Origin of the sequence: Vibrio sp. TMPB1044 (assembly GCF_030442075.1) — a bacterium.
GTDB lineage: Bacteria > Pseudomonadota > Gammaproteobacteria > Enterobacterales > Vibrionaceae > Vibrio > Vibrio satsumensis.
The window spans coordinates 346,030-389,578 of the sequence record NZ_JAUJED010000009.1 but is presented as its reverse complement, the minus strand read 5'-3'; the positions used below and the strand labels follow the sequence as shown (position 1 = coordinate 389,578).

General features: G+C 45.0%; 41 protein-coding genes, 2 tRNA genes and 1 other annotated feature (1 of these 44 cut by a window edge). Of the genes, 24 read left to right on the top strand and 19 right to left on the bottom strand.

Features of this window, described 5'->3' with window-relative positions:
* Positions 1-4: 4 nt before the first annotated feature.
* From QQ041_RS05460 to uvrY, 5 genes are all read right to left on the bottom strand, one after another.
* Positions 5-80: transfer RNA gene (locus tag QQ041_RS05460), tRNA-Gly, on the bottom strand.
* Positions 81-116: 36 nt separating this feature from the next.
* Positions 117-190: transfer RNA gene (locus QQ041_RS05455), tRNA-Cys, on the bottom strand.
* Positions 191-456: 266 nt separating this feature from the next.
* The gene (gene pgsA, locus QQ041_RS05450; protein ID WP_019821134.1) at positions 457-1,014 is read right to left on the bottom strand and encodes a CDP-diacylglycerol--glycerol-3-phosphate 3-phosphatidyltransferase; all 558 of its coding nucleotides are present in this window, start codon (positions 1,012-1,014) and stop codon (positions 457-459) included.
* A 46-nt stretch (positions 1,015-1,060) separates the two neighbouring features.
* Positions 1,061-2,893, bottom strand: a complete 1,833-nt coding sequence (uvrC, locus tag QQ041_RS05445) for an excinuclease ABC subunit UvrC (protein WP_102432892.1) — start codon at positions 2,891-2,893, stop codon at positions 1,061-1,063.
* 15 nt (positions 2,894-2,908) lie between these two features.
* Entirely contained in the window at positions 2,909-3,553 is a 645-nt protein-coding gene (gene uvrY / locus QQ041_RS05440; protein WP_004729778.1) for a UvrY/SirA/GacA family response regulator transcription factor, read from the bottom strand.
* A gap of 426 nt (positions 3,554-3,979) precedes the next feature.
* Here uvrY and QQ041_RS05435 point away from each other — a divergent pair, with 426 nt between their 5' ends.
* Complete coding sequence (locus QQ041_RS05435) at positions 3,980-6,343, top strand: DNA polymerase II (RefSeq protein WP_285953270.1); 2,364 nt, start codon at positions 3,980-3,982, stop codon at positions 6,341-6,343.
* An 85-nt stretch (positions 6,344-6,428) separates the two neighbouring features.
* On the opposite strand, the gene QQ041_RS05430 is transcribed toward QQ041_RS05435, so the two are convergent.
* Positions 6,429-7,196, bottom strand: coding sequence for a nucleotidyltransferase domain-containing protein (locus tag QQ041_RS05430; RefSeq protein WP_285953269.1), 768 nt, complete (start codon positions 7,194-7,196; stop codon positions 6,429-6,431).
* Positions 7,197-7,333: 137 nt separating this feature from the next.
* Here QQ041_RS05430 and yeiP point away from each other — a divergent pair, with 137 nt between their 5' ends.
* The 3 genes from yeiP to QQ041_RS05415 all read left to right on the top strand — a co-directional run bounded on the left by yeiP (position 7,334) and on the right by QQ041_RS05415 (position 8,873).
* A complete protein-coding gene (gene yeiP / locus QQ041_RS05425; RefSeq protein WP_017055115.1) occupies positions 7,334-7,903 on the top strand; it encodes an elongation factor P-like protein YeiP in 570 nt (189 codons plus the stop codon).
* A gap of 10 nt (positions 7,904-7,913) precedes the next feature.
* Positions 7,914-8,243, top strand: coding sequence for an HI1450 family dsDNA-mimic protein (locus tag QQ041_RS05420; protein ID WP_004741258.1), 330 nt, complete (start codon positions 7,914-7,916; stop codon positions 8,241-8,243).
* Positions 8,244-8,390: 147 nt separating this feature from the next.
* Positions 8,391-8,873: an RNA methyltransferase gene (locus QQ041_RS05415; RefSeq protein WP_017061495.1), complete on the top strand. Its 483-nt coding sequence runs from the start codon at positions 8,391-8,393 to the stop codon at positions 8,871-8,873.
* A gap of 275 nt (positions 8,874-9,148) precedes the next feature.
* Here QQ041_RS05415 and rluB read toward each other — a convergent pair whose 3' ends face one another.
* The 3 genes from rluB to QQ041_RS05400 all read right to left on the bottom strand — a co-directional run bounded on the left by rluB (position 9,149) and on the right by QQ041_RS05400 (position 11,880).
* Entirely contained in the window at positions 9,149-10,183 is a 1,035-nt protein-coding gene (rluB, locus tag QQ041_RS05410; RefSeq protein WP_017055112.1) for a 23S rRNA pseudouridine(2605) synthase RluB, read from the bottom strand.
* A 159-nt stretch (positions 10,184-10,342) separates the two neighbouring features.
* Positions 10,343-10,963, bottom strand: coding sequence for an L-threonylcarbamoyladenylate synthase (locus QQ041_RS05405; RefSeq protein ID WP_009848751.1), 621 nt, complete (start codon positions 10,961-10,963; stop codon positions 10,343-10,345).
* 62 nt (positions 10,964-11,025) lie between these two features.
* Complete coding sequence (locus QQ041_RS05400) at positions 11,026-11,880, bottom strand: PHP domain-containing protein (RefSeq protein WP_048659601.1); 855 nt, start codon at positions 11,878-11,880, stop codon at positions 11,026-11,028.
* 120 nt (positions 11,881-12,000) lie between these two features.
* Between QQ041_RS05400 and QQ041_RS05395 the strand changes: the two genes are divergently transcribed.
* The 7 genes from QQ041_RS05395 (at position 12,001) to trpA (ending at position 19,121) form a co-directional block, all read left to right on the top strand.
* Positions 12,001-12,126, top strand: a complete 126-nt coding sequence (locus tag QQ041_RS05395; protein ID WP_009848753.1) for a trp operon leader peptide — start codon at positions 12,001-12,003, stop codon at positions 12,124-12,126.
* Positions 12,073-12,187, top strand: a sequence feature (Trp leader region). It overlaps the preceding gene by 54 nt.
* 125 nt (positions 12,188-12,312) lie before the next feature.
* Positions 12,313-13,920, top strand: a complete 1,608-nt coding sequence (locus tag QQ041_RS05390; protein ID WP_285953268.1) for an anthranilate synthase component 1 — start codon at positions 12,313-12,315, stop codon at positions 13,918-13,920.
* Between the two features lie 2 nt (positions 13,921-13,922).
* The gene (locus tag QQ041_RS05385) at positions 13,923-14,531 is read left to right on the top strand and encodes an aminodeoxychorismate/anthranilate synthase component II (protein ID WP_017063544.1); all 609 of its coding nucleotides are present in this window, start codon (positions 13,923-13,925) and stop codon (positions 14,529-14,531) included.
* A 9-nt stretch (positions 14,532-14,540) separates the two neighbouring features.
* Positions 14,541-15,536, top strand: a complete 996-nt coding sequence (gene trpD / locus QQ041_RS05380) for an anthranilate phosphoribosyltransferase (protein WP_146492139.1) — start codon at positions 14,541-14,543, stop codon at positions 15,534-15,536.
* A 25-nt stretch (positions 15,537-15,561) separates the two neighbouring features.
* Positions 15,562-17,001: a bifunctional indole-3-glycerol-phosphate synthase TrpC/phosphoribosylanthranilate isomerase TrpF gene (gene trpCF / locus QQ041_RS05375; RefSeq protein WP_285953267.1), complete on the top strand. Its 1,440-nt coding sequence runs from the start codon at positions 15,562-15,564 to the stop codon at positions 16,999-17,001.
* Positions 17,002-17,124: 123 nt separating this feature from the next.
* Complete coding sequence (trpB, locus tag QQ041_RS05370; protein WP_060982409.1) at positions 17,125-18,315, top strand: tryptophan synthase subunit beta; 1,191 nt, start codon at positions 17,125-17,127, stop codon at positions 18,313-18,315.
* Positions 18,315-19,121: a tryptophan synthase subunit alpha gene (gene trpA / locus QQ041_RS05365; RefSeq protein WP_061018380.1), complete on the top strand. Its 807-nt coding sequence runs from the start codon at positions 18,315-18,317 to the stop codon at positions 19,119-19,121. The genes trpB and trpA overlap by 1 nt, the downstream gene beginning before the upstream one ends.
* A gap of 88 nt (positions 19,122-19,209) precedes the next feature.
* Here trpA and QQ041_RS05360 read toward each other — a convergent pair whose 3' ends face one another.
* Complete coding sequence (locus QQ041_RS05360) at positions 19,210-20,007, bottom strand: slipin family protein (protein ID WP_048664711.1); 798 nt, start codon at positions 20,005-20,007, stop codon at positions 19,210-19,212.
* 95 nt (positions 20,008-20,102) lie between these two features.
* The gene (locus QQ041_RS05355; protein WP_285953266.1) at positions 20,103-21,509 is read right to left on the bottom strand and encodes a nodulation protein NfeD; all 1,407 of its coding nucleotides are present in this window, start codon (positions 21,507-21,509) and stop codon (positions 20,103-20,105) included.
* 409 nt (positions 21,510-21,918) lie between these two features.
* Here QQ041_RS05355 and QQ041_RS05350 point away from each other — a divergent pair, with 409 nt between their 5' ends.
* Positions 21,919-23,238 carry a dicarboxylate/amino acid:cation symporter gene (locus QQ041_RS05350; RefSeq protein WP_315897550.1) on the top strand — a complete coding sequence of 440 codons (1,320 nt, stop codon included), beginning with the start codon at positions 21,919-21,921 and terminating at the stop codon, positions 23,236-23,238.
* A gap of 120 nt (positions 23,239-23,358) precedes the next feature.
* Here QQ041_RS05350 and QQ041_RS05345 read toward each other — a convergent pair whose 3' ends face one another.
* Together QQ041_RS05345 and hisC are read right to left on the bottom strand one after the other, a co-directional pair.
* The gene (locus QQ041_RS05345; RefSeq protein WP_285953265.1) at positions 23,359-24,132 is read right to left on the bottom strand and encodes an ABC transporter substrate-binding protein; all 774 of its coding nucleotides are present in this window, start codon (positions 24,130-24,132) and stop codon (positions 23,359-23,361) included.
* Positions 24,133-24,142: 10 nt separating this feature from the next.
* Entirely contained in the window at positions 24,143-25,294 is a 1,152-nt protein-coding gene (gene hisC, locus QQ041_RS05340; RefSeq protein WP_285953264.1) for a histidinol-phosphate transaminase, read from the bottom strand.
* A 181-nt stretch (positions 25,295-25,475) separates the two neighbouring features.
* On the opposite strand from hisC, the gene QQ041_RS05335 reads away from it, so the two are divergent.
* From QQ041_RS05335 to QQ041_RS05310, 6 genes are all read left to right on the top strand, one after another.
* Positions 25,476-26,363 (top strand): LysR substrate-binding domain-containing protein, encoded by an 888-nt coding sequence (locus QQ041_RS05335; protein ID WP_285953263.1) that lies wholly within the window; start codon positions 25,476-25,478, stop codon positions 26,361-26,363.
* 287 nt (positions 26,364-26,650) lie between these two features.
* Positions 26,651-26,899, top strand: coding sequence for a hypothetical protein (locus QQ041_RS05330; RefSeq protein WP_017069991.1), 249 nt, complete (start codon positions 26,651-26,653; stop codon positions 26,897-26,899).
* Between the two features lie 133 nt (positions 26,900-27,032).
* On the top strand, positions 27,033-27,614 hold the full coding sequence (locus tag QQ041_RS05325) for a septation protein A (protein ID WP_285953262.1): 582 nt from the start codon (positions 27,033-27,035) through the stop codon (positions 27,612-27,614).
* A gap of 266 nt (positions 27,615-27,880) precedes the next feature.
* Positions 27,881-28,279 (top strand): acyl-CoA thioester hydrolase YciA, encoded by a 399-nt coding sequence (gene yciA / locus QQ041_RS05320; protein ID WP_009846426.1) that lies wholly within the window; start codon positions 27,881-27,883, stop codon positions 28,277-28,279.
* A 194-nt stretch (positions 28,280-28,473) separates the two neighbouring features.
* Positions 28,474-28,770, top strand: coding sequence for a YciI family protein (locus QQ041_RS05315; protein WP_017063533.1), 297 nt, complete (start codon positions 28,474-28,476; stop codon positions 28,768-28,770).
* A 1-nt stretch (position 28,771) separates the two neighbouring features.
* On the top strand, positions 28,772-29,167 hold the full coding sequence (locus tag QQ041_RS05310; RefSeq protein ID WP_285953261.1) for a GspS/AspS pilotin family protein: 396 nt from the start codon (positions 28,772-28,774) through the stop codon (positions 29,165-29,167).
* Positions 29,168-29,256: 89 nt separating this feature from the next.
* Here the strand turns inward: QQ041_RS05310 and metE are convergent, their stop codons facing one another.
* Positions 29,257-31,620: a 5-methyltetrahydropteroyltriglutamate--homocysteine S-methyltransferase gene (gene metE, locus QQ041_RS05305; protein WP_285953260.1), complete on the bottom strand. Its 2,364-nt coding sequence runs from the start codon at positions 31,618-31,620 to the stop codon at positions 29,257-29,259.
* Positions 31,621-31,901: 281 nt separating this feature from the next.
* On the opposite strand from metE, the gene QQ041_RS05300 reads away from it, so the two are divergent.
* Positions 31,902-32,813, top strand: coding sequence for a LysR substrate-binding domain-containing protein (locus tag QQ041_RS05300; RefSeq protein WP_285953259.1), 912 nt, complete (start codon positions 31,902-31,904; stop codon positions 32,811-32,813).
* A 141-nt stretch (positions 32,814-32,954) separates the two neighbouring features.
* Here QQ041_RS05300 and QQ041_RS05295 read toward each other — a convergent pair whose 3' ends face one another.
* Complete coding sequence (locus tag QQ041_RS05295; protein ID WP_004741624.1) at positions 32,955-33,155, bottom strand: DUF4250 domain-containing protein; 201 nt, start codon at positions 33,153-33,155, stop codon at positions 32,955-32,957.
* 115 nt (positions 33,156-33,270) lie between these two features.
* Positions 33,271-33,951 (bottom strand): hypothetical protein, encoded by a 681-nt coding sequence (locus tag QQ041_RS05290; RefSeq protein ID WP_285953258.1) that lies wholly within the window; start codon positions 33,949-33,951, stop codon positions 33,271-33,273.
* A gap of 236 nt (positions 33,952-34,187) precedes the next feature.
* Between QQ041_RS05290 and QQ041_RS05285 the strand changes: the two genes are divergently transcribed.
* Positions 34,188-36,572 carry a YgiQ family radical SAM protein gene (locus tag QQ041_RS05285; protein ID WP_285953257.1) on the top strand — a complete coding sequence of 795 codons (2,385 nt, stop codon included), beginning with the start codon at positions 34,188-34,190 and terminating at the stop codon, positions 36,570-36,572.
* A gap of 107 nt (positions 36,573-36,679) precedes the next feature.
* Here QQ041_RS05285 and QQ041_RS05280 read toward each other — a convergent pair whose 3' ends face one another.
* The 3 genes from QQ041_RS05280 to QQ041_RS05270 are packed head-to-tail and all read right to left on the bottom strand — an operon-like array spanning position 36,680 to position 39,616.
* Positions 36,680-37,144 (bottom strand): GtrA family protein, encoded by a 465-nt coding sequence (locus QQ041_RS05280; protein WP_146492152.1) that lies wholly within the window; start codon positions 37,142-37,144, stop codon positions 36,680-36,682.
* Positions 37,131-38,600 carry a glycosyltransferase family 39 protein gene (locus QQ041_RS05275; protein ID WP_285953256.1) on the bottom strand — a complete coding sequence of 490 codons (1,470 nt, stop codon included), beginning with the start codon at positions 38,598-38,600 and terminating at the stop codon, positions 37,131-37,133. Before QQ041_RS05275 ends, QQ041_RS05280 begins: the two co-directional genes overlap by 14 nt.
* A complete protein-coding gene (locus QQ041_RS05270) occupies positions 38,597-39,616 on the bottom strand; it encodes a glycosyltransferase family 2 protein (protein ID WP_285953255.1) in 1,020 nt (339 codons plus the stop codon). The genes QQ041_RS05275 and QQ041_RS05270 overlap by 4 nt, the downstream gene beginning before the upstream one ends.
* A gap of 125 nt (positions 39,617-39,741) precedes the next feature.
* Here QQ041_RS05270 and QQ041_RS05265 point away from each other — a divergent pair, with 125 nt between their 5' ends.
* The 4 genes from QQ041_RS05265 to QQ041_RS05250 all read left to right on the top strand — a co-directional run.
* On the top strand, positions 39,742-40,419 hold the full coding sequence (locus QQ041_RS05265; RefSeq protein WP_285953254.1) for a response regulator transcription factor: 678 nt from the start codon (positions 39,742-39,744) through the stop codon (positions 40,417-40,419).
* Positions 40,416-41,714: a HAMP domain-containing sensor histidine kinase gene (locus QQ041_RS05260; RefSeq protein ID WP_285953253.1), complete on the top strand. Its 1,299-nt coding sequence runs from the start codon at positions 40,416-40,418 to the stop codon at positions 41,712-41,714. Before QQ041_RS05265 ends, QQ041_RS05260 begins: the two co-directional genes overlap by 4 nt.
* A 127-nt stretch (positions 41,715-41,841) precedes the next feature.
* The gene (locus QQ041_RS05255) at positions 41,842-42,786 is read left to right on the top strand and encodes a 1-aminocyclopropane-1-carboxylate deaminase/D-cysteine desulfhydrase (protein ID WP_285953252.1); all 945 of its coding nucleotides are present in this window, start codon (positions 41,842-41,844) and stop codon (positions 42,784-42,786) included.
* A 190-nt stretch (positions 42,787-42,976) separates the two neighbouring features.
* A protein-coding gene (locus QQ041_RS05250; RefSeq protein WP_285953251.1) for a dienelactone hydrolase family protein crosses the window boundary here: on the top strand, positions 42,977-43,549 show its 5' portion. 165 nt of this gene lie beyond the right edge of the window; only the first 573 of its 738 coding nucleotides appear in the window; it begins with the start codon at positions 42,977-42,979; its stop codon lies beyond the right edge, outside the window.

Sequence of the window (43,549 nt, the reverse complement as noted above, 5' to 3'; positions counted from 1 at the left end):
AATTTGGAGCGATACATCGGGTTCGAACCGATGACCTCAACCTTGGCAAGGTTGCGCTCTACCAACTGAGCTAGTATCGCATTTTCATTCGTATTCTTTCTAGAAGAAAGAGAGAATGGAGGCGCCTCCCGGAGTCGAACCGAGGTCCACGGATTTGCAATCCGCTGCATAGCCACTCTGCCAAGGCGCCTTAGTAACTCCAATCGAATAGCTCATTGCCATCCTCTTGGGTACGGGATGCATTCTACGGATTCAGACGATTGAGTCAATATTATTTTTGTATTTTTAATTCGTTTGAATAGATTTCATACGAAACAGGCCAAATAGCTGACTTTATGTTCAAAACACACTGTGAGCAGGTTATTCAAAGGAGATCTATATCACATTAGATATCCACTATTGATAACTTAACCTTAGGTTAAAGATCAAAAAAGCGAGCCTCAGCTCGCTTCTTCATCAATGATGTTTTTCGTCTAACAAGTCGTCTTTGGCGGCCATCAAGTATTGCGCCATCGACCAGTAGGTTAGAATCGTTGCAACGTAGAGCGCGATGTAACCAACCCAAACCATCCAATCGTCATAACGCCAAATAAGCACCCACAACGCGAACATCTGAGAAACCGTTTTAACCTTACCGACCCAAGATACAGCAACACTTGCACGTTTACCGATTTCAGCCATCCATTCACGAAGCGCTGAAATGATGATCTCACGAGCTATCATGGTCACTGCTGGGATAGTCACCCAAATCGAGTGGTAATGCTCAGTAATCAGGATAAGAGCCGTAGCAACCAACACTTTGTCAGCCACCGGATCAATGAAGGCACCGAAGCGAGACGTTTGCCCTAACTTACGAGCTAGCATGCCATCTAGCCAATCAGTGAAACCTGCTACCCAAAACACCATCGCAGCAGCAAAAGGAGCCCATTGATAAGGTAGATAGAAAACGACAACGAATACTGGGATCAAAAATAGTCTCAGTAATGACAAAATATTAGGTATATTCAAACGCATATTATTAGGCTCTTATTAATTGCGCTTTAATGGTGCGGGATTTTTACTATTGTTTCAATGCTTGATAAATGTTTTCTGCCAAAGAATGACTAATGCCCGGCACTTTGGCTATTTCTTCGACAGTTGCACGCTTAAGTTCTTGTAAGCCACCCATATATTTCAGCAAAGCTTGACGACGCTTAGGTCCAACCCCTTCAATTCCTTCCAAAGCACTGGTTCTTCGCGTTTTACCACGTTTCGCCCTATGCCCTGCAATCGCGTGATTATGGCTTTCGTCACGGATGTGTTGGATAAGGTGCAGTGCTGGAGCATCACTGGGTAAATTGAACTCTTCCCCTTCTAAAGTCACTAGAGTCTCTAAACCCGGTTTACGAGTCACGCCTTTCGCAATACCCATCATTCTTGGTCTAAACGGCCAATCACCCCAATATTGAGAAATGATCTCATGCGCGCGGTTTAGCTGACCTTTACCACCATCGATAAAGATGATGTCTGGGATCTTGTCGACATCGAGTTGCTTCGAGTAGCGTCTCTCAAGCGCCTGAGCCATCGCAGCGTAGTCATCACCACCGGTAATACCTGTGATGTTGTAACGACGGTACTCCGGTTTCACCGGGCCTTCCTGATTGAACACCACACAAGACGCAATCGTGCTTTCACCCATGGTATGACTGATATCGAAACATTCCATGCGCTTAATCGCATCCATCGACAGCACTTCTTGTAGCTCTTTGAAGCGCTGATTGATGGTCATCTTGTGATTAATCTTGGTCGTAATCGCCGTTAACGCATTGGTGTTCGACAATTTAAGGTAGCGACCACGAGTACCAGAAGGGTTTGTGTTGAAATGGATCTTACGACCTGCAACTTCACACAAAGCTTCTTGGATTGGTGTAACGTCTTCCATCAGGTCCGCGTTCAGAATCAAACGGGTTGGAATGGTTCTCGCTTCATTATGCGCTAAGTAATACTGACTTAAAAAGCTCGAAAAGACCTCTTCTCGCACCGTATTGTTGGGAATTTTCGGGAAATGGCTTCTACTGCCTAGCACCTTACCTTGACGGATCATCAAGATATGAATACAAGCCACGCCATTCTCTTGAGCAAAGCCCAACACATCCATATCTTCCATAGAGTCGTCAGATACGTACTGTTGCTCTTGCACGCGTCGAATCGCTTGGATTTGGTCTCGGAAAGCGGCGGCTTGTTCAAAGCGAAGCTCTCGGCTGGCCGTGTCCATCTTCTCGATGAGCGTCTCTAGCACCAACTTATCTTTCCCTTGCAGGAATAGACGAACATAGTCGATAAGCTCACTGTACTCTTCATCAGAGATAATCGAGCTAACACATGGCGCAGCACAACGACCAATTTGATACATCAAGCATGGGCGGGTTCGGTTTGCATAAACCGTGTCTTCACACTGACGAGCAGGAAAGATTTTTTGTATTAAGTGTAGCGTCTCACGCACAGCGCCGGAGTCAGGATAAGGACCAAAGTATTCACCCTTTTTCTTTTTAGCACCGCGGTGCATCGACAAACGAGGATGCTTGTGACCGCTAATGAAAATATAAGGGTACGACTTATCATCACGCAGAAGTACGTTGTATTTCGGCAGATACTGCTTGATGTAGTTGTGCTCAAGAATAAGAGCTTCGGTTTCCGTGTGCGTTACAGTCACATCAATCTTGTCGATGTTGCTGACTAGAGCGCGTGTTTTTTCACTGTCGACTTTTTTACGGAAATAACTGGAAAGGCGTTTTTTGAGGTTCTTAGCTTTACCGACGTAAATAACAACAGCCTCGGCGTTATACATTCGATAAACGCCGGGCTGTTCTGTTACTGTCTTGAGGAATGAGACTGAGTCAAACAAGTTGGTCACTATACGATCTCAGTGTTAAAGGGTCTCAGTGTCTAACATTCCATGTCTAATCGCTAAGTGCGTCAGCTCTACATCGCCACTGATATCCAGCTTGCTGAACAAACGGTAGCGGTAACTGTTGACTGTTTTAGGACTTAGATTGAGTTGTTCTGAAATATCCGTCACTTTCTGACCTTTGGTAATCATCATCATGATTTGAAGTTCACGTTCAGATAAGTCTGCGAATGGATTTTCAGACGCAGGCGAGAATTGGCTCAAAGCCATCTGCTGCGCAATTTCTGGTGAAATGTATCGTTGGCCACTATTAACCACTCGAATTGCATTGACCATTTCATCCGGACCTGCTCCTTTAGTAAGGTAACCAGCAGCCCCAGCTTGCATCACTTTAGTTGGAAACGGATTTTCCGTATGAACAGTTAAAACGATGATTTTAACATCAGGGTTGAAACGCAAGATTTTCTTGGTTGCTTCTAAGCCACCAATACCAGGCATATTCATATCCATCAAAATAACGTCAGTATTGTTAGTACGACACCATTTTGCAGCATCTTCACCGCTTTCAGCTTCCCCTGCTACGTTCATTCCACGGACGTCTTCAATAATACGTCGTATCCCTGTGCGAACCAGCTCGTGATCATCTACAAGGAAAACATTTATCAAACTTGTATCTCCACACTATTAATTGGCTCTGCAACCACTGTGTCGTTTCATCTGTTTGAAACAATTAAACAAAGGAACAGTGGATCGCAGCATTGAGTACATCTTAACTTAATTACTAAAAAAAAGCTCTGTTGAATATGTGCTGAAACACGAACTTTAGCAAGTACTTATTAACAAATAAACTAACTAAAACAACAAGCTTTTTCTAAAAATCAATCAGTTAAAACAACACCCAATAAAATTACACAAGATAAAGATATTTTCAATACCATTGAATAACCATTCTCGACAATTTCACTTATTTGCTTATAGAGTCCCGTTATTTGGCTCTGTTAACTAGAATTTAGTTAGTATTTTTGCTGCCTGTTGTGCGCTGAGGGTCGCTAAGTGGTAATATTCGATTCCCAATTTCAATAGGTTACTACATTGGATATTCAGCAAGGCTTTGTGCTCACAAGACAAGCAAGAGACTTTTCAGGGCGCACGCAAATCGACTTGTGGTTAAACACCCCTCAAGGCCCTACTCTACTGACAATTCAAAATGAAAAGCCTGTATTTTTCGTCGCGCAAGCTGATGTAGAAGCATGTCAGGCTATCGCAGCGAAAGAGTCAATCAATTGCAAATTCAAGCCTCTAGGGCTAGCCACATTCGAGCAAACGCCTCTAGCCGCGTGTTATACATCTCTGTCGAGAAGTAGTTTTGGTTTAGCGCAAGCCTTTCACAACGAAGAAATCCAAACCTTTGAAAGCGATATTCGACTCGCCGATCGATATCTGATGGAACGATTTATCAAGGGAAGTATTGAGTTCACCGGATCTGGTACGCAAAAAAATAAGTATCGTCGAGTCTCAAGCGCAAAATGCCGAGCAGGTGATTACTTACCCAACCTATCAGTGGTCTCACTTGATATTGAGTGTTCAGAAAAAGGCGTGCTTTATTCAATTGGCCTAGACAGCCCGATGGACAGTCGAGTGATCATGGTCGGCGAACCACAACGAGCTGAAACCAATATCCAATGGGTAGCCAACGAAAAAGCGCTACTCGAAGCAATGATAGCTTGGTTCTCTGAATTTGATCCTGACATCATCATTGGTTGGAACGTTATTGACTTCGATTTTAGGCTGCTGCACAAACGTTCAGAATGGAACGAAGTGAAGCTCAACATCGGCAGAGACAATCAACCGAGCTTTTTCCGTAGTTCGGCACAAAATCAACAAGGGTTTATCACTATTCCCGGGCGCGTTGTCCTGGATGGTATCGATATGCTTAAAACGGCGACCTATCACTTCCGCTCATGGTCGCTGGAGTCGGTATCGCAAGTGCTACTTGGTGAAGGCAAAGACATCCATAACGTTCACGACCGTATGGATGAGATCAACCGAATGTTTAAGTTCGATAAGCCTTCACTCGCTAAGTACAACCTTCAAGACTGTGTGCTAGTAAACCGCATCTTCGAGCACACTCACCTACTCGATTTCGCCATTGAGCGCTCTCGATTAACCGGTGTAGAGCTGGATCGCGTTGGTGGCTCTGTTGCTGCCTTTACTAATTTATATCTTCCTCAAATCCACAGAGCGGGTTATGTCGCACCTAACTTAGAGCCGGAGAACTGGATTGCCAGCCCCGGTGGCTACGTAATGGATTCTATTCCTAACCTGTATGACTCAGTTCTGGTACTCGATTTTAAAAGCCTATACCCGTCCATCATTCGCTCGTTTCTGATTGACCCTATGGGGTTAATCGAAGGGTTAAAGTTGGAAATCGGGCCAACTGAAGATCAAGCGGTTAATGGTTTTCGCGGTGGGCAATTCCACCGCTCTAAACACTTTCTGCCTGAGATGATTGAAAACCTCTGGGCAGCACGTGATGTTGCGAAGAAGAACAACGAAAAAGCATTCTCTCAGGCGATTAAGATCATCATGAACTCATTCTATGGGGTGTTAGGTTCGTCTGGCTGCCGTTTCTTTGATACGCGCTTGGCCTCCTCTATCACCATGCGTGGGCATGAGATCATGAAGCAAACTAAAGTTCTGATCGAAGATAAAGGCTATCAAGTGATTTATGGGGACACAGATTCAACCTTCGTGTCTCTGAATGGCAGCTATGATCAGGAAAAAGCAGACGAGATCGGAAACGCACTGGTCGCTTACATCAACGATTGGTGGACGAACCACTTAAAAGAAACCTACAACCTGACTTCTATACTCGAATTGGAATACGAGACTCACTATCGCAAGTTTCTAATGCCAACCATTAGAGGCTCAGAAACAGGCTCGAAGAAACGTTATGCGGGCTTAATCACTCAAGGTGATAAAGAGAAGATCATCTTTAAAGGACTAGAGAGTGCGCGCACCGATTGGACACCTCTCGCACAGCAATTCCAACAAACCCTGTATGAGATGGTATTTCACGACCAAGACCCTACCGACTATGTCAGACAATTTGTTGATGAGACTTCAGCGGGTAAACATGACGATTTATTGGTTTACCAGAAGCGTCTGCGTCGTAAGCTACATGAGTACCAAAAGAACATTCCGCCACAAGTCAGGGCTGCAAGAATGGCCGATGAAATAAATGCTCAGTTAGGGCGTCCTCTTCAATATCAAAACAAAGGACGTATTGAGTATTTGATTACACTGAGCGGCCCTGAGCCTAAAGAATATTTAAAGAGTGGCATTGATTATCAGCATTACATCGACAAACAGATTAAACCCGTCGCAGAGGCTATTTTACCCTTCATCGGTTTAGATTTTGAGAGAGTCAGCGGGCAGCAATTAGGTCTATTTTAAGATTCTTGTCGAAGTTTCATCAAAACAAAAAAGCAGAGGAATGTTCAATTCGCTCTGCTTTTTTATATTGATAGATTATGAAACTCTATCCGATTCGAAACTCTGTTTTCTGGTACTGCTTAACTAGCCACTCTCCAAAACCATCCAGAATGCCGATAACCGAACGTTTCGGAATCGCTCTTCCAGAAAGTAAGATGCCCAACCTTTGGATTTCAACTTCTCTATCTGGGTGATACTTCAAGAACTGTTGGCCACATTCGACAGGATCATCAAACCAATACTTATCGCGATACATCACCAAAGAATAACTTGCTCTTAGCAGCTTCTTGGCAATGATCACTTGCGCGGCCACTTGTTGTTCTGGCGTTGTTGCTCGGGCAATCTTGTTGCGATACACCGCTAACCAGTTTTCAGCATCCATATTCCAGTGCTTAGCAATTTCCCAGCTCGTCTCGAAATCACCATAGCAATCCGATAAATCCTCACCATGCACACACACGGCCAAATGCTTGAGCATGAAGCCCCATGTGAAGATGTTATCGAAGTCGACAACTTCACTCACCAATGTGGTTTTTATTGCCACTTGAGTGACTTGAGGAAAACTCTTTTGGAAACGCCATTTAATGGTATTTAACAGCGTGGTTCGCTGATCAGGAAACAGGCGGTGGGTCACCACAACCACATCAAGATTTGAGTGACCGACGACGGCTTGCTTGCGAGCGACACTGCCATAAATATAGACACTGTGTAGATTAGATCCTAACCCACCTTTTAGAAAGGTAATCAGATCGTTAACCACAGGTTGAAATTCAGGTTGAAATGGCTGTGTTGGGTCAATAACGGGTAGCGGCATAGGTCGTTTCGGTAAATAAAATCATGATTTAACAGTAACTCTATGATCGCCTAGGTGACTTTATGATTCAAGCTATTCCTATTTATAGCATCTCCGAGATATAATCAGCGGATAGACCCACTAAGGACAAACACAAAATGCCTAGAGCAAGTGAAATTAAAAAAGGTTTTGCTATCACAGTAGAAAGCAAAACAGTGATCGTTAAAGATATCGAAGTAACAACACCAGGCGGCCGCGGCGGCCAAAAAATTTACCGCTTCCGTGGTAACGATGTAGCAACTGGCGTTAAAACTGAAGTTCGCCACAAGGCTGACGAAATCGTTGAAACTATCGACGTAACCAAGCGTGCAGTAATGTTCTCTTACGTTGATGGCAACGAGTACATCTTCATGGACAACGAAGATTACACACAATTCATCTTCAACGGTGAAACAATCGAAGACGAACTACTGTTCATCAACGAAGAAACTCAAGGCATGTACGCGATCCTTATCGATGGCAACGCTGCAACGCTTGAGCTTCCAACATCTGTTGAGCTAGTTATCGAGGAGACTGACCCTTCAATCAAAGGTGCATCAGCGTCTGCTCGTACTAAGCCTGCTCGTCTTTCTACAGGTCTTACTATTCAAGTACCTGAATACATCGCGACTGGCGACAAAGTAGTAGTAAACACTGCTGAACGTAAATACATGAACCGCGCAAGCTAAGATATTTATTATGACCGAAGCTAACGACCTAATGTCTTATGACGACGCAATTGACACTGCATACGACATCTTTCTAGAGATGGCACCTGACAACCTAGAACCTGCAGACGTGATTCTTTTCACGGCTCAGTTTGAAGATCGTGGCGCAGCAGAGCTTGTTGAAACTGGCGATGATTGGGTTGAACATGTTGGCTTTGAAGTCGACAAAGAAATCTACGCTGAAGTGCGCATTGGTCTTGTGAATGAAGCTGATGACGTTCTAGACGACGTATTTGCTCGCATGCTGATCAGCCGTGACCCAGAACATAAGTTCTGTCACATGCTGTGGAAACGCGACTAATACCGCTGTTGACGCTCATCTGCATGAGTAAACAAGTATTCATGTAAGCGAGTTAAAAGTTAGCCGAGCCGATTGCTCGGCTATTTTTATCACGCCATTTCTCATCGTGATTACTCACTTTCATCATCAACTTTAGATTCACTGATTATGACCAAAGCAAAAACAGACACACAATCAAAAGGCTATGCCTGCATTGGCCTAGTTAACCCAAAGACGCCTGAAAACGTAGGCTCTGTAATGCGAGCAGCTGGCTGCTACGGCGCCAACTCTGTGTTTTACACTGGTACACGCTACGACCATGCGCGAAAATTCCATACCGACACCAAAGAAAAGCACCTAGCCCTGCCTTTAATTGGTGTTGAAGAGCTGAAAGATATTATTCCAGTAGGCTGCGTGCCGGTTGCTGTTGATCTGATTGAAGGTGCTAAGCCACTACCTGATTACAAGCACCCACCACGTGCGTTTTACATTTTTGGCCCAGAAGATGGCACGCTAAAGAAAGAGATCACCGACTTCTGTCGTGAGACGATTTACGTTCCAACCAACGGCTGCATGAATCTAGCGGCATCAGTGAATGTTGTGCTTTACGACCGACTGGCGAAAGGCGATAACTTCTCGAATCATAAATAGTCAAAGATGCGAGATACGAAATACGAAATACGAAATACGAAATACGAAATACGAAATACGAAATACGAAATACGAAATACGAAATACGAGCAGATTATAGATGCGCGTACACGAAAGGCACGCTTACTGTCGTTTATAGCAGCATGTTTTCGATACTCGGTTATTCGCATCCCTCATCTTCTATTGCTTCAGACGTAAAAAAACCTGCTCAATGAGCAGGTTTTTAGTATTCAGTGCTTTCAGCTAATGAAGCTTACGCGTAAGAACTTACGTAATTACTGACGTGTTCTTGGCTTAGCTGGTTTAGCCGGACGACCGTTGTTCAGCTTAGGCTTACTTTTGTTAGCCTGAGGTTTGCCTTTGTTTGCAGCTGGAGCACTACGACCTGAATCAGGTGTTGTAGTACCGCGAGTTGCAGGCTTCTTGCGTTTAGTTTGGTTGCTACGGCCTTTTGGTGCGTTTGCACGCTCTTCGTGACGCTTAACAGCACGACGAATTTTTTGGCTACGAGAACGCTCACGCTTACGAGAAGTGTTTGAAGGATCAAGATCCAACAAAGTCTCTTTCTCTGGCTTAAGCTCAACAAGCTCACGCAGGTAGTTAACTTCTTGAAGATCTAGCTCTTTCCAACCGCCACGAGGCAGTTTCTTATCAAGGTAGATATCACCGTAACGTACACGTTTCAGGCGGCTTACTGTTGTTTCTTGAGATTCCCAAAGACGACGAACCTCACGGTTACGACCTTCGTTAATCGCTACGTAGAAAGTATGATTCATACCTTCACCGCCAGCGTAAACCACATCTTCAAAACGAGCCATGCCGTCTTCAAGTTGTACGCCACGAGTAACGTTTTTTACTTTTTGCTCAGTCACTTCACCAAACACACGTACTAAGTACTCACGTTCAACCTGACGGCTTGGGTGCATTAGACGGTTTGCAAGTTCACCATCAGTAGTGAAAAGCAAAAGGCCCGATGTGTTTGCATCAAGACGACCAACTGAAATCCAACGAGAACCACGGATCTTAGGTAGACGATCGAAAACAGTACGGCGGCCTTCAGGATCGTGACGAGTACAAAGCTCACCTTCAGGTTTGTAGTAAGCAAGTACACGACAAACCACTTCTTCAGAAGCCTTGCCTGAAACAGTATGGCCATCGATACGGATCACTGAGTTCTCGTCTTCAAGACGCTCGCCCAGTTTCGCAACTTGACCGTTAACACTTACACGACCAGATTTGATTAAACCTTCTAGTTCACGACGAGAACCGTGACCAGCTCGCGCTAAAACCTTCTGTAATTTTTCGCTCATTTACTCTTTTCTACCTAATTGTCGTCTTCACAGACGTCGAATGAATTTTTCGCGACCAAATCGCGGTCGCGTATTATCGCAAATAACCTGCCAAAAAGCACTTGTTATTTACTCTGGCAGGTTTGCTGTATCGTTACAGACTGTTAATCAGTAAAGCGATTATTCAAACGGCGCAGGATCGCCAGCACCACGACGTAGAACCACGGCATCATCATCACTAAAGTCAATAACCGTCGTCGGTTGCTCACCTAAGTAACCACCATTCAAAATGACATCAACCGCATGCTCTAGGCTGTCACGAATTTCTTCTGGATCCGACTCAGTTGTCTCGTTACCCGGAAGAATCAATGACGTCGACATCAGTGGTTCGCCCATCGCTTCCAACAAGTCGAGTGCAATCTTGTTGTCTGGGACACGAATACCAATCGTTTTACGCTTGGCGTTCATCAAACGCTTTGGTACTTCTTTGGTTGCTTTAAAGATAAACGTGTAAGCACCTGGCGTGTGTGCTTTCAGTAGACGGAAAGCCACGTTATCGACGCGTGCATACAGTGATAATTCAGAAAGATCACGGCATAACAACGTGAAGTTGTGCTTGTCATCGATGCGACGAATTTTACAGATACGTTCAAGTGCTTGTTTGTTTTCAAGCTGACAGCCCAGCGCATAACCGGAATCTGTTGGATAAACCACTACGCCGCCATTACGAATAATCGCAACCGCTTGAGTAATTAAGCGTGCTTGTGGGTTATCTGGGTGTACATAAAAAAACTGGCTCATTGTTGATCCTCGTTATCGAATCTCTCGACTCTATCATCAGAAGGAGCTGGTTCACCTAAAGACTATTCAGATGGTGAAACCGTTTGAAACTCCCAATCTTTCCATACTTCTTCGACCCCAGAAGGTAGCCAGAGATTACGTCCAAGTTCCATCCACGGAGATGGGTAATGGAAATCACTGCCTTGGGAGGCTAATAGTTTGTATTGTATAGCATAATCCGCGAGTGTGCGTCTTTCTTGTTGCGCTTGCTGAGGTTGAGCGACTTCCATCGCATCCCCTTTCGCTTCAACAAATGCAGCTAGCAAGCGCTTAACCCACTTGGCTGTAAGGCCATATCGCCCAGGGTGAGCGAGTACGGCTTGGCCACCAGCAGCATGAATGGCCGTGACAGCATCACTCATTGAGCACCACGTCGGCGGCACATAACCTGGGTTATTGCGAGTAAGAAACTTTTTAAACACCTGCTGCATGGTTTTTGCGTAGCCGTTGTCGACTAACCACTTAGCAAAGTGAGCGCGAGTAATAGGCGCATCACCTGCAATCAATTTAACTTCTTCTAGCACCCCTTCACGAGTCGCTTTCTCAAGACGTTGAGCAATCATCTCTGCGCGTCCAATACGGTGTTGCTTCTGTTGCTCAATGAGCGCTTTGAGTTCTGGTGACTCAGGATCAACGTTTAACCCAACAATATGAATATCTTTGTTTTGCCAAACGGTCGAAATCTCAATGCCGTTGATCAGCTGAATAGGAAGGTTGTTATCAGCAATATAGCTGCGTGCTTCAGCAAGCCCATCAGTCGTGTCATGATCTGTAATCGCTAGCGCTTCGATATTAAAGCCAAGCGCTCGGTCAATTAGCTCAGGTGGAGTAAGTCGGCCATCTGAGGCTGTTGTATGACTATGTAGATCAATTCTCATATATTCTTTTTCATTGTTTTCAATTTTTATCGTTATATTTGTGTCAACACACTTGACCCGCAAGTAGAAAACTAGTTAACTAGTACACAAATACGAAGTATCACATTTGATAGGTTCACCATGTTACAAGAATTTAACCAAAACCATAAAGATAAAGTTTTAGAACTTTCTTCAGTAGAAGCAAGTTCAGAGCTTAATTGGTGGCGCACTTGGACAAGTTCTTGGTGGGCTAACGTGTACTTCTAGTTAAACAGTTTGTTTATAAAAAAGTTATCACTAAGCCCGCTTTAATAGCGGGCTTTTTAATTTGTCGAACATCTCACATTCAACTGACTAACAAATCATCGAATTGACCATATTCTAGATTGGGTGAAAGGTATCTTTATGCGACTATGTACGGCAGGAAATTTAAAGAATCATAAAGGAGGTCTTGTGAACAAGGCCATTGAAATCAAAAAGCTGGGAACCATTGAGGTCATCAATTCATCAGTTCCTTACTCGCAAGATCCAACCAGCGTTTTTCATACTCTGTGTGAAAACAAAACAGACAGTTTGCTGTTGGAATCGGCTGAGATTGAATCCAAACAGAACCTAACAAGCCTGCTCCTTATCGACTCTGCTGTTCGTATCGTATGTCGCGGACATGAAGTAACCTTTCAAGCATTGACTGAAAACGGTCAAGCGCTTATCAAAAATCTCACTCAAAACGTGAAAGCAGAAATAAAATCTGACCTTACTGATAACGTTTTGACGCTGACTTTTGTCGAACCGAGCAACGAATTAGACGAAGACTCACGTTTAAGAGAAGCCTCTTCATTCGATGCACTGCGTTTGGTTCAGCACAGCTTTGAGCAAGACGCAGATAACAAACACGCGCTATTCATGGCGGGCTTATTCGCTTACGACATCGTGGCTAACTTTGAACCGCTAGGTGATGCTCAAGCAACCAACAATTGTCCTGACTTTGTATTCTACGTTGCGGAAACACTATTGCGTTTCGACCACCAAGAGAACGAAGGCCTACTTCATGCGAGCTTGTTCGCTCAAGATGACAGTATCAAAGCGCAATTAACTGACCGTTTAGCCGACATTCAAACTCAGTGCCAGTCACTGAAAGCAATCACTGAAGTAACGCCGCTCGACAACGTTGAAGCGGTACCGAGCGTTTCAGATGAAGACTTCTGCCAAACGGTTCGTGATTTAAAAGAGTACGTAGTTAAAGGCGACGTATTCCAAGTGGTGCCCTCACGCCGCTTTACTTTACCTTGCCCTGCTCCACTGGCGGCTTATAAAGAACTTAAGCAAAGCAACCCAAGCCCTTACATGTTCTACATGCAAGATGAGCTATTTACTCTGTTTGGTGCTTCTCCAGAAAGCGCGCTGAAGTACGAAACTGAAACCAACCAAATCGAGATCTACCCAATTGCGGGCACTCGTCGTCGCGGTAAGCGTCCTGATGGTCAAATCGATTTCGACCTAGATAGCCGTATCGAGCTTGAACTGCGCACCGACAAGAAAGAAAACGCAGAACACATGATGCTAGTCGACCTAGCGCGTAACGATGTAGCACGTATCGCGGAAGCTGGCACTCGCCACGTAGCAGACCTACTGAAAGTTGATCGCTACAGCCATGTGATGCATTTGGTTTCTCGTGTTGTTGGTCAACTGCGTGAAGACTTAGATGCGCTGCACGCTTACCAAGCTTGTATGAACATGGGTACGCTAACAGGCGCACCAAAAATCCGCGCAATGCAGCTTATTCGTGATGTAGAAAAAACGCGTCGTGGTAGCTATGGCGGTGCAGTAGGTTACCTAACAGGTGAAGGCACGTTAGATACGTGTATCGTGATTCGTTCTGCTTACGTTGAAGATGGTGTAGCACAAGTACAAGCTGGCGCTGGTGTAGTATTCGACTCAGACCCACAAGCAGAAGCTGATGAGACTCGCGGCAAAGCTCAAGCGGTCATCTCTGCGATTCAAGCAGCGCATACTAAGAGCTCTGCTACAAACCAACACTCATCAAATAAGAAGGAGTCGTAATCATGGCTGATATTGTATTCATCGATAACTTCGACTCGTTCACTTACAACCTTGTAGACCAATTTCGTTCATTAGGTCACAGCGTTAAGATTTACCGTAACAACATTCCCGCAAAGGTGGTTGAAGCAGCGATCAACGAATTAGACAACCCTGTTGCCCTACTTTCACCTGGCCCCGGCGCTCCAGCAGACGCGGGCTGCATGCCTGAGCTGATTCAGCTGCTAAAAGGCAAAGTGCCAATGATTGGCATTTGCTTAGGCCACCAAGCGATCGTTGAAGCTTATGGCGGTACCGTTGCAGGCGCAGGCGAAATCATTCATGGTAAGGTGTCAATGATGGAACACCAAAACCATGCGACTTACCAAGGCTTACCTTCGCCACTGGCTATTGCTCGCTACCACTCTTTAGTGGCAACGCATGTATCCGATAGCCTAACGGTGACCGCTGAAGTCGATGATTTGGTGATGTCTGTAGTTCAAGAACAAGACAAGGTTTGTGGATTCCAATTCCACCCTGAATCAATTATGACGACCTACGGTGCAACGCTTCTAGCAAACGCTATCGAATGGGCTCTTGAGAAACCTCTTCGCCTTGAAAAGACTGGAAAATAGGAAACGATCATGGAACAGATTAATAAACTTTACGAACAGCAGTCTCTTACTCAAGAAGAAAGCCAACAATTGTTTGATGTGATCATCAAGGGCGAACTTGACCCAATCTTGATGGCTTCTGCGCTAACGGCACTGAAAATCAAAGGCGAAACGCCCGATGAGATCGCAGGTGCAGCGAAAGCACTGCTTGCGAATGCAAACCCGTTTCCGCGCCCTGATTACGATTTCGCAGACATCGTAGGTACAGGTGGCGACGGTCACAACACCATTAATATCTCGACGACTTCTGCATTTGTTGCCGCAGCGTGTGGCTTAAAAGTCGCGAAACACGGTAACCGTAGTGTATCGAGCAAATCAGGCTCTTCCGACCTACTGGATTCATTCGGTATCAACCTAGCGATGACAGCAGAAGACACACGTACTGCTGTTGATGAACTTGGCGTAGCATTCCTATTTGCTCCGCAGTATCACGTTGGTGTACGTCACGCGATGCCGGTTCGTCAAACAATGAAAACGCGCACTATCTTCAATATTCTTGGCCCACTGATTAACCCTGCTCGCCCTAACATCGAGCTAATGGGTGTTTACAGCAAAGAGTTGGTTCGCCCGATCGCAGAAACCATGCTGCAAATGGGCATGAAGCGTGCTGCGGTTGTTCACGGTAGTGGCCTAGATGAAGTGGCGATTCATGGCGAGACTATCGTTGCTGAAATTAAAGATGGCGAGATTAACGAGTACACCGTAACTCCGGCTGACTTTGGTTTGAACACTCACCCTCTTGAAGCAATCAAGGGCGGCGAGCCAGAAGAAAACAAAGCCATCACAACCGATATACTGACGGGTAAAGGCACTGATGCTCAAGTTGGCGCAGTGGCAGTCAACGTTGCTCTACTGATGCGTCTATTTGGTCATGAAGATCTAAAAGCCAACGCACAACAAGCAATTGACGCGATGAACTCAGGTAAAGCTTACGAGCTTGTGCAAAAGCTTGCTGCTCACGCCTAACGAACGACGAATTGAGACAAAGAACATGACACAGACTACCGATAAACTGTCGACCCACGTTTCAGTCAAAGAAGCTGAAATGGCGGAAGTATTAGCAAAAATCGTTCGTGATAAATACCAATGGGTTGAAGCGCGTAAGCAGACTCAACCACTAAACGAATTTAAAGCGTCACTAACTTCAACAGACCGCAGCTTTTATGATGCTCTGAGTGGTGAGCAAACCGTTTTCATCACTGAGTGCAAGAAAGCCTCTCCGTCAAAAGGTTTAATCCGTGACGAGTTTGACCTGGACTACATTGCATCAGTTTACAACAACCACGCAAACGCGATTTCAGTGCTGACAGACGAGAAGTACTTCCAAGGTGACTTTGAGTTTTTACCTAAGGTTCGCAGCATTGCTAAGCAGCCTATTTTGTGTAAAGACTTCATGGTTGATACCTACCAAGTGTACCTAGCTCGTCACTACTCAGCTGACGCAATCTTGTTGATGCTATCGGTATTGGATGACGAAGAGTACAAAGCGCTGGCGGAAGTCGCACATTCACTCAACATGGGTGTGCTAACCGAAGTCAGCAACGAAGAAGAACTTCATCGCGCAGTCTCTTTAAAAGCAAAAGTGATCGGCATTAACAACCGTAACCTTCGTGACCTTTCGACTGATTTGAATCGTACCAAAGAGTTGGCTCCGCTGATTCGTGAACTGGCTCCAAACGCAGTCGTGATTTCAGAGTCTGGTATCTACACTCACCAACAAGTTCGTGACCTTTCAACGTTTGCAGATGGCTTCCTAATCGGCAGCTCTCTGATGGCTGAAAAGAACCTTGAACTTGCGGTACGTAAAGTGACACTCGGTGAAAATAAGGTGTGTGGTTTAACCCACCCTGACGATGCCGCAAAAGCGTATCAAGCAGGTGCAGTCTTCGGTGGTTTGATTTTCGTTGAAGCATCTAAACGTCATGTGGATATTGAAGCGGCTCGTTTGACCATGAGTGGCGCTCCTTTGAACTATGTCGGCGTGTTCCAAAACCATAGCGTTACTGACGTGGCAAAAACGGTTTCTGAGCTAGGCCTGTTCGCTGTGCAGCTGCACGGTGACGAGTCTCAAGCGTTTGTCGATGAACTAAAGCAATCACTGCCTGAAAGCGTTGAGATTTGGAAAGCTTACGGTGTTGCTTCCGGTGCTAAAAGCTCACTACCAGAATTACTGGAAAGCAACGTGACTCGTCACCTACTCGATACTAAAGTGGGTTCTCAAACAGGTGGTACTGGTCAAGCGTTCGATTGGAGCCTAATCAATAACCAAAGCGCAATCATGTTGGCTGGTGGTCTAAATCCAGAAAATGCTAACCAAGCGGCTAAGTTAGGCTGCTTAGGATTAGACCTAAACTCTGGCGTTGAATCAGCTCCAGGTAAAAAAGACGCAGACAAACTGCAACGCGCTTTTACAGCGATTCGTAATTACTAAGCTTTTCTAAATTACGAGCCTAATCACTAGAAACTTATTTGTGGGCTTTGCCTTTTGCGGAGCTCAAGCAAGATTAAATGACTTGGTGTGAATACACATCAATAGAATTGAAGGAATAACACAATGGCTAAACTCGATGCCTACTTTGGTGAATACGGTGGTCAATACGTACCGCAGATCCTAGTGCCAGCACTAGACCAACTTGAACAAGCATTTATCGATGCGCAAGCCGATCCTGAGTTCCGCAGTGAATTCATGACGCTTCTTCAAGAGTACGCTGGTCGTCCAACGGCACTAACGTTGACTCGTAACCTAACTAAAGGCACAAAAACCAAACTGTACCTTAAGCGTGAAGATCTACTTCACGGTGGCGCCCACAAGACAAACCAAGTACTTGGTCAAGCATTGCTGGCAAAACGCATGGGTAAGCAGGAAATCATCGCTGAGACTGGCGCAGGCCAACACGGTGTTGCAACGGCTCTAGCTTGTGCTCTCTTAGGTCTGAAGTGTCGTGTTTACATGGGTGCAAAAGACGTTGAACGTCAAAGCCCGAACGTGTTCCGCATGAAGCTAATGGGCGCAGAGGTTATCCCTGTTCATTCTGGCTCGTCAACGCTAAAAGATGCATGTAACGAAGCGCTACGTGACTGGTCTGCAACTTATGAAGACGCACACTACCTACTGGGTACGGCTGCGGGTCCTCACCCATTCCCAACGATTGTTCGTGATTTCCAACGCATGATTGGTGAAGAGACGAAGAACCAAATTCTAGCTCGTGAAGGTCGCCTTCCTGATGCGGTTATCGCTTGTGTCGGCGGTGGTTCAAACGCTATCGGTATGTTCGCTGACTTCATTGAAGAAGAGTCTGTACGCCTAATCGGTGTTGAGCCTGCAGGTAAAGGTATTGATACCGACCAACACGGCGCGCCGCTTAAACACGGTAAAACCGGCATCTTCTTCGGTATGAAAGCACCGCTAATGCAAGATGAAAATGGCCAAGTGGAAGAGTCTTACTCTGTTTCTGCGGGTCTAGACTTTCCATCAGTTGGTCCTCAACACGCGCACCTAAATGCCATTGGCCGTGCTGAATACGACAACGTGACTGATGACGAAGCACTAGAAGCTTTCCAAGCTATCGCACGTAACGAAGGTATTATCGCAGCGCTAGAGTCATCTCATGCTTTGGCTCATGCAATCAAAATGGCTCACGACGACCCAGAGAAAGAACAACTATTGGTAGTTAACTTATCTGGCCGTGGTGACAAAGACATTTTCTCTGTACACGACATTCTTAAAGAGAAAGGAGCATTATAATGGATCGCTATCAATCACTCTTCACTCGCTTAGCTGAAAAGAATCAGGGCGCATTTGTACCATTCGTAACGGTTGGCGATCCTAACCCTGAGCAATCACTTAAGATCATGGAAACGCTGGTAGAAGCGGGGGCTGATGCGCTTGAACTTGGCATTCCGTTCTCTGATCCACTGGCTGATGGCCCAACAATCCAAGGTGCGAACATTCGTGCGTTAGATTCTAAAGTAACACCTGATGTGTGTTTTGATCTTATTGGACAAATCCGCGCGAAATACCCAGAGCTACCAATTGGCCTACTGATGTACGCGAACTTGGTTTACGCACGTGGTATCGAGAACTTCTACGAGCGTTGTGCTAATGCGGGTATCGATTCAGTATTGATTGCTGACGTACCAACTAACGAAAGTGGCGAGTTTGTTGCGGCAGCGAAGAAGTTTGGCGTTCACCCAATCTTTATTGCTCCACCAACAGCAAGTGATGAGACGCTTCAATCAGTTTCTGAGCTAGGTGGTGGTTACACTTACCTACTTTCTCGTGCTGGCGTAACGGGTGCAGAAACCAAAGCAAACATGCCAGTAACCGCACTGCTTGATCGTTTGAACAAGTTTGACGCGCCACCAGCACTGCTTGGTTTCGGTATCTCGGCTCCTGAGCAAGTCAAAGAAGCCATCGAAGCTGGCGCTGCCGGTGCGATCTCTGGCTCAGCGGTCGTAAAAATCATTGAAAACAACGTTGAACAACCAGAAGCAATGCTTAAAGCACTTGCTGAGTTTGTTACGCCAATGAAAGCGGCTACGCAAAAGTAATCTACGGTCAATAAATAGAACTAACTCTTCAAATATCAAAAGGCTCCACAGATGTGGAGCCTTTTTTATTGCTTGTCATTCACGCTAGCTAATCATCCACTTTCATCGCTTTCTTAATAGCAGCTTCATTAAGTGTCGCTTTGATGGGGTCGGTGATCTTATCCACCAAGTCGACAGGCATCGGGAAGACGATGGTCGTGGTGCGTTCATTCGCCACTTCGGTTAGAGTCTGCATGTAACGCAACTGAATGGCGTTAGGTGCTTTGTTTAGCACTTCCGCGGCTTCTCTTAACTTAGTTGATGCCTCTAACTCACCCGTTGCATGTATCACCTTGGCTCGACGAGAACGTTCCGCCTCTGCTTGTTTAGCAAGAGCTCGCACCATGCTGTCATCTAGATCGACATGCTTGATCTCGACATTGGCAATCTTAATCCCCCAGTTATCGGTGTGTTGATCCAGTATCGATTGCAAATCTCTATTGAGCTCTTCTCGCTCTGACAATAGCTCGTCCAACTCATGTTGCCCTAGAACAGAACGTAACGTTGTTTGTGAAAGTTGACTGGTGGCCTCAAGATAGTTCTCAACGTTGTTGATCGCCATTTTCGGATCAAGCACTCGAAAATAGACCACAGCATTGACCTTAACCGACACGTTATCTCGAGTAATCAAATCTTGCGTCGGTACATCCAAAACGATAGTTCGTAGATCCACTCGCACAATTTGTTGGATAAAAGGAATGATGATTATCAAACCTGGTCCTTTAACACCGTAAAAGCGCCCTAAGAAGAACACTACTGCACGCTCGTACTCGCGCAGAACTCTGAACATACTGGCTATCAACAAGATAACGAGCACGATGACAATACCTATAGTGTGTATAAACATAACCGCCCCCTAATGGTAACGATGGTTAAGCAATAAATAATTCAATCAAGTTTGTCCTAGCATTCCACGCTAACAATACGTGCTAACAGTCCGCACTAACCAAGTTTCGATGGTGTATCATCGGACAGCGCTTCAACATCCAAAGAAAGCCCTGTGAGCTTGGTGACTCTGATAATCTGCCCCGCTTGCAGTTCACTCGCGCATTTGGCTTGCCAGATCTCACCTTCGACCAATACTCGACCTGCTCCTGGGAAACCGCTTACCACTTTACCTGTATCACCGACAACCGCTTCCATCCCCGTAGTCACTGGCTTGCTTCTCACTCGAACTAACATGGATATGGTGACGACGATAAAGGCAACAGAGAACAAACCGATCCCAATGATTAGCGGCAATGCAATTTGGTAACCCGGTACCTCTGTGTCCATCAGCATGATCGAGCCCAAAGTGAATGCGGCGACGCCACCCAACCCGAAGATACCAAAACTCGGGCTAAAGGCTTCTGCCACCATGAGGGCAATTCCCAATAGAATTAACGCAAGGCCTGCGTAACTCACTGGCAGCATTTGTAAGGAATACATGGCGAGTAGCAAACAAATTCCCCCTAATACACCCGGTAAACCAACGCCGGGGTTATAGAACTCAAGGAGCAAGCCATAGATACCGATTAGCATCAGAATGTAAGCAACATTTGGATTAGTGATCACCGAAAGCAAACTAAAGCGCCAGTCTTGTTCTCGCTCGACAAAAGCAACATCACTAAGTTGGACTTCCTGACTGACACCATTGATTATGATGGTGCGTCCATTACTCAACTCAACCAATTGCTGTAGGTCGCTCGCGATGAAATCAATCACGTTAAGTTCGAGCGCATTCTCTGAGTCCAAACTCGCCGCTTCTCTTACCGCTTTTTCTGCCCATTCTTCGTTACGTTTGTGCAGCTTAGCCAAACTAACGATGTAGGCAGCAGCATCATTGATGACTTTCTTCTCCATCGCAGTGGAGGCTTTTACTTGGTCTGAATTCTCTTGTTTCGTTTCGTCTTGCTCACTTGCTGACGCGTTATCATCTTTATTGGCATCGTCTTGAGGTGATAATGGATTAGTCGGCGCTTTGCCACCGCCAAGAGACACCGGCGTGGCTGCGCCCAAATTAGTTCCGGGCGCCATGGAGGCAATGTGACTAGCAAGTAGAATGTAGGTTCCCGCACTCGCCGCACGTGAGCCCGCGGGCCCAACCCAAGTTGCTATCGGAATCGGTGACGTGGTGATGGATCGAATAATGTCGCGCATCGACGAATCTAACCCGCCGGGCGTGTTCATTTTCAAAATGATGAATTTAGCTTGCTCATCGTAAGCTTGTTCTATTTCTCTAGTGAGGTAGTCACTGGTCGCGGGACCTATCCCTCCATTCACCTCAATAACCCAGACATCATCGGCCTGAGCAAACACAGAGCTGAACAACAGAAAAAACGCAAACAAGTACTTTAATATAAAAGTCATAGCCCCTCTCCTTACAACTGAGATGCTAGATAGACGTTTTATTTAAAGCGTAGAGATAACATCTTGGTAATAAATAGATACCTTAAGCATAGTTCAGGCGAAATTTCACACAACACGCATCTTTCAATTCACTCAAATCCCCAGACTAAAAAACACCCAAAAATGAAAACCAAATGTTAACAAAACAGTTCTAATACCAACGCCTCGAAATCATTCACAAAGCACCCAGCAAAAAGACTTTTATAAATCCAACAAATAACATCGCAATAAAAAACCAAAGCAAACGATTGCATTGTTGTGCAAAATCAATAAATGACATTAGACCACCTATTTTTGGAGGACTTTCACCTCTGCTCATATTGATAAATGTAAAGGATACGTGTAAAACTCTTCGCGAAATATTAATCCAATGGTACATCGTACATTGGTGAGTAGTTCTGGGATTTTTATATTTAGTAGCACAGAGGTTATGGAAGTGTTAAAAGAAAAGAGTTTACTAAGCAACATCGGCGTTCAAGTCGTTATTGCAATGATCGTCGGTACTGTAGTCGGTGCGATGATGGGTGACAGCGCAACTATGTTCGCTCCACTGGGCGCTATCTTCATCAATTTGATCAAGATGCTGGTTATCCCTCTAGTAGCAGTTGCACTGATTTCAGGTGCTGCTGGTCTGGGCAACAGTTCATCTGCAGGTAAAGTCGGTGTAACAACACTAGGTTACTTTGCACTAACGTCTGCACTTGCTGTAGCACTAGCGCTGGTAATGGGTGAAGTATTCGAACCGGGTCGTGGTATCGATGTTTCTGGCGTTGAAGGCATGTTCTCTTCTGAATACGCTGCGAAAGGCGAACTTCCAACGTTCTGGGCAACCATCACTGGCATGATCCCTACCAACGTTTTCCAATCATTGAATGAAGCAAACATTCTGCAAATTCTCGTTTTCTGCTTGTTCTTTGGTATCGCGCTTTCTAAGCAAGCGAAAGAAAAACGTGACCCTATCATCAATGGCGTAAACGCGATTGTTGACGCTATGGTTTGGATGATCAACAAGGTGATGATCATCGCACCACTTGGCGTATTCGGCCTAATGGCAGAAGCAGTAGGTACTTTCGGTTTCGGCGCACTTATGGTTGTGTTCAAACTGTTCATTGTTTACATCGCTGCGATCCTGATTTTCGGCTTTGTTGCCTACCCACTGATGATTCAAATCTTCACTAAGACTTCAGCTAAGAAGTTCCTAGTAGCAATGAAGAAGCCTCAAGCGGTAGCACTATCAACTGCTTCATCAATGGCAACACTACCAGTAACAATGGAAACAGTTGAGAAAGAGCTTGGCGTTCGTAACTCTACTGCTTCATTCGTTCTGCCTCTTGGCGCGACGATCAACATGTCTGGTAACGCGATCTACTACGGCCTAGTGGCTATCTTCTTCGCACAGCTGTTCAACATCGACCTATCTATGGGCGCTTACGTTGCTATCATCGTAACGTCTACGCTAGGTGCAGTTGGTCAAGCTGGTGTTCCAGGTCCTTCTTTCCTAGTGGTTGCAGTTCTTCTTGCGGCTGGTATCCCTATCGAAGGTCTACCTCTGTTGTTCGCTCTCGACCGTATCTTCGACATGATCCGTACTGCTCTAAACATCACTGGTGATGCAGCATGTGCCGTAATCGTTGATTCTCTAATCGAAGACGAAACGAAAGAAGCTGAGCTACAAAAACAGCAAGCGTAATAAATAAACGCTAAGCTAGTGGTGACTGAATTAGCACCACCAGCTTAAACTAAAAAATCCGAGAGCCTCACAGCCCTCGGATTTTTTGTGTTTGGTGTTCTAATTTAGGCGTTAGACGAATTATAAATCAGCGCCATAGATATCAAACGTAAAGTACTTAGACGCGATCTTGTCGTAGGTACCGTTCGATCTGATCTCCTCAATCGCGGCATTGAATTGTTTCGCCAGTTTTGAATCCTGTTTTCTTAATGCTAACGCCGTACCCTCGCCAATGTAGGCTTTGTCGGTTACTGCTTTGCCTTTGAACTCAAAGCCCTCGCCTTCTTTCTTATCTAAGAAAGCCAATGACAGTTGATCTGAGTTGCCGAAAGTTAGATCTAGACGACCGTTTTGCAGATCCAGATAAACTTCATCTTGGCCGGTATAACGCTTAATGTTTGCCACATCGCCAAACTTGTCAGTTACGTAGCGATCGTGAATCGTACCTTGCTGAACACCGATGGTTTTGCCTGCTAAGCCTGCCTCATCAACGCTGAACTCCGCGCTTTTAGCAGCAACAAACACAGCTGGGGTCTGGTAGTACTTATCAGTGAACAAGATCTTGCGCTTACGCTCTTCGGTAATACGCATCGACGCCATGATCACATCTGACTTTCTTGCCAATAAACTTGGAATCAACGAATCCCAACTTTGTGAAACCCAAGTACAATCGAGCTTGGCTTGCTCACACAAGGCATCAGCTATCTCAATATCAAACCCGACAGGCACACCGGCACTGTTTTTGTAGTTGAATGGCGGATACGTAAAGTCTGACGCCAAACGGATTTCTTTTGCCTGTACCGTTGTACCAAGTAAAGCGGCCGTAAAAGCGAGTCCTAGTATTATCTTTTTCATCATTGCCATCCTAGATATGATCTTTATCGAGTTGAGATTGAATTTCTATATATTGATCTTGTTGATGCTTTCGTTTTTGCTGATCTTGTTGAGTCTGTTGTAGCTCGGTTTGGTAGCGTGTAAGTGACGTTATCACTTCTAGCATGCTCTCTTGGCTACCAATACTGATTCGTACGCAGTTACGCAAGGCAGGTTCGTGGTTTTGATTCCTTATCACAATGCTATCCTTCGCCAATACACTGAACACTTGATACCCAGGTTTTTGACGTAGCAAAATAAAGTTCGTCGATGAGGGGTAAACTGACTCGATGAAATCAAACTGCGTTAACTCACAAGCAAACCAGTTACGTAGCTCGACCAATTTTAGCGTCGCGTCTTCCATCACAGAGACTCGTTCATCAGACAAAGCGTCTAAAACGATTTGAGATGAACAATCTGGCATCGGATAAGGTGGAATCAGCTTCGCGATATACTGCATCACATTTTGACTCGCTAAGATAAAGCCACAACGAACCGCAGCCAATCCAAACGCCTTCGACAAAGTGCGAATCACAACCAAATGTGGATAGCGTTCAATAAGGCTAACGGCTGACGTTTGTGGTTCAAATTCGATATACGCTTCATCGACTACCACTAGCGACTTTCCAATCGTGCCTTCCAGTACCTGAATCAAATCCAATTTAGGAATCACATTACCCGTTGGGTTGTTTGGTGAACAAAGAAACACGATATTCGCCAGTTCCGCTTTATTCACGATATCAGCGACGTTCAGGCTGAAGTCTTCCTGCAATGGAGAGTCCAAGGTATTAATCGCCAATGCATCGGCGCAAAACTCATACATCGCATACGTTGGAGAACAGATAAGTATGTTGTCGCTCGCCGGTTTACAGAATGTTCTGATCAGCAAATCAATCGCTTCATCTGCACCACGAACGGCAACAGTCGCAGCATCAGTGCCACAGTAATCTTGGTAAGCCTTAGCAATATCTTGTGGTAAGAAGTCTGGGTATCGGTTGTGACTTGCTTCTCCTTGAAACAGCGAGCTTTCCAATTCATTGGCGTTTAGCCAGACACGTCCATCACCACCAATTCTTCTAGCTGATTGATAAGGTATTAATTTTTTTACAGCCTGAGGTACTAAGCTATCAATAAAAGATGTCAAGAAGCTATCCCTTTCACAAAATCACAATGTCTTCATCATTGCCTTAATATTCAAAAAATGTGACTTATACACATATTGAATCACAAATGATGATTAAGTATTTACATTCAAACAGAACACTATTGATAAATGAATCGAAATAATCACATAATAGCCATGATAAAAAATCATAGGTCAAGATATGAATCGCACACTACCTTCAACCAAAACCTTACTCGCGTTTTTGTCTACGGCAAGGCATCTCAACTTTACGCGAGCTGCACATGAGCTCAATGTCACGCAAGGTGCAGTCAGTCGTCAGGTGTTGTCGTTTGAAGAAAGCCTTGGCTGTGATCTCTCCTATCGTCATGCTCGCGGGCTGTCTTTAACGCCGAAAGGAGAAGAACTGGTTCCCTTGATACAAGGAACGATTCATCAACTGCAATCGGCTCTAAATCAAGTGGCTAGCTCTCCCTCCAAGATCAAACTCAACGCACCGAGCTGTATTACCTCTTGGTTATTGCCTAAGTTGATGTCCTTTCAACAGGCCTATCCTGATATTGATGTCGAGCTCACGTCGACCATCAAGCACGTTTTTGAGCCAAGCTTTGATCCCTTCGATGCGGTGATTATTTATGGCAAGAAACCAAACCAACACTCAATTGTTAGCCAACTACTGTTCAACGAGCAACTAGCTCCTGTCTGCCAAGCGCAAAGCATTACCAAAAGCCATCTTGTCAACGACGCGTCGACCATCATCAAGCCACACAAGCTTGCCCAATACACTTGGCTACACGCCAACAATGAGCAGAGTGATTGGCGACTTTGGTTGGAACACATAGGAAGCCACGACCTTTCAAGTAAGAACAACCAGCAATTCGCGACACTCGATCAAGCTATGAATGCTGCCATTCAAGGGTTTGGTATTGCCATAGGCGACATCACGCTGGCCACGCAAGATATTGATTTAGGTAGATTGGTGAAAGTGAGTGAAGGCAGTGTCTTTTCGGGAAATGGATACTTCCTATTACAACCCAAAAACCGTCAGAATGCCTCGCTATCAACCTTAGTCGATTGGCTAGTCGATTAACGGTTATCAAATTGCCAATTCAGGAGCCTAAAAGCTTCAGTAGATCGTCATAATGAGAATTTTACCATTCTCAAAATAAAACTATTTTCCGTCAGCCCCGTATTGGTGTTTAGATAATAGAACGTACGTTCCTTTAACTAATTGAAAAGAAGTTCAATTCTATTTGATTGGGGAGACGCTCTATTCAATTGGAAAAAATGGCATTCGAATTGCTTTGTCATAGATAACCCAACCAATATACAGCAGGTTGCATCATTATCACTGCAGCTTGTCACGGAGGATAGGCTATGACCTTACAAAGACATACGTATTACGGCTTAATTCACCATGGAATTAAAACCCTGCTAATGGATCGAATTGGCCACTTCACAGAACGTGAATATCACGAGTACCTAGATCTAACAACGGGTAAATCGACGTGTTTTGCCATGAGTGAGCAAGAACTCGAAAATACCTTAGATAGCTTGAAGAGCGAAGGCTACCTTGAAGACATCAAGAAGCTGATACCTCGCTACCAAACCTCGTCAATGAGATAATCTGTTAAAACTCGTTAAACACGATGAGCGGTTAGATTGAATTAATTAGTACCCAATTGTCTCGGGCTATTTAGCATCGAGACAGTTTTCGTTAGACTGTCTGCAACTCAATTAACTGGATAGTCAGTGCCTCATGAAACAAATTCTTGATTTCATTCCTCTCATTATTTTCTTTGCGCTGTATAAGATGTATGACATCTATACAGCGACTGGTGCTTTGATCGTTGCATCTGCAGTTCAAATTATTTTGACATACTTCATCTACAAGAAAGTAGAAAAAATGCAGATCATCACGTTCCTTATGGTTGCCGTATTTGGTGGCATGACCATCTTCTTGCACGACGACAACTTCATAAAATGGAAAGTGACGATCGTTTACGCTCTATTCGCTATTGGCCTGACAGCCAGCCACCTTATGGGAAAATCAGCAATTAAAGGCATGTTGGGTAAAGAGATCACACTGCCTGATGCCATATGGGGCAAGATCAACTGGGCTTGGACTCTATTTTTTACCCTATGTGCCATTCTCAACGTTTACGTTGCTTTCAGCCTACCATTGGATGTGTGGGTTAACTTCAAGGTGTTTGGCCTGCTAATAGCAACATTACTATTTACGCTGCTTACGGGTGCCTACATCTATAAGCATTTACCAAAAGATCAACAGCTACAAAAAGAGCAGCAAGAGCTAACTGATAAAAATACTGACGAGAAGTAACCCCAAGGGGTGAGTCCTCATTCCGTTTTTGTTACAATTCTTGTCAATATGCTATACCTAGCGGCCAATGATACTCGTGATCATTGGCCGTTGGCTTTTCTGTGTTGCGGAAACTGGTCAAAATAAAGCCTATTATTTAGTGACAATCTCACTAAATTAACGGCCATCTGGTTTCTTGTTGTTCATTGCACTCATTTGCCAATGTACCCAATCAGTCAACACATCAGTTTTTATTTAAGATAATCAATACCACCAAGAGTACTACAATGACGATTCAATCAACTTTGAACCCAATTGGTTCTTTACTTCTTCGCACCTTGGCGATGCCTTCTGATACCAATGCAGCAGGCCAGATTTTCGGTGGTTGGATAATGTCTCAACTCGACCTTGCTGGCGGCATACTGGCAAAAGAGATCTCTAACGGCAAAATAGTCACCGTTTCAGTATCGAGTATCGAGTTCAAACAGCCGGTTTCAGTAGGTGATGTGGTGTGCGTTTATGGTGACTGTACTAAAATTGGTCGTAGCTCGATGAATATCGACCTAGAAGTATGGGTTAAGCCTGTACTTGATCACGGCATCGGCGACCGTTACAAGGTGTGTGGCGCGACGTTCAATTACGTGGCAGTTGATGAAAGTGGCAAGCCTCGCTCTATCAATAAATAGGACTTTCGACAGCCCTATCGCACTGTAAGGTCTTTAGCCATTTCGATTAAAAATGCTAAAGACCTTCTCACTCTCCCGCACCAATTCACAATTTCTTATCATTAGTCCTTCCAATACCAATTAGTTCGCGTAAATTAGCAAGATAGCGAATTTAAACGCCCCAATTTAGTGAAGTAAAATAAGGATATCTCAATATGTGGTACGTGATTTTTTCTCAAGACGTCGAAAATTCATTAGAAAAACGCCTAAGTGTTCGCCCACAACATTTAGAACGCCTACAAACACTTCACGATGAAGGCCGACTGTTAACAGCAGGCCCAATGCCAGCCATTGACTCAGATAACCCTGGTGAAGCAGGCTTCACAGGTTCGACTGTGATTGCTGAGTTTAATTCTTTAGAAGATGCACAGACGTGGGCAGACGCAGACCCGTACATCGCTGCTGGTGTCTACCAAAATGTTATTGTTAAACCATTCAAGAAAGTATTTTAACGTGAAAAAATGGATTATTGGCTCACTGGCTTTAGCTCTGCTTGCAGGCTGTTCATCAAGTGAGCATGACGAACAAAGACAGCTAGAGATGATGGCTCAGCACCGTGCTGGCGTTTTATCTGCCGGCTTGCCGATTGAGTACGGCCCGTTGTCGGTCATGCGAGTACTCGCAAAAAACACCGTGATTGAAATCATGATGATCTACAACCAAGATGCTAAAGGTGCGAAGCCTTTAAACCAAGTTGTTGATATGAGTGTGAATAGCTACTGCACTAACTCAGAAGTAAGAGCAAACCTAGACATGGGCTTGGCTTACAACATTAAGATTCGCAACACACGCGGACAATTGATGGTTGAGAAGCTGATCAGCAAAGATACTTGCCAGAGCAGCAGCTAGATTCGAGATTCGAGATTCGAACAAATATGAACTTCAAAGCCTCGCAGTTACGAGGCTTTTTATTTTGAGTCATATAGCTCTAATGATAGTTAAGCTTCTGTTGACTCCCACTCTTTACGCAGTGCCTTAGTCGCAGAGACTAAGTTAGTCAGTGCTGCTTCTGTTTCTGCCCAATTACGTGTCTTTAGACCACAATCTGGGTTTGCCCATAAACGTTCTGCCGGAATTTTCTCCGCTGCTTTCTTCAACAGACCAATGATCCACTCTTGCGATGGAATGTTTGGCGAGTGAATATCGTAAACACCTGGACCAATAGCATTCGGGTAATTGAACTCTTCAAACGCTTTAAGCAATTCCATATTCGAACGAGAGGTCTCAATGGTAATTACGTCAGCGTCTAGTGCGGCCACTGAATCAATGATTTCGTTGAACTCGCTGTAACACATGTGTGTATGGATTTGCGTCTCAGGCTTGGCACTCGCGGCTGAGATCTTAAAGGCATCAACTGCCCATTCTAAGTATTCTGCATGGTCACGTTTTTTCAATGGTAAACCTTCACGAATCGCAGGTTCATCAATCTGAATAATGTTGATTCCTGCATCTTGTAGGTCAGATACTTCATCACGCAGCGCAAATGCTAATTGGTTAGTAATATCTTTACGCGAGATATCCTCACGCGGGAACGTCCAACACAAAATAGTGACCGGGCCAGTCAGCATGCCTTTCATCTGCTTAGATGTCAGTGATTGTGCATAAGTCGACCACTCAACCGTCATCGGTTTTTCACGCTCAATGTCCGCGACCACAATCGCAGGTTTCACGCAGCGAGAGCCGTAGCTTTGTACCCAGCCAAATTTGGTGGTCTGAAAACCTGCTAAGTTCTCTGCAAAGTACTCCACCATGTCGTTACGTTCCGCTTCTCCATGCACCAACACATCTAAATCGAGTGCTTCTTGACGCTTCACCGCATCGGCGATATGACCTTTTAGTGCAGTCGTGTATTCCGCTTCACTCAATTTCCCGCTGCGATAAGCGCTGCGCTGAACACGTATCTCACCAGTCTGTGGAAAAGAACCAATCGTAGTCGTTGGCAGTAATGGTAAACCTAAAACTTCCGACTGATGTGCAGCTCGCTCTGGGTAAGGGGCACTACGGTCAGCGAGTGCTTTGGTAATCGTGTTGAGGCGAGCCTGTACCTGTGGCTTATTAACATGAGTTGCACTCTTACGAGCTACAATCGGCTGGCTATAAGTCTCGCACGCTAAAATGGCATTTTGATCGCCGTCCAGCGCTGCACCCAATAAGCTCACCTCAGTCACTTTCTGTTTTGCAAAGGCAAACCAACTCTTCACTTCTTCGCTGAGTGTCTCTTCTAACTCAAGGTCGACTGGGCTATGCAGCAACGAACATGAACTTGCGACCCACAATTTGTCTCCTAGCTTCTCTTTCACTGGCTGTAGTAACTCAAGCTGCGCGGCTAAGTCAGCTCGCCAAATATTACGGCCATTGATTGCACCTGCAGAGAGCACCCAATCTTCAGGTAGTTTATTCACCACTTCATCAAGTTGCTGCGGTGCGGCAGCCAAGTCGATATGTAAACCATTCACTGGCAGTTTTACGATTTTATCTAACGTATCAGTCACTGAATCAAAGTAAGTAGTAAGCAATAGTTTCACATCGCCTTGAATCACTTGATAAGCCAGTTTGAATGAATCAGCCCACTTAGTTTCAAGTTCCAGGGATAGTATGGGCTCATCGATTTGCACCCACTCAACGCCCAACTTGGCAAGCTTAGCTAAAATCGCTTGGTAGGCAGTAAGTAGACGTGGAAGCAAGGTTAAACGGTCAAAGCCCTCTTCCACTTCTTTGCCTAGATATAAGTAAGACAGCGGACCTAGAAGAACTGGCTTCACCTGATGCCCAGCTTGAATGGCTTCATTCACTTCATCAAACAGTTGTGGCCAGCTCACTTCAAACGAATCATCTTTACTGAACTCTGGAACAATGTAGTGATAATTCGTGTTGAACCACTTGGTCATGTCAGATGCTGCAGTACCATCTTTGGCACTTTCTGAACCATGTTTCCCGCCACAACAAGTTGGCAGCTTTTGAGATTGTATTTGAGTTTGAGATTGCCCGCGGCCAACGCGGAACAAGGTATCTAAGTCTGGGAAGGCTTTCTCTTCTTCAGATCCACCAGCGTGACGTTTTGGTACATGGCCCAAGAGCAAAGTCGTTGTTAACACATGGTCGTACCATGCGAAGTCACCCGCAGTTACAAAGCTAAGATTCGCATCAGCTTGTACATTCCAGTTACGATTTCTCAGCTCGCTGCCTAGTTGTTTGAGTTCAGATTGACCAATTTCACCGCGCCAGTACTTCTCTAGTGTGAATTTGAGTTCGCGTTTTTCACCAATACGTGGGTAGCCAAGAATATGCGTTGTTGTCGTCATGAACCGATTCCTTATTCAATAATTGTTAGTATCTTTTCAGACTGCCTATTGTGTTCTTGCTTTCATAAAAAGGCGTCCGGATGGCTAAACTATCTACCGAATCAGCTCGACGAACAACGTCCAAATATTCATCTTGTTTATTAAAAATATTCATCATCAGCGAGTCAGAGATGAACACAATTAAATCCATCTGGACATCTAGACGTTTACAAATGATAAAAAACCCCGTAGGGTGATTATTAAGAAATATTGAATTGGCTTAGGGAATATGAGGAATACTCATGATAGAGCTTAAACATCTGCGAACATTGACCACCTTAAGAGACAGCGGCTCACTCACAGCCACAGCGACCTCTCTTCACCTAACTCAATCGGCGCTTTCTCACCAATTGAAAGACCTTGAGGCGCGTATTGGCGGTCAGCTTTTCCTGCGTAAAACGAGGCCAGTTAAATTCACCTCTGAAGGTGAGATTTTGCTTAAGCTCGCCGATGAGATACAGCCAAGAATCGCTAAAGCAGAGAACGAACTCGCAAGCCTAAAAGAGGACGTGAATGGGCGTTTGCACATGGCGATCGAGTGTCACTCATGCTTCCAATGGTTAATGCCCGCTTTGAAGGAGTACCAAGTTGCTTGGCCGAGTGTGACATTAGATTTTTCGTCAGGCTTTGGTTTTGAACCCCTACCCGCATTAATGGCTGGTGAATTAGACTTGGTGATCACCTCAGACATTCAGCCACGTTCAGAGGTTCACTATGAGCCACTTTTCGACTTCGAGATGCGTTTGATCACTGCAATTAACTCGCCTTTGGCTGATAAGCCAAGCATTGCTCCGCAAGATCTTAGCGATCTCACCATGCTCTCCTATCCAGTTCAAAAACAGCGTTTGGATGTTGTGAAGCACTTTTTGCAACCTGCAGGTGTAGAACCTAAGAAGTGGAAGCAAGCAGACAACACCTTGATGTTGGTGCAAATGGTATCGGCAGGATTAGGTGTCGCAGCATTGCCAAACTGGGCGATCAGTGAATTTTCACGACAAGGCTTAATCGCCAGTAAACCGTTAGGTAAAGGGCTTTCAAGAAGACTGTTTGCAGCGGTAAGAAACTCAGAGAAAGACAAGCGTTATCTGCAAGCATTCTTCAGCACTGCAAGGCAGCAGAGTAAGAGCCACCTGGATGGAATAAAGGTCGTTTAACGGTATTTCTGATTGTGTTCGCTAAGACAAAAAGCAAACGCCAGACACGCAAATCATAAACAAAAAAGTCACAGATTATCTGTGACTTTTTAGGTTTAGTAGCGCTTGTTTTGCGTTATCTGTTGATTCGCGAAAAATAGACTATCTTGCGTATGACTTAAACTGATTAGTCAGCGGATCGTATTGATAGCCAAGCATATCAAGCTTGCCGACGACACTTTCTATATCCATCTCATACATGCTAATGAGCTCTTCAAAACTGTCGCACTCTAAGCGCAGTTTTTCGTTCACTATTCCCAGCAAGATAATGCTATCCAGACTTTTAACGTTACTTAAATCCATCTCGTACTCCTTACGAACACACCGACTAAAATTAAGTTTAGAACGCTTACCAACGCCATGCTAAAAAACTGATCACACTTCTTAATGAGAGTACGTGATTAATAAGAATGAGCGACTAAAGTGCCCAAACTGGCGTTAAACCAACAGCAGCCGCCAATAACATCAATAACGAAACCGTCAGTTGCAGCTTTTCAGGGGTCTTGACGAACAGTAGATGCCAACACCACACCACGATAGAAGAGATCAACAAAGCGAAGCTAAATAGCAAGGTGGAAATTACTGGCTCTAACTGAGCTTCAGAGAGTGAGTAAACATTCACGACTGTTGCCAGTACCACCAACATGCCCGTCAATACACCCACCACTGGCAAAACACGGTGGAATGCTTGCAAACGCGTTCTTGCGATCGTCAGCAATAAATGACCAAACGCAGCACCTAATAATACGACCAACAGCAGAGTCGTAATGATACCGACAGTGGTTACTTGTTCAGTCGCTTGAATTGCAACGTATGACAGCGCTAAACCGCAAGCAAGATACATCACCCAGATAGGGCCAGAATCACGAGTCTTCTTAGTTTGAACTTGTGAGTAGAAATAAAAGATTGTGAATACGACAAGGAATGCTTCAATTTTAACCGAAGCAACGGCAAGCCAAAGCACGCCAATCGCAGGCAACATCTTGTGGATACGACCACGTTGTCCTGGGCAAATATCCCCTTTTACCAGGATGAGGGTTAAGATCAGTTGGGCTCCTAAAAGCATCGGAGCAAATTGTACTAATAACGTTTCGACCATTGTGGATCTACTTCTTCAGACTTATTTTCGCGAATAATATCAAAAACTGCTGCGAACACTAATCAAAATCATAAATTAGCGACGTTATTCAAGACTTCAACTATGCTGTTTTATGGCTCTTTTGTCGCCATTACCGTAAAAAGACGAAAGACACCAGAACTAACAGGGGCATGTTCTACTGGCTAGTCTAGTCTCATGCCGCTATAATTCCCGCCTCAAAAATCAGAGGTTGAAATATGTACAGCGATATCACTCCTATTCACGAACACAAAAAATACTGGGCCGAGTGCTACGGAACTGCACCCTTTTTGCCTACCAGTAGAAAGGAGATGGATGCTCTTGGATGGGATAGCTGTGACATTATTATTGTAACTGGTGATGCGTATGTCGATCACCCGAGCTTTGGTATGGCTATCATCGGCCGTCTCCTTGAAGCTCAAGGTTTCCGCGTGGGCATTATCGCTCAACCAAAGTGGGACAATAAAGATGCCTTTATGAAGCTAGGTAAACCTAACCTATTCTTCGGCATTACAGCGGGTAACATGGACTCCATGATCAACCGCTACACCTCTGATCGCAAATTACGTCACGATGATGCTTACACGCCAAATAACGAAGGTGGTAAGCGTCCTGACCGTGCAACTCTGGTTTACTCTCAACGTTGTCGTGAAGCCTACAAAGGCACGCCAATCGTTCTTGGTGGTATTGAAGCGAGCTTGCGACGTGTTGCGCACTACGACTACTGGTCGGATAAAGTTCGTCGCTCTGTATTGTTTGATGCAAAAGCAGACATCCTTCTTTTTGGTAACGCCGAGCGCGCACTGGTTGAAGTGGCACACCGCATCGCTGATGGCGAAGACATGTCAACGCTGACAGACATTCGTGGTACAGCAATCAATCTTGCTGCAGCGCCTGAAGGCTTCAAAATCATCGACTCTTCTCGTATCGAAAAGCCGAACAAAGCTTACGTACCGGTAAACCCGTACGAAGTGGAAACGCAATGTGATACTAAGAAAGATGAGAAAGAAGAAATAAAAGCGCAGCCGATTACAATTCGCCCTTCTCGTCACGATGCAAAAACAACAGCCGTTCGTATCCCTGCATACGAAAAGCTAAACAACGACCGTATTCTTTACGCTCACGCTAGCCGTATCTTGCACCTAGAGACAAACCCGTATTCAGGTCGTGCTTTGATTCAACGTCATGGTAACCGTGAACTTTGGGTTAACCAAGCACCAATTCCATTGACGACTGAAGAGATGGATTACGTGTTTGGCCTTGCTTACAAGCGTGTTCCTCACCCTATGTACGGCAAAGCGAAGATTCCTGCTTACGACATGATCAAAACCTCGGTGAACATCATGCGTGGTTGTTTTGGTGGTTGTTCTTTCTGTTCAATCACAGAGCACGAAGGTCGTATCATTCAGAACCGTTCGAAAGAATCGATCTTGGATGAAATCGAAGACATTAAAGATAAAGTACCTGGCTTTACCGGTACTATTTCTGACTTGGGTGGCCCAACGGCGAACATGTACCGTTTAGGTTGTTCCGATCCGAAAGCAGAAATTAACTGTCGTCGCCCATCATGTGTTTTCCCGAAAATCTGTGAAAAGCTAAACACAGACCACCAACACACGATTGACCTATACCGCTCAGCAAGAAAAGTACCGGGCGTTAAGAAGATCATGATCGCTTCTGGTGTTCGTTACGACTTAGCGATTGAATCTCCAGAGTACGTACGTGAGCTTGTGACTCACCACGTAGGTGGCTACTTGAAGATTGCTCCAGAGCATACTGAAAAAGGCCCACTGGATCTGATGATGAAACCGGGAATGGGCACTTACGATCGTTTCAAAGAGATGTTCGAAAAGTACAGCGCTGAAGCCGGTAAGAAACAGTACCTAATTCCTTACTTCATCTCCGCTCACCCGGGCACAGAAGATGAAGACATGCTTAACCTTGCAATGTGGCTTAAAAAGCACAACTACGAGTGTGACCAAGTACAGAACTTCTACCCATCACCAATGTGTAATGCAACGTCGATGTACTACTCAGAGACGAACCCTCTGAAGCGTGTGAAATATAAGAAGCGTGAAGATGTGCCAGTGCCTAAAGGTGACCGTCAACGTCGTCTGCATAAAGCACTGCTTCGTTACCACGATCCAGAAAACTGGAAGATCATCCGTGAAGCTCTGATCAGCATGGGTAAACAGCACTTGATCGGTGATAAAGCAAACTGCCTAGTACCAGCAGAAGATTTTGATGCACAAACACCAGCACAACGTCGTAAGTCTGGTCGTCACGGCTCACAGCGTTTTGCAACGAAGCACAGCAAATCTCAACCGGGTTTAGGCGGCGAGAAGCCACGCAACCATTCCAAACCTGGTGGTAAAAAGCCGAATGCTAACGGCAACAGCCAAGGCAATGCTAACCAAGGAAACGGAAAGCAAAACGGTAGCGGCAATGGCAACGCTCGTAAACCAGCGACAGGCTTCATTAAGAAAGCTCCTGGTGGTCAATCACAAGGCAATAGCGGCGGAAACCGCAACAAAGCGGGCAATGGTCAAGGTGGCAAACCTGCTGGCAACGGAAAGAATCGCCAACGCGCGACACAACGCTAATATTGTGAGCCAATAACTTAATAGTAATGAAATACAAAGCGCAGCTATTTATCTGCGCTTTTTTGTGTTTGTACCAGCTGTCACTTGGCTATGTGATTACAAAGAATCTAACGAGTGAAGACCCAGTATTGACTAAACAGGTAGTTAGTCACCATACCGACCAAGATACCAACTGCCATTGCGATAAACACAGCGCCAGTAAACACTGGCAGTAGTTCTGCCATCAACTTAAAGCACAGTAGATTAGGTACCGCTGATATCGATGCGGAGAACATGAATTTTTGCCACTGAATCAGTTTATCAGACCAACTCCCCTTCCCCTTGAACCCAAAAGTCAGCACGCGATTACCAAACCACGTTGTCGTTGCAGCAGCAATGAACGAGCCTATTCTCGCCGTCATTAAAGGCAAACCTACAATGTAATGCAGCAAGGCGAATACCGCACAATCAACAACAAACCCACCAGCACCAACCACAGCAAATCGAACCATCTTGTGATGGGATTGGAGCTTTTGACTGTGTGCCTGAAGCTTGTTGTTGAGCATTTGCAGTCCTGAGTTAACGCTGAACATCACTTTCACTTCGAATGTGGCTCAACGACAAATTTGGTTTGATGTTTTGGCTATGACAGCTAAACAAAGCACGCTTTATTTTCACCGTTGGTTCCAAAATACAAGTTAACGCGTTGTCTTTAATCTTGGTTTCTACTTCTGCTCTTTTACCAATCAAGTAGAACTTGTCGATGCCATCTAGTTGCTCGATATCGAGCAGTTTCTTTGCTTGCCCATGGCTATAAAATTGGCCTGAGAATGGTCGCTTACCCACATAGAAGCTTGGCGCAGAATCCGTAATCTGTTCAAAGATGATACGGTCACTCTTCTCGTTCGCCTTACCTAGGTTTAGGTAAACCATCGCAATCATCAGCAACACTGGCAGAACTAAGGCCACGCTGGAGAACCACTTCTTATCTTTTTCCACTACGAGTATAGCAACCAACAAACCAAGAGCAGGAATACCTGGTAACACGTAAGCAGGAAGAATATTGCCCGCCATAGTGAAAAGAATCAAAGGTGAAATCAACCAACACACAAGGAATGAAAACAGTCCGCTATTCTCAACGTTAATTTCTGCAATTCTCTTGCGTCGAGCAAATGCCAATATCGGTAATACAATCGACCAAGGCGCAGCGGCTTGAATCCAGAATACCCAGATCATGCCTCGTGTTTCATCATGAGCAGATCCATAAAGATCCCCCTCCCAGCCACTCACAACAAAACGCTTAAAATGTTCGCCAACAATAAAGTAATCAATGAAACCCGGTGTCGCCATCTCTGCCATGATGTACCAAGGCAAAGCGATCGCTAACATCACACCTAAACCAGACAACAATGGGAAACGTTGCCAAAGCGCTTTAAAAGCGCCAAAGAAACCGTGTTGTAAGACCAACCAAGGGAATACTGCGATACCCATGATGACAATCGCTACTGGCCCTTTTGCAAGTAAGCCTAATGCCAAACCAATAAAGCCAACGTAACCCCAGTATCTATTAGTCTTCGCACTCCCTTCCCCCTTCCAACACAGGTAGAAGCCTAGCATGGCAATAGTCATCGCTAAGGTTAACGCAATGTCTGTCATCACAGCACCCGCAGCGATAGAAAAAATACCACATGTCGCCAATACAACGGCTGCAACTAAAGCGCTTTGTCCTGTTCGCTTCGCCATGTAAGCCGTCAGCAAAATTGTTACTACACCCGCTAACCAATGAGGAGCTCGAACAGCAAATTCACTTAGGCCGAACAACTCAATACCGGCAGCACTCATCCATGTAAACAGCGGCGGCTTACCCCAGAAAGGAATGCCATAATCAAACTGCGGCGTTAGCCAATTACCCGTTTCCACCATTAGACGAGCCATTTCACCGTAGCGTGCTTCGGTGGTGTCCATTAATGGGTAGGTTGCCAAAGATAAAAGCCTTAAAACCAATGCAAAAGCCAACAAATACCATAGGTGCGTTCTGTTCAGGCTCATGCTGACTCCTCTAATTTAAAATGTGTTTTTAACGCGGGTGTATCAACCACAGACTGGATCAGATACAAAGGGCGATTCTTGGTTTCGATAAAAATACGACCTATGTATTCCCCCATTAAACCAATACTCAGAAGTTGAATGCCGCCGAGGGCAAGTTGAACCACCATCATGGATGGGTAGCCCGTGATTGGCTCACCAAACATCATGGTTTTGAACACAATGACCATCCCATACACAAAAGCCGTTAAGGCAACGAGGCCACCAACTGCTGTCGCAATGCGCAGTGGTCGAATTGAGAACGAGGTGATGCCATCCATCGCCAAGCCAATCAGCTTCAAGTAGTTCCACTTAGTCTCGCCACAAAAGCGAGCGTCACGCTTAAACTGAATCGTCGCTTGTCTGAACCCCGGCCATGAGAAAATGCCTTTCATGTAACGATTACGTTCAGGAAGCTGGTTGATATGGTCGACAACTTCACGGCTCAACAGTCTGAAGTCGCCCACATTTTCAGGAACATCGATCTTTGCTGCCACGTTCATGACTTTGTAAAAGCTTGCCGCTGAAAACTTCTTGAACCACGTTTCACCGTCACGTTGGCTGCGCTGCATGTTGACGACGTCATAACCTTCTCGCCATTTGGCAACCATTTGTGGAATAAGCTCCGGCGGATCTTGCAGGTCTGCATCTAACAGGATCACCGCTTGTCCGCGGCAATGCTCAAGGCCAGCACTCATGGCTGACTCTTTACCAAAATTTCGACTTAAACCAATCACCGAGATTGAGCTATTGATTGAAGTGAATGAGCTCACTAAGTCCAAGCTGTTGTCTTTGCTACCATCATCGACATAAACGATCTCGCTGGTGATGGGTAAGCTATCGAGAACTTTAGTTAGGCGAGAGTGGAACTCTTCCAACACCTCTTGTTCATCGTAAAAAGGCACAATGATAGACAGAGATACCGCAGGGTTAATCTGCGAAGTAGATATCTTAGGGCGGCTAATATGAAGTTCAGACATAATACAATCTTCTATTTTCTAATCTGGAGTCAATCTACCCTCCCATAAGTGAAAGTTATGTTATTGACATATTTTTCACGCTCACTCAGGATAATGTTACTGTCTATTTCTGTATGAGAATCAAAATGAAACGAGTTCTATTAGTCGAAGATAACCGTGAAATTGCAGGTGTCTTGTTTGATTACTTTGAGTGTATTGGTATGGAACTCGATTATGCGGACAACGGCGAACTGGGCCTGCAACTCGCAATGGAAAACTCATTTGATATCATCATATTAGATCTAATGCTGCCGAGAATGGACGGCCTAACCGTTTGTAATAAACTGCGAGACCAAGGCAACGCAACACCCATTTTGATGCTCACTGCACTGGATAGCCGCGAAGACATGTTAAAAGGCTTTGACCACGGTGCAGATGACTACCTCACCAAGCCTTTTGACTTGGATATTCTAGAAGCGAGAATGAACGCGTTGGTTCGTCGTTACCGCGGAAAAGTCGCCTCTTCTAAACTTCAGTTCGATGAACTCACCATCGATCAAAAGACACGCAAAGCGTACCGCCAAGACAAATTACTTGCACTGAACCCAACCACTTACACGATACTTGAGATGCTGTGCCAAAACGCACCTGAAGTGGTCACTCGCGAAGATATCTCATACAAGCTATGGGAAGAAGACGAGCCCAACAACGATGTGTTACGTAGCCACATCTATCAACTGCGTAATCAACTCGACAAACCTTTTGACACCCCAATGTTGATTACCGTACCTAAAGTTGGATTCCGTTTGGAGCCATCGAATTGATCTTAAATGTTCTCACAAGCACCAAAACCTTAACTGGCCGCTTAGCGCTTTTCTTTGGGTTAATGGCCGTGATCGTATCTGCATTCGTCTATGTCGTTTTTGTTGCCGCGCTTTACATGTCAGAAGATCGGGTCGGTGAAAGACGCATCCTGATTGACCGAAATTATGCGGTAAGGTTATTTCAAGCAGGAGAAAGTGGTGAGTTAAGGATAGATGATCTGACAATCGCCTATAACGATCCTTCATTCATTCCTGCCAAATATTACAAGTTTATTAAAGATAAAGAGAGCTTCATTGGTGAAGTCGGCGAAGAGCCAGAATCTCGTATGGTGTATGTGGGAGAATACACTGACGAAGGAGAAACCTTTCCAATTATCCTGCTTTCCGAGATAGACCTTGTTGAGTTTGATGTTTCTGAACTCATGTACGCAACCACCTTTGTACTCACACTGCTTTCTATCTTGATTTTTGGCTTTGGTGCGTTGCTCTATCGCCTGTCTAAGAGGCTGATCGAGCCCTTCAACTCTCTTTCTGAACAGCTTGAGTCGAATAAGCTCAACCTCAATGAAGAGTTTGGTGTAAGCGATGATGCGGCAGTTGAGTTTCGTCAGTTAACAGACCAACTCAATCAATACCGTAGAGAGATCAACTCCTTGCTCAAGCGCGAACAAGCATTTGCTCGCTATTCAAGCCATGAGTTAAGAACCCCACTAACGGTCGCTCGTGGTGCGAATAAATTACTTTTAAGAAGCGAAACCACGGAATTTCAATCTCGCCAGGTTGAACGTATTGATGATGCTATTGTTCAGATGTCAGAGATGGTCGACGCCCTGCTCGGTTTAGTCCGTTATGAGAGAGACAGTGACGACGCACCTCTGCGCTTGTTTAGCCAGCAAGAGCTAGAAGCCATCATTTCCAAGAACTCATTACAAGCGGATGAAAAGGAAATCGAGATATCCTTACACGTTCAATCAGAACCAACTATTCAAGCCACCAGCGCAATAATGAATATGTTGATCGGCAACTTGTTGAGGAACGCCATTGCAGCGACTAATAGTGGTACTGTCACTATTAACCTGTCCCAAGAAAGTATCGTAATAGAAGACCAAGGCGAAGGCCTTCAGGAGCAATATAACCCGAATGGTCATGGATTAGGTTTATTGATTGTCGATGACTTGTGCCAACGCTTCCATTGGGGCTTTGAATTAGTCAACCGTAGTTCTGGTGGGTGCACTGCAAAAATCAGCTTGCAAACCGATTCAACCTCACCAATTATCGAGCGAACAAACTCGTAACGCAGAGCTCAATATCCAATGAAAACTTGATTTAGTTGGTTTACAGCACTCGCTCGCTACTAGATACTTACTAATCCTATTTGATATAAAAATGCTGGCTCTTTAGTCAGCATTTTATCTAAGTGCGATGAAACTAAATAATAGCCCTGTAACTCAGCATCAATACAATGAGCACACCTTTTTCTTAAAGCGTGACGATCAACTTCACTCCCATTTTTGTGGCAATAAAGCCCGAAAGTTCATGAAGCTACTCGAAGACGAGCACCCAAACGTCACCACTTTAATCAGCTACGGTTCTGCTCAAGCTAATTCTCTGTTCTCGCTCGCTGCACTTGCTAAAATTAAAGGCTGGACGCTTGAATTTTATGTCGACCACATTCCTCAATGGCTACAAGAACGCCCGCTAGGTAACTACCGTGGCGCTATCGATCTTGAGGCTAAGGTTATTTCAGTCAAAGAAACAGGCTCTGAGCTTCATCCACAAGAGTATATTGAGCAACTAAGACAACCTGACTCTCAGTGCATTGTGTTACCAGAAGGTGGACGTTCTCAGCTTGCTGAGTACGGTGTGAAACAACTGGCGATGGAAATACTCAGCTGGACTCGCTTCGAAAACAAACACGATTTCGTCGTTGCACTACCAGCAGGCACAGGCAGCACTGCACTGTATCTACATAAGCATTTAAAAGTGCACAACATCCCGGTGTTAACCTGTGCGTGTGTCGGTGGCAGTGAATACTTAACACAGCAATTCAATGAACTTGGTGAAACCGATCACCCGCAGATCTTACCGCTCAAAACCAAGCACCACTTTGGAAAATTGTATCAACAGGATTATCAAACTTGGTTGGATCTACAAGAGCAAACCGACATCGAGTTTGACCTGCTTTACGACCCATTAATGTGGCAATGCTTAGAACAATGGCAAGCAGATAACCCGACCCAAACCATCATCTATATCCATCAAGGTGGCATCTTAGGTAATGAATCCATGTTGCCACGCTATCAGCGTAAGTATCCCGATATCAAAACCAGCAATTCCAACAGTGATAACACCAGTACAACTTGGTAATTTCTCTGATGCCCTAACCTTGCCCCCCCGAACAACCATAATGCTCTGCCACTGTGGTTGTTTATGCTCAAATTAGCCTAGCGACCCTTTCATTACTTCATCTATCAAAGCCAACCTAGCAATCTGGCGAGAATCGTCGTGTTATCTATACTTTCGATTGGAACGTCATTGTCATCGAAAGGAATAACGTATGCGAACACTCACTACGCTAGGTCTGTTTTCGGTTTTACTTCCCTTTTCAGCACTGTCTGGAGAAAACGTCATCTACCAGGTTGATGGCATGGAATATGAAGGTTATTGGAGTGAAGCCAGCGATCAAGCGCCCTTAATACTTTTAATACACGATTGGGATGGTTTGACCGACTACGAGAAGAAGCGCTCTGAGATGCTTAATGAACTCGGTTACAACGTATTCGCCATCGACCTGTTTGGTAAAGGCATCCGCCCAACCGAGGTGAAAGACAAAAAACAACACACAGGCGAGCTGTATAGAGACAGAGAAAAAATGCGCGCGCTCCTCAATGCAGGAGCCTTGGAAGCACAAAGGCTTGGCGGTAACTTAGATAACAATGTGATGATGGGTTACTGTTTTGGTGGTGCCGCCGTATTGGAAGCCGCGAGAGCAGGAATTCCATCCAAAGCTTATGTCACCTTCCACGGTGGTCTATCGACACCGAAAGGACAAGACTACTCACAAACCAAAGCACCTGTTGTCGTGCTCCATGGAACGGCAGACGCTATGATCTCAATGCAAGATTTTGGC

What these genes read in the sequence shown, in the direction of transcription:
- pgsA (WP_019821134.1), bottom strand. Translation starts at nt 1,014, where the DNA reads ATGCGTTTGAATATACCTAATATTTTGTCATTACTGAGACTATTTTTG.
- QQ041_RS05430 (WP_285953269.1), bottom strand. Translation starts at nt 7,196, where the DNA reads ATGCCGCTACCCGTTATTGACCCAACACAGCCATTTCAACCTGAATTT.
- yeiP (WP_017055115.1), top strand. Translation starts at nt 7,334, where the DNA reads ATGCCTAGAGCAAGTGAAATTAAAAAAGGTTTTGCTATCACAGTAGAA.
- QQ041_RS05420 (WP_004741258.1), top strand. Translation starts at nt 7,914, where the DNA reads ATGACCGAAGCTAACGACCTAATGTCTTATGACGACGCAATTGACACT.
- QQ041_RS05415 (WP_017061495.1), top strand. Translation starts at nt 8,391, where the DNA reads ATGACCAAAGCAAAAACAGACACACAATCAAAAGGCTATGCCTGCATT.
- rluB (WP_017055112.1), bottom strand. Translation starts at nt 10,183, where the DNA reads ATGAGCGAAAAATTACAGAAGGTTTTAGCGCGAGCTGGTCACGGTTCT.
- QQ041_RS05405 (WP_009848751.1), bottom strand. Translation starts at nt 10,963, where the DNA reads ATGAGCCAGTTTTTTTATGTACACCCAGATAACCCACAAGCACGCTTA.
- QQ041_RS05400 (WP_048659601.1), bottom strand. Translation starts at nt 11,880, where the DNA reads ATGAGAATTGATCTACATAGTCATACAACAGCCTCAGATGGCCGACTT.
- QQ041_RS05395 (WP_009848753.1), top strand. Translation starts at nt 12,001, where the DNA reads ATGTTACAAGAATTTAACCAAAACCATAAAGATAAAGTTTTAGAACTT.
- QQ041_RS05385 (WP_017063544.1), top strand. Translation starts at nt 13,923, where the DNA reads ATGGCTGATATTGTATTCATCGATAACTTCGACTCGTTCACTTACAAC.
- trpD (WP_146492139.1), top strand. Translation starts at nt 14,541, where the DNA reads ATGGAACAGATTAATAAACTTTACGAACAGCAGTCTCTTACTCAAGAA.
- trpCF (WP_285953267.1), top strand. Translation starts at nt 15,562, where the DNA reads ATGACACAGACTACCGATAAACTGTCGACCCACGTTTCAGTCAAAGAA.
- trpB (WP_060982409.1), top strand. Translation starts at nt 17,125, where the DNA reads ATGGCTAAACTCGATGCCTACTTTGGTGAATACGGTGGTCAATACGTA.
- trpA (WP_061018380.1), top strand. Translation starts at nt 18,315, where the DNA reads ATGGATCGCTATCAATCACTCTTCACTCGCTTAGCTGAAAAGAATCAG.
- QQ041_RS05360 (WP_048664711.1), bottom strand. Translation starts at nt 20,007, where the DNA reads ATGTTTATACACACTATAGGTATTGTCATCGTGCTCGTTATCTTGTTG.
- QQ041_RS05355 (WP_285953266.1), bottom strand. Translation starts at nt 21,509, where the DNA reads ATGACTTTTATATTAAAGTACTTGTTTGCGTTTTTTCTGTTGTTCAGC.
- QQ041_RS05350 (WP_315897550.1), top strand. Translation starts at nt 21,919, where the DNA reads ATGGTACATCGTACATTGGTGAGTAGTTCTGGGATTTTTATATTTAGT.
- QQ041_RS05345 (WP_285953265.1), bottom strand. Translation starts at nt 24,132, where the DNA reads ATGAAAAAGATAATACTAGGACTCGCTTTTACGGCCGCTTTACTTGGT.
- QQ041_RS05335 (WP_285953263.1), top strand. Translation starts at nt 25,476, where the DNA reads ATGAATCGCACACTACCTTCAACCAAAACCTTACTCGCGTTTTTGTCT.
- QQ041_RS05330 (WP_017069991.1), top strand. Translation starts at nt 26,651, where the DNA reads ATGACCTTACAAAGACATACGTATTACGGCTTAATTCACCATGGAATT.
- QQ041_RS05325 (WP_285953262.1), top strand. Translation starts at nt 27,033, where the DNA reads ATGAAACAAATTCTTGATTTCATTCCTCTCATTATTTTCTTTGCGCTG.
- yciA (WP_009846426.1), top strand. Translation starts at nt 27,881, where the DNA reads ATGACGATTCAATCAACTTTGAACCCAATTGGTTCTTTACTTCTTCGC.
- QQ041_RS05315 (WP_017063533.1), top strand. Translation starts at nt 28,474, where the DNA reads ATGTGGTACGTGATTTTTTCTCAAGACGTCGAAAATTCATTAGAAAAA.
- metE (WP_285953260.1), bottom strand. Translation starts at nt 31,620, where the DNA reads ATGACGACAACAACGCATATTCTTGGCTACCCACGTATTGGTGAAAAA.
- QQ041_RS05300 (WP_285953259.1), top strand. Translation starts at nt 31,902, where the DNA reads ATGATAGAGCTTAAACATCTGCGAACATTGACCACCTTAAGAGACAGC.
- QQ041_RS05295 (WP_004741624.1), bottom strand. Translation starts at nt 33,155, where the DNA reads ATGGATTTAAGTAACGTTAAAAGTCTGGATAGCATTATCTTGCTGGGA.
- QQ041_RS05290 (WP_285953258.1), bottom strand. Translation starts at nt 33,951, where the DNA reads ATGGTCGAAACGTTATTAGTACAATTTGCTCCGATGCTTTTAGGAGCC.
- QQ041_RS05285 (WP_285953257.1), top strand. Translation starts at nt 34,188, where the DNA reads ATGTACAGCGATATCACTCCTATTCACGAACACAAAAAATACTGGGCC.
- QQ041_RS05280 (WP_146492152.1), bottom strand. Translation starts at nt 37,144, where the DNA reads ATGTTCAGCGTTAACTCAGGACTGCAAATGCTCAACAACAAGCTTCAG.
- QQ041_RS05275 (WP_285953256.1), bottom strand. Translation starts at nt 38,600, where the DNA reads ATGAGCCTGAACAGAACGCACCTATGGTATTTGTTGGCTTTTGCATTG.
- QQ041_RS05270 (WP_285953255.1), bottom strand. Translation starts at nt 39,616, where the DNA reads ATGTCTGAACTTCATATTAGCCGCCCTAAGATATCTACTTCGCAGATT.
- QQ041_RS05265 (WP_285953254.1), top strand. Translation starts at nt 39,742, where the DNA reads ATGAAACGAGTTCTATTAGTCGAAGATAACCGTGAAATTGCAGGTGTC.
- QQ041_RS05255 (WP_285953252.1), top strand. Translation starts at nt 41,842, where the DNA reads ATGAAACTAAATAATAGCCCTGTAACTCAGCATCAATACAATGAGCAC.